Source organism: Streptomyces sp. NPDC048211 (genome assembly GCF_043202315.1).
Lineage (GTDB): Bacteria > Actinomycetota > Actinomycetes > Streptomycetales > Streptomycetaceae > Streptomyces.
In genome coordinates, this window is sequence record NZ_JBIDAD010000004.1 from 229,821 (window position 1) to 287,491 (window position 57,671).

48 protein-coding genes and 3 tRNA genes (2 of these 51 cut by a window edge) are annotated in these 57,671 nt (G+C 71.3%); 32 read left to right on the forward strand and 19 right to left on the reverse strand.

The annotated features are described in order from the left end of the window. On the reverse strand, positions 1 to 654 hold the 5' portion of the coding sequence (locus ACGFZA_RS17340) for an aldo/keto reductase (RefSeq protein WP_393679952.1). It extends 360 nt beyond the left edge of the window; 654 of the gene's 1,014 nt are visible here — the first part of the coding sequence; it begins with the start codon at positions 652 to 654; the stop codon falls past the left edge of the window. 432 nt (positions 655 to 1,086) lie between these two features. Here ACGFZA_RS17340 and ACGFZA_RS17345 point away from each other — a divergent pair, with 432 nt between their 5' ends. After that, positions 1,087 to 1,320, forward strand: a complete 234-nt coding sequence (locus ACGFZA_RS17345; RefSeq protein WP_385270463.1) for a DUF6243 family protein — start codon at positions 1,087 to 1,089, stop codon at positions 1,318 to 1,320. Positions 1,321 to 1,703: 383 nt separating this feature from the next. Here ACGFZA_RS17345 and ACGFZA_RS17350 read toward each other — a convergent pair whose 3' ends face one another. Then, positions 1,704 to 3,173: an MFS transporter gene (locus ACGFZA_RS17350; protein WP_385270460.1), complete on the reverse strand. Its 1,470-nt coding sequence runs from the start codon at positions 3,171 to 3,173 to the stop codon at positions 1,704 to 1,706. A 101-nt stretch (positions 3,174 to 3,274) separates the two neighbouring features. Here ACGFZA_RS17350 and ACGFZA_RS17355 point away from each other — a divergent pair, with 101 nt between their 5' ends. Continuing rightward, the gene (locus ACGFZA_RS17355) at positions 3,275 to 4,189 is read left to right on the forward strand and encodes a helix-turn-helix domain-containing protein (RefSeq protein WP_393679955.1); all 915 of its coding nucleotides are present in this window, start codon (positions 3,275 to 3,277) and stop codon (positions 4,187 to 4,189) included. Here the strand turns inward: ACGFZA_RS17355 and ACGFZA_RS17360 are convergent. Continuing rightward, entirely contained in the window at positions 4,162 to 5,658 is a 1,497-nt protein-coding gene (locus tag ACGFZA_RS17360) for an MFS transporter (RefSeq protein WP_385270454.1), read from the reverse strand. The two genes, ACGFZA_RS17355 and ACGFZA_RS17360, sit on opposite strands and share 28 nt — an antisense overlap. Before the next feature lie 15 nt (positions 5,659 to 5,673). Further along, a complete protein-coding gene (gene bla / locus ACGFZA_RS17365; RefSeq protein WP_393679957.1) occupies positions 5,674 to 6,651 on the reverse strand; it encodes a class A beta-lactamase in 978 nt (325 codons plus the stop codon). A 335-nt stretch (positions 6,652 to 6,986) separates the two neighbouring features. On the opposite strand from bla, the gene dusB reads away from it, so the two are divergent. The 4 genes from dusB (at position 6,987) to ACGFZA_RS17385 (ending at position 13,516) form a co-directional block, all read left to right on the forward strand. Then, positions 6,987 to 8,135 carry a tRNA dihydrouridine synthase DusB gene (dusB, locus tag ACGFZA_RS17370; protein WP_393679959.1) on the forward strand — a complete coding sequence of 383 codons (1,149 nt, stop codon included), beginning with the start codon at positions 6,987 to 6,989 and terminating at the stop codon, positions 8,133 to 8,135. 548 nt (positions 8,136 to 8,683) lie between these two features. Continuing rightward, positions 8,684 to 11,395, forward strand: a complete 2,712-nt coding sequence (gene ppdK / locus ACGFZA_RS17375; RefSeq protein ID WP_385270445.1) for a pyruvate, phosphate dikinase — start codon at positions 8,684 to 8,686, stop codon at positions 11,393 to 11,395. A gap of 527 nt (positions 11,396 to 11,922) precedes the next feature. After that, the gene (locus ACGFZA_RS17380) at positions 11,923 to 12,942 is read left to right on the forward strand and encodes an ArsR/SmtB family transcription factor (RefSeq protein WP_393679962.1); all 1,020 of its coding nucleotides are present in this window, start codon (positions 11,923 to 11,925) and stop codon (positions 12,940 to 12,942) included. Positions 12,943 to 13,099: 157 nt separating this feature from the next. Beyond that, complete coding sequence (locus ACGFZA_RS17385) at positions 13,100 to 13,516, forward strand: VOC family protein (protein ID WP_385270439.1); 417 nt, start codon at positions 13,100 to 13,102, stop codon at positions 13,514 to 13,516. A 107-nt stretch (positions 13,517 to 13,623) separates the two neighbouring features. On the opposite strand, the gene ACGFZA_RS17390 is transcribed toward ACGFZA_RS17385, so the two are convergent. The 4 genes from ACGFZA_RS17390 to ACGFZA_RS17405 all read right to left on the reverse strand — a co-directional run bounded on the left by ACGFZA_RS17390 (position 13,624) and on the right by ACGFZA_RS17405 (position 19,104). Continuing rightward, positions 13,624 to 14,790: an alkaline phosphatase PhoX gene (locus ACGFZA_RS17390; protein ID WP_385270436.1), complete on the reverse strand. Its 1,167-nt coding sequence runs from the start codon at positions 14,788 to 14,790 to the stop codon at positions 13,624 to 13,626. A 144-nt stretch (positions 14,791 to 14,934) separates the two neighbouring features. Then, positions 14,935 to 15,294, reverse strand: coding sequence for a nitrite reductase small subunit NirD (gene nirD / locus ACGFZA_RS17395; protein ID WP_385270433.1), 360 nt, complete (start codon positions 15,292 to 15,294; stop codon positions 14,935 to 14,937). Beyond that, the gene (gene nirB, locus ACGFZA_RS17400; protein WP_393679966.1) at positions 15,294 to 17,888 is read right to left on the reverse strand and encodes a nitrite reductase large subunit NirB; all 2,595 of its coding nucleotides are present in this window, start codon (positions 17,886 to 17,888) and stop codon (positions 15,294 to 15,296) included. Before nirB ends, nirD begins: the two co-directional genes overlap by 1 nt. A gap of 1 nt (position 17,889) precedes the next feature. Next, positions 17,890 to 19,104 (reverse strand): NAD(P)/FAD-dependent oxidoreductase, encoded by a 1,215-nt coding sequence (locus tag ACGFZA_RS17405; protein ID WP_385270428.1) that lies wholly within the window; start codon positions 19,102 to 19,104, stop codon positions 17,890 to 17,892. Between the two features lie 182 nt (positions 19,105 to 19,286). On the opposite strand from ACGFZA_RS17405, the gene ACGFZA_RS17410 reads away from it, so the two are divergent. After that, on the forward strand, positions 19,287 to 20,075 hold the full coding sequence (locus tag ACGFZA_RS17410; RefSeq protein WP_393679969.1) for a sulfite exporter TauE/SafE family protein: 789 nt from the start codon (positions 19,287 to 19,289) through the stop codon (positions 20,073 to 20,075). Positions 20,076 to 20,090: 15 nt separating this feature from the next. Here ACGFZA_RS17410 and ACGFZA_RS17415 read toward each other — a convergent pair whose 3' ends face one another. The 4 genes from ACGFZA_RS17415 to ACGFZA_RS17430 all read right to left on the reverse strand — a co-directional run bounded on the left by ACGFZA_RS17415 (position 20,091) and on the right by ACGFZA_RS17430 (position 23,369). Further along, positions 20,091 to 20,714, reverse strand: coding sequence for a class F sortase (locus ACGFZA_RS17415; protein WP_393679971.1), 624 nt, complete (start codon positions 20,712 to 20,714; stop codon positions 20,091 to 20,093). Positions 20,715 to 20,832: 118 nt separating this feature from the next. Next, positions 20,833 to 21,627, reverse strand: a complete 795-nt coding sequence (locus tag ACGFZA_RS17420) for a hypothetical protein (RefSeq protein WP_393680501.1) — start codon at positions 21,625 to 21,627, stop codon at positions 20,833 to 20,835. 403 nt (positions 21,628 to 22,030) lie between these two features. Next, positions 22,031 to 22,492 (reverse strand): DUF5990 family protein, encoded by a 462-nt coding sequence (locus ACGFZA_RS17425; protein ID WP_385271870.1) that lies wholly within the window; start codon positions 22,490 to 22,492, stop codon positions 22,031 to 22,033. 76 nt (positions 22,493 to 22,568) lie between these two features. Next, complete coding sequence (locus tag ACGFZA_RS17430; RefSeq protein ID WP_393679973.1) at positions 22,569 to 23,369, reverse strand: aminotransferase class IV family protein; 801 nt, start codon at positions 23,367 to 23,369, stop codon at positions 22,569 to 22,571. Positions 23,370 to 23,455: 86 nt separating this feature from the next. Here ACGFZA_RS17430 and ACGFZA_RS17435 point away from each other — a divergent pair, with 86 nt between their 5' ends. Both ACGFZA_RS17435 and cutA read left to right on the forward strand, forming a co-directional pair. After that, entirely contained in the window at positions 23,456 to 24,079 is a 624-nt protein-coding gene (locus ACGFZA_RS17435; protein WP_393679975.1) for an NADPH-dependent FMN reductase, read from the forward strand. 67 nt (positions 24,080 to 24,146) lie between these two features. After that, on the forward strand, positions 24,147 to 24,485 hold the full coding sequence (gene cutA / locus ACGFZA_RS17440; RefSeq protein WP_385270411.1) for a divalent-cation tolerance protein CutA: 339 nt from the start codon (positions 24,147 to 24,149) through the stop codon (positions 24,483 to 24,485). On the opposite strand, the gene ACGFZA_RS17445 is transcribed toward cutA, so the two are convergent. Beyond that, complete coding sequence (locus ACGFZA_RS17445; RefSeq protein ID WP_393679978.1) at positions 24,437 to 26,575, reverse strand: molybdopterin oxidoreductase family protein; 2,139 nt, start codon at positions 26,573 to 26,575, stop codon at positions 24,437 to 24,439. The genes cutA and ACGFZA_RS17445 overlap by 49 nt on opposite strands. A 145-nt stretch (positions 26,576 to 26,720) precedes the next feature. After that, positions 26,721 to 27,455: a vancomycin high temperature exclusion protein gene (locus ACGFZA_RS17450; protein WP_393679980.1), complete on the reverse strand. Its 735-nt coding sequence runs from the start codon at positions 27,453 to 27,455 to the stop codon at positions 26,721 to 26,723. A 115-nt stretch (positions 27,456 to 27,570) separates the two neighbouring features. Between ACGFZA_RS17450 and ACGFZA_RS17455 the strand changes: the two genes are divergently transcribed. From ACGFZA_RS17455 to ACGFZA_RS17480, 6 genes are all read left to right on the forward strand, one after another. Continuing rightward, positions 27,571 to 28,386, forward strand: coding sequence for a Cof-type HAD-IIB family hydrolase (locus ACGFZA_RS17455; RefSeq protein ID WP_393680504.1), 816 nt, complete (start codon positions 27,571 to 27,573; stop codon positions 28,384 to 28,386). 89 nt (positions 28,387 to 28,475) lie between these two features. Continuing rightward, positions 28,476 to 29,417, forward strand: a complete 942-nt coding sequence (locus ACGFZA_RS17460) for a sirohydrochlorin chelatase (RefSeq protein ID WP_393679982.1) — start codon at positions 28,476 to 28,478, stop codon at positions 29,415 to 29,417. 36 nt (positions 29,418 to 29,453) lie between these two features. Beyond that, the gene (locus tag ACGFZA_RS17465) at positions 29,454 to 30,782 is read left to right on the forward strand and encodes a deoxyguanosinetriphosphate triphosphohydrolase (protein WP_393679984.1); all 1,329 of its coding nucleotides are present in this window, start codon (positions 29,454 to 29,456) and stop codon (positions 30,780 to 30,782) included. Positions 30,783 to 30,935: 153 nt separating this feature from the next. Continuing rightward, on the forward strand, positions 30,936 to 32,195 hold the full coding sequence (locus ACGFZA_RS17470; protein WP_385270396.1) for an NAD(P)/FAD-dependent oxidoreductase: 1,260 nt from the start codon (positions 30,936 to 30,938) through the stop codon (positions 32,193 to 32,195). A 655-nt stretch (positions 32,196 to 32,850) separates the two neighbouring features. Then, a complete protein-coding gene (gene dnaG / locus ACGFZA_RS17475) occupies positions 32,851 to 34,758 on the forward strand; it encodes a DNA primase (RefSeq protein ID WP_385283620.1) in 1,908 nt (635 codons plus the stop codon). A gap of 334 nt (positions 34,759 to 35,092) precedes the next feature. Continuing rightward, positions 35,093 to 36,223 carry an RNA polymerase sigma factor gene (locus tag ACGFZA_RS17480; protein WP_385283622.1) on the forward strand — a complete coding sequence of 377 codons (1,131 nt, stop codon included), beginning with the start codon at positions 35,093 to 35,095 and terminating at the stop codon, positions 36,221 to 36,223. Positions 36,224 to 36,265: 42 nt separating this feature from the next. Here the strand turns inward: ACGFZA_RS17480 and ACGFZA_RS17485 are convergent, their stop codons facing one another. From ACGFZA_RS17485 to ACGFZA_RS17500, 4 genes are all read right to left on the reverse strand, one after another. Then, positions 36,266 to 38,197 carry an ABC transporter ATP-binding protein gene (locus ACGFZA_RS17485; protein WP_385283625.1) on the reverse strand — a complete coding sequence of 644 codons (1,932 nt, stop codon included), beginning with the start codon at positions 38,195 to 38,197 and terminating at the stop codon, positions 36,266 to 36,268. After that, a complete protein-coding gene (locus tag ACGFZA_RS17490) occupies positions 38,197 to 39,930 on the reverse strand; it encodes an ABC transporter ATP-binding protein (RefSeq protein WP_393679987.1) in 1,734 nt (577 codons plus the stop codon). Before ACGFZA_RS17490 ends, ACGFZA_RS17485 begins: the two co-directional genes overlap by 1 nt. A 169-nt stretch (positions 39,931 to 40,099) precedes the next feature. Beyond that, complete coding sequence (locus tag ACGFZA_RS17495; RefSeq protein WP_385283631.1) at positions 40,100 to 41,548, reverse strand: FGGY family carbohydrate kinase; 1,449 nt, start codon at positions 41,546 to 41,548, stop codon at positions 40,100 to 40,102. Positions 41,549 to 41,613: 65 nt separating this feature from the next. Next, entirely contained in the window at positions 41,614 to 41,913 is a 300-nt protein-coding gene (locus ACGFZA_RS17500) for a YtxH domain-containing protein (protein WP_148021896.1), read from the reverse strand. A 193-nt stretch (positions 41,914 to 42,106) separates the two neighbouring features. Between ACGFZA_RS17500 and ACGFZA_RS17505 the strand changes: the two genes are divergently transcribed. From ACGFZA_RS17505 to ACGFZA_RS17515, 3 genes are all read left to right on the forward strand, one after another. Continuing rightward, positions 42,107 to 42,179, forward strand: a tRNA-Asn gene (locus tag ACGFZA_RS17505). A 5-nt stretch (positions 42,180 to 42,184) separates the two neighbouring features. After that, positions 42,185 to 42,257 (forward strand) — tRNA-Asn (locus ACGFZA_RS17510). 255 nt (positions 42,258 to 42,512) lie between these two features. Then, a tRNA-Ile gene (locus tag ACGFZA_RS17515) sits at positions 42,513 to 42,586 on the forward strand. 190 nt (positions 42,587 to 42,776) lie between these two features. Here ACGFZA_RS17515 and ACGFZA_RS17520 read toward each other — a convergent pair. Next, positions 42,777 to 43,433, reverse strand: a complete 657-nt coding sequence (locus tag ACGFZA_RS17520) for a response regulator (protein WP_393680506.1) — start codon at positions 43,431 to 43,433, stop codon at positions 42,777 to 42,779. Between the two features lie 287 nt (positions 43,434 to 43,720). On the opposite strand from ACGFZA_RS17520, the gene ACGFZA_RS17525 reads away from it, so the two are divergent. The 14 genes from ACGFZA_RS17525 to ACGFZA_RS17590 form a co-directional block, all read left to right on the forward strand. Continuing rightward, positions 43,721 to 44,515 (forward strand): ABC transporter ATP-binding protein, encoded by a 795-nt coding sequence (locus tag ACGFZA_RS17525; protein WP_385283634.1) that lies wholly within the window; start codon positions 43,721 to 43,723, stop codon positions 44,513 to 44,515. 169 nt (positions 44,516 to 44,684) lie between these two features. Then, positions 44,685 to 45,350, forward strand: a complete 666-nt coding sequence (locus tag ACGFZA_RS17530) for an SRPBCC domain-containing protein (protein WP_393679990.1) — start codon at positions 44,685 to 44,687, stop codon at positions 45,348 to 45,350. Further along, on the forward strand, positions 45,347 to 46,207 hold the full coding sequence (locus ACGFZA_RS17535; protein WP_393679992.1) for an HpcH/HpaI aldolase/citrate lyase family protein: 861 nt from the start codon (positions 45,347 to 45,349) through the stop codon (positions 46,205 to 46,207). The genes ACGFZA_RS17530 and ACGFZA_RS17535 overlap by 4 nt, the downstream gene beginning before the upstream one ends. 63 nt (positions 46,208 to 46,270) lie before the next feature. After that, a complete protein-coding gene (locus ACGFZA_RS17540; RefSeq protein ID WP_393679994.1) occupies positions 46,271 to 47,341 on the forward strand; it encodes an amidohydrolase family protein in 1,071 nt (356 codons plus the stop codon). Beyond that, positions 47,338 to 48,990, forward strand: a complete 1,653-nt coding sequence (locus ACGFZA_RS17545) for a thiamine pyrophosphate-binding protein (RefSeq protein WP_393679996.1) — start codon at positions 47,338 to 47,340, stop codon at positions 48,988 to 48,990. The genes ACGFZA_RS17540 and ACGFZA_RS17545 overlap by 4 nt, the downstream gene beginning before the upstream one ends. A 5-nt stretch (positions 48,991 to 48,995) precedes the next feature. Next, positions 48,996 to 49,907, forward strand: coding sequence for a hypothetical protein (locus tag ACGFZA_RS17550; protein WP_393679998.1), 912 nt, complete (start codon positions 48,996 to 48,998; stop codon positions 49,905 to 49,907). A 69-nt stretch (positions 49,908 to 49,976) separates the two neighbouring features. Further along, a complete protein-coding gene (locus tag ACGFZA_RS17555; RefSeq protein WP_393680000.1) occupies positions 49,977 to 51,155 on the forward strand; it encodes a DUF3500 domain-containing protein in 1,179 nt (392 codons plus the stop codon). Between the two features lie 33 nt (positions 51,156 to 51,188). Continuing rightward, positions 51,189 to 52,070 carry a hypothetical protein gene (locus ACGFZA_RS17560; RefSeq protein WP_393680002.1) on the forward strand — a complete coding sequence of 294 codons (882 nt, stop codon included), beginning with the start codon at positions 51,189 to 51,191 and terminating at the stop codon, positions 52,068 to 52,070. Positions 52,071 to 52,122: 52 nt separating this feature from the next. Next, the gene (locus ACGFZA_RS17565; RefSeq protein ID WP_393680004.1) at positions 52,123 to 53,106 is read left to right on the forward strand and encodes an ABC transporter substrate-binding protein; all 984 of its coding nucleotides are present in this window, start codon (positions 52,123 to 52,125) and stop codon (positions 53,104 to 53,106) included. A gap of 43 nt (positions 53,107 to 53,149) precedes the next feature. Further along, positions 53,150 to 54,010: an amidohydrolase family protein gene (locus tag ACGFZA_RS17570; protein ID WP_393680006.1), complete on the forward strand. Its 861-nt coding sequence runs from the start codon at positions 53,150 to 53,152 to the stop codon at positions 54,008 to 54,010. A gap of 67 nt (positions 54,011 to 54,077) precedes the next feature. Then, entirely contained in the window at positions 54,078 to 54,770 is a 693-nt protein-coding gene (locus ACGFZA_RS17575) for a GntR family transcriptional regulator (protein WP_385283662.1), read from the forward strand. 26 nt (positions 54,771 to 54,796) lie between these two features. After that, entirely contained in the window at positions 54,797 to 56,386 is a 1,590-nt protein-coding gene (locus tag ACGFZA_RS17580) for a carboxylesterase/lipase family protein (protein WP_393680009.1), read from the forward strand. 14 nt (positions 56,387 to 56,400) lie between these two features. Continuing rightward, positions 56,401 to 57,438, forward strand: a complete 1,038-nt coding sequence (locus tag ACGFZA_RS17585; protein ID WP_393680011.1) for an ABC transporter substrate-binding protein — start codon at positions 56,401 to 56,403, stop codon at positions 57,436 to 57,438. A gap of 32 nt (positions 57,439 to 57,470) precedes the next feature. Continuing rightward, a protein-coding gene (locus ACGFZA_RS17590; RefSeq protein WP_385283669.1) for an ABC transporter permease crosses the window boundary here: on the forward strand, positions 57,471 to 57,671 show its 5' portion. The gene runs 666 nt beyond the window's last position; only the first 201 of its 867 coding nucleotides appear in the window; the start codon lies at positions 57,471 to 57,473; the stop codon falls past the right edge of the window.

Genomic DNA, 57,671 nt, shown 5'->3' on the forward strand with positions numbered 1-57,671 from the left:
GCTGATCAGCCCCCGGGAGAGCACCCCGTAGGCCGTGATGCCGATGCCCAGCTCGCGGCAGACGGGCAGGATCTCCGCCTCGATGGAGCGGGAGATCAGTGAGTACTCGATCTGCAGATCGGAGATCGGGGCTACGGACGCGGCCCTGCGGATCGTGTCCGCGCCGACTTCGGAGAGCCCGATGTGGCGGACATGGCCGGCCCCGACGAGCTCCGCGATGGCGCCGACGGTCTCCTCGATGGGGACGTCGGGGTCGACGCGGGCGATCCGGTAGACGTCGATGTGGTCCGTGCCCAGCCGCTGCAGCGAGTACGCCGCGAAGTTCTTAACAGCTGCCGGTCGGCCGTCGTACCCGGTGAAGCCGCCTTCCACGGTGCGCAGGGCGCCGAACTTCACGCTGGTCAGCGCCTGTTCGCGGGCTGCGGCGGGGGCGGTGCGCAGGGCCTCGTTGATCAGCAGCTCGTTGTGCCCCATGCCGTAGAAGTCGCCGGTGTCCAGGAGCGTGATGCCGGCGTCGAGTGCGGCGTGGATGGTGGCGATCGACTCGGTGCGGTCGGTCTCGCCGTACAGCGCGGACATGCCCATGCAGCCGAGGCCGAGCGCGGACACCCGCGGGCCGGTGGAACCGAGGGGGCGGGTGGGGAGGGCGGTCATGAGGAACTCCCGGTGCGTGGACGTGGCGGAACGAGGCGGGCGACGTCACGGACACGGTGGGACACCGCGCCATGCCGTACTCCGACTGTGACATGTGGGGTAACAGATTTCAATATCTGTCAGTCCATGTTCCCTCGGACGGGTGCGGCCCATGAGTGGCCCTCGCGGCCCTCGCGGGGGCTCGGGGCAGAAGAGGGGCAGGCGGGCGGGTAGACGGGGGGAGGCGGGCGAGAGGAGGCGCGGAGCGGGTGTGGAGCGGGGCCGGGGGCGGAAAATCCGGTGCTGGGGCCGCGTGGGGCGGGGTACCTTTGCGGCATGTATTCGTTCTTCCAGATCTACGAGTGAGAGCGCGGCGGGTCCGACCACCCGCCGCCCACCGGACCGATCCAGAGTCTTCTCAGACCTCACTTTCACCACGAATGGGAGAACCCCGTGGCCAAGAGCCGTAACAACCTTCTCGGTGTCGGCGGACAGCGCAAGAAGCTGTCCCGCGCCGAGCAGCAGGGTGCCGGCCCCGAGCGCGACGCCAACCGCAAGACGGCTGCCGAGCAGAAGGCGGAACTGCTGCGCAAGATGCGTGAGCGCGCTGCCGGGACCGAGCCGTCGGACGCCGCCGTCGCCGCTGAGCAGGACGCGCCGGAGCAGGACGCGCCCGCCGCGAGCTGACGCCACCTCGCGGAGAGCTGTTCGCACGACGCGCGCGAAGAGCGCCCACGCGCACAACCCGTGCCACCCGCGCGAGCGGCATCACCCGCACCACCCGCACAATTGGCACCACCGTGGGCCCGGAACACCTCAGGTGTTCGGGGCCCACACCCGTATCGGGACGCCTTGCCCGCACGTACGTCGCCGTGGCGCCTGGCCCGTCTCCGGCCCGTATCGGGACGCCTCGCCCTCACGCCGTCGGGGCAGCCCTCAGCCCTCTCCGCGGTGGCACCCAGCCCTCACCCCGCCGACCGACGCCCGCTCGTCAGCAAGTGACCGGCGGGGGCTCAGGGACCGGCGCCGCCCTCCCCGCCGGCGCGGGCTCAGAGCCCCGCGCCCCGCCCTCACTCCACCGTGCGCGGCAGCCGCAGGCTCAGCACGGTCGTCAGAGCGACCGCCGCCAGCTGGACCAGCAGCGTCACGACCAGCGCGTCCCGCATGCCCGAACCCGACGCCAGGGACAGGAACAGCGAACCGAGCGTCGCCACACCCAGTGCCATCGCCGCCTGCTGCGTCGTCGTCATGACACCGCCGCCCACGCCGGCCCGCTCCGGCGGTACGTCGGACAGGACGATGCGGAACAGGACGGGCAGTTGCAGGCCCTGGCCGAAGCCGGCGATCGCCATCCCCGGCATCAGTCCGAGCAGCCCCAGCCCCGACCAGTCGCGCCACACCGTGAGGGCGAGCACGACGACGCCGGCTGCCTGGATCAGTCCGCCGGCCGTCACCACCCGGCTGCCGTGGCGGCGCACCAGCCGCGGACCGGCCAGCGAGGCGGCGAAGAAGGCCACCGCCATCGGGGCGATCGACAGCCCCGACTCCGCCGGGCCCATCTCCAGGCCCTGCTGGAGTGCCACCGCGATGACGAACATGAAGCCGCCGAAGCCGATCGCGAACGGCGCCACCAGCGCCAGCCCGCGCCGCAGCGAGTCGAGCCGCAGGAGGCTCGGCGGGACCAGCGGGACGTGGCCGCGGCGGTCGGCCCGCCGCTCCACCCGGTAGAAGGCGACCGCCGCGAACGGGAACAGCGCCAGCGATACCCAGGTCCACAGCGGCCACCCCGCGGCCCGCCCCTCGGTGAGGGGGGCCAGCAGCGTCACCAGTGACACGGCGAGCAGCAGCGTGCCCGGTACGTCGATGGGCGCCGGCCGCTCCGAACGGGTTTCCGGCACCGCACGGGCTGCCAGGACCAGTCCGACGACGGCCACGGGGACATTGACCAGGAACACCGAGCGCCAGCCCGCGCTCTCGCCGAACACCGACGACAGCGGCGCCGCGGCGACCAGCACCCCGCCCAGGATCTGCCCCGCGACCATGGCCAGCCCGGCCGTGGCCCCGTACAGGCTCATCGCCCGTGCCCGCCGGTGCCCGGAGGTGGCCGCCTGGATGGTCGCGAGCACCTGCGGCAGCATCAGCGCCGCCGCGGCGCCCTGGGCCACCCGCGCCCCGACCAGCGTCCAGGCGTTCGGCGCGAGTCCGCAGGCCAGCGAGGTGAGGCCGAACGCGGCGATGCCCAGCAGGAAGAGCCGGCGCCGGCCGGCCGTGTCGCCGAGCCGGCCGCCGAGGACGAGCAGGACGGCGTAGGAGAGCCCGTAGCCCGCGACGACCAGTTCCAGCAGCGCGGGGCCCGCGGCCAGGTCGTGGTCGATGGTGGGCAGGGCGACGTTGACGATGAAGAAGTCGATCAGGGGGAGGGCCGCACCCAGCAGCACGGTGAACAGCCCCAGCGCGCCGAGCACCGGCGTGGGGTGGTCGCGCCGCACCACGGGCGGCGCGGTGGCGTATGTCTTCGGGCGTACAGAGGAATCACTCACGGAACCGACGATCGCTCTCCACGCAGCCTGGTACCAGAGTGTCTTTATCCTGGTACCGAAAGCACCTGCCACGGCCTCGGCCGGTCCCGCATGCTGGAGGTATGACGACGATGGCGACGGCAGCCCGGAGCAAGCCCGCGGTGGCGCCGAACGTGGCGGCCGTGTCCCCGGACGCCACCGGAGCAGAGGTCCGGCGGCACGAGCTCGCGGACTTCCTGCGCAGCCGCCGGGAGCGCATCACCCCCGAGCAGGTGGGGCTGGTCCGTGGCCGCCGCCGGCGCACCCCCGGGCTGCGCCGCGAGGAGGTCGCCCAGCTCTCCGCCGTCGGCGTCACCTGGTACACCTGGCTCGAACAGGCCCGTGACATCCAGGTCTCGCCCCAGGTCCTCGACGCGCTCGCCCGCGCCCTGCTGCTGGACCGCAGCGAGCGGACCCATCTCTTCTCGCTCGCGGGCGCCGTCGACCCGGCACCCGGTACGGAATGCCCGAGCATCACCCCGGCGCTGCGCACCATGCTGCGGCAGCTGGAGCCGATTCCCGCCTGCGTGCAGAACAGCCGGTACGACGTCCTGGCCCATAACCGCACCTACGGGCGGATGCTCTGCGACATGGACGCCGTCGCCCCCGAGGACCGCAACATCATGCTGCTGGCCTACCTGAACGAGGAGTGGCGTACCTCGGTCATCGACATCGCCGAGGTGGCCCGGCTGATGACCGCCAAGTTCCGGGCCGCGATGGCGGAGCACCTCGCCGAGCCGGCGTGGAAGGAACTGCTCAGGCGGCTGGAGACGGAGTCCCCGGAGTTCCGGGAGATCTGGGCGCGGCACGAGGTCGTCGGACCCGGCGGCCGGTCCAAGGTCTTCCGCAACGCGCATGTCGGCGTGCTCCGTCTGGAGACCAGCGATCTCTGGCTCGGCCCGGCGGCCGGACCCCGGCTGGTCACCTACGCGCCGCGCGACGAGGAGACCCGGGAACGGCTGGAGCGCCTTCAGGCCCTGGTGCTCGCCGAGGACTGACCCGCGGGAGCGCCGGACGGGACCGCGACCGCGGGGTCCTCCAGCCGTTCCGCGGTCCGGCGGGCGGTGCCCCGGGCCCAGCGCCCGCTGCTCAGCGTGCCGACCAGCAGGACGCACACCCCGCAGCCGGTGATGATCCACCAGGCGGCCCTGCTCGCGGTGACGAAGCCGTCCGCCGATCCGCTGCCGTACGAGGCACCGGCGCCGGTCACCCCCGCCGCGAGAACCGCGCCGATCACGGCGACGCCCAGCGTCTGGCCGATCTGGCGGCTGGTCGAGGCGACTGCCGCGGCGACCCCCGCCTGGGAACGCGGCATCCCGGCGACGGCGGTGTTGGTGATGGGCGCGTTCACCGCGCCGAAGCCCAGGCCGAACAGAACGTAGGCGGTGAACATCGACGCCGTGCCCGTCTCGGCGTCGAACGCCGCGAACATCAGCCCGCTCGCCGCGATCGCGACCCCCGCGACCAGCAGCGGGATGCGCGGCCCGCGACTGGCGACGAGCCGGCCCGAGAACGGCGACAGGACACAGACCACGGCCGCCATCGGCAGCATGTGGAGACCGGCGTCGAGTGCGCTCAGACCTCGCACGTCCTGGAGGTAGAGCGTGTTGACGAAGAGGAAGCCGCCGAGAGCGGCGAAGGCGCTGACCGCGATGACGGTGGCCCCGCTGAAGGGGACGCTGCGGAAGAACCGCAGGTCGATCAGCGGGTCGGTGCGCCGGGCCTCGTACATCAGCAGGCCGGCCAGTGAGGCCGCCGCGAGTACGGCGAAGAACAGGATCTCCGCCGAGGTCCACCCCTTCTGCGGCGCCTCGATGATCGCGTACGTCAGCGAACCCAGGAGCGTGATCACCAGGAGCTGGCCCACCGGATCAGGGCGGCGCGCCTTCGGGGCGCGGGACTCGGCGACGTACCGCCAGGTCAGCACGAGTGCGGCGAGACCGACCGGGAGGTTGATCCAGAAGATCGACCGCCAGCCGACCGAATCGACGAGGAGGCCGCCGACCACCGGTCCCGCGGCCAGGGAGACGCCGACGACAGCGCCCCAGACACCGATCGCACGGGCGCGCTCTCGGGGGTCGGTGAAGGTGTTGGTGATGATCGACATCGCCACCGGGTTGAGCATGGAGCCACCGACGGCCTGCACCATCCGGAACGCGATGAGCGCCTCCAGGCTGGGTGCCAGCGAGCAGAGCGCCGAGCCCAGGGTGAACAGGACGAGCCCGGCCATGAAGACCTTGCGTCTGCCGATCCGGTCGGCGGTGGAGCCCGCGAGCATCAGCAGGGAGGCGAGGACGAGGGTGTACGCGTCGATCGTCCACTGCATCCCCGCGACGCTCGCGTCCAGGTCATGGCGCATGGCGGGCAGGGCGACGTTGAGGACGGTGTTGTCGAGACTGACGATCAGGAGGCTGGTGCAGCAGATCGCCAGTACGAGCATCCGCCGCCGGTGGCTGAGCTCAGGCATGTATGGATAGTACGGCTAACTAACGACTTCCGCTGCCAGTACCTCGGCGACACCGGCCACCAGCGGATGGTCCCCGGCAGCGTCCGCGTCCCCGCCCGGCTTGGTCGTCAGCACCGCCAGCACCACCGGGACCCCGTCCGGCGTCCAGGCGATGCCGACGTCGTTGCAACTGGCGTACGAGCCGCCACCGGTCTTGTCCGCGACCGTCCACGACGGCGGCAGCCCGACCCGGAAACGGGTCCCGCTGGTCCGGCAGTTCAGCAGCCAGCCGGTCAGCCGCTCGCGGTCGTGGCTCTCCAGCGCGTTCCCGAGCACGAGGCGGGCGTAGGAGCGTGCGACGGCGGCCGGAGTGGTGGTGTCCGTGCGCCGCCAGGGTTCGGCCGAATTCAGCGTGGGCTCCCAGCGGTCGAGCCGGGTCACCCGGTCGCCGATCGAGCGGCTGAAGCGGGTGACGGCGCCGGGGCCGCCGAGCTCGCGCAGCAGCAGATTGGCCGCCGTGTTGTCGCTGTCGCAGATCGCCGCGTCACAGAGCTGGGCGATGGTCAGCCCGCTCGCGATGCATTCCGGGGTGTCGGTGATCGCGGAGTCGGAGACGCAGTCCTCCTTCGTGTAGCGCACGAGCCGGCCGAGTACCTCGCCGTCCCGGTCCAGATCCCTCAGCACCGCCGCGGCGGCGAGCGTCTTGAACGTGGAGAGCATGGGGAAGAGCTCGTCGGCCCGGTGGCGGACGGCGACGCCGGTGGCGACGTTGTACGCGAACGCGCCGACCCGGGCGCCGTGCACCCGCTCCAGCTCGCGCAGCCGGGCGGTCGCGGACCCGGGCCCGGTGATCCGCGCGGCGGCACGGGAGGGGCCCGCCGCGGCGACGAGCAGCGCACCGGCGGCCCCCGCCGTGCCGAGCGAGAGCAGGGTGCGGCGGGTCGGGGGTGCGGGGGCGGTCCCGGCGACAGGGGGTGTGGAGGCCGTCCGGCCTAAGGACCAGGTGGAGTTCATGATGTCCGTCTCCTTCGTCGGTGATCTCGTTACGGCCTCCTCACGCTACGGGTGAGGCCGGACCACGAGCGCATGTCTCCGCCACCCTGGCGAGCCGCCTTTCCGGCGAGCGGCCTCCTCGGTGAGCGGCCTCCTCGGGGAGCGGCCTCCCCGGCGAGCCGCCTCCCCGGTGAGCCGCCGTCCTGGCGAGCCGCCTCCCCGGCCCGTGGAGGGATCAGCGCGGCCTGCGGGCGGACCGGCGCGCCCGCGGAGGGGCCAGCGCCGTCCGCGGGCGGATCAGCGCGTGCCCGCGGACGGCCGGCCGAGCAGTTGCCGGCGTACGCGACAATGGGGGAATGACCACGCTCGCCCCCGCGCCCCCGCTGCTCCGTATCGGCCCGCACACCGTGCAGCCGCCGGTGGTCCTGGCCCCCATGGCCGGCATCACCAACGCACCCTTCCGCACCCTGTGCCGGGAGTTCTCGGGCGGCAAGGGGCTGTTCGTCAGCGAGATGATCACCACGCGGGCCCTGGTCGAGCGCAACGAGAAGACCATGCAGCTCATCCACTTCGACGCGAGCGAGACCCCCCGCTCGATCCAGCTGTACGGAGTGGACCCGGACACGGTCGGCAAGGCCGTCCGCATGATCGTCGACGAGGACCTCGCCGACCACATCGACCTGAACTTCGGCTGCCCGGTCCCCAAGGTCACCCGCAAGGGCGGCGGCTCGGCGCTCCCGTACAAGCGGCCGCTGCTGCGCGCCATCCTCAGGCAGGCCGTCTCGCAGGCCGGTGACCTGCCCGTCACCATCAAGATGCGCAAGGGCATCGACGACGACCACCTCACGTTCCTCGACGCCGGCCGGATCGCGGTGGAGGAAGGGGTCACGGCCGTCGCCCTGCACGGCCGCACGACGGCCCAGCACTACGGCGGCACCGCCGACTGGGACGCCATCGCCCGCCTCAAGGAACACGTCCCGGAGATCCCCGTCCTCGGCAACGGCGACATCTGGTGCGCCGACGACGCCCTGCGGATGATGCGCGAGACCGGCTGCGACGGCGTGGTCGTGGGACGCGGCTGCCTGGGCCGCCCCTGGCTCTTCGGCGACCTGGTGAGTGCGTTCGAGGGGACGGAGACCAGGCAGGCGCCCTCGCTGCGGACCGTCGCGGACGTGATGCTGCGGCACGCGACGCTGCTGGGGGAGTGGATCGGTGACGAGGCGCGGGGCGTCATCGACTTCCGCAAGCACGTGGCCTGGTACCTCAAGGGCTTCGCGGTCGGCTCCGAGATGCGCAAGAAGCTGGCGATCACCTCCTCGGTGGAGGAGCTCGGCTCGCAGCTCCAGGAGCTGGAGCTGGACCAGCCGTGGCCGGACGGCGCCGACGGTCCGCGCGGCCGCACCTCGGGCAACAACCGGGTGGTCCTCCCGGACGGCTGGCTGAAGGACCCGTACGACTGCGCGGGTGTCGGCGCGGACGCGGAGCTGGACACTTCGGGCGGCTGAGAAGCCCGCCCGAGGGGGCACCGGGTGCCCCCTCGCTATCGATGCTCATCTGAGCGCAATATGTCGCGAGAATCGGCCGGTCGGGCCGAGAACTGACGCTTGACGCGCCCGCGCGATGCGATGAGGTGCCGCTGTGTGATCACAAGGGCACCAGGAGCTATCTGGAAGGCGTCCGGATGGTGACATCTGAGCGGACCCTCCGGCGTGATTCTCGCCACCTTGAGACAGGTCTTGCTCGTTTGAGCGCGAATTGGCCGGGTGCACTTCTCAAATGATGGCACTGGGTGCCAGGTGGCTTCACTTTGATCGATCGACGCTTCCCTTACGCAAGGTCACGTCATCGCGCGGCCGCTCGGGCTCTCCGTAGCGATGCGTACAAGTCTTGAACGCAAACACTCATGCGGTTCACCCGGGGGGTCACTTTCGATCTGCTGGCGGACGGGTGGTTGAGGCCGCATGACGGGCAAGTGGACGTACCGCGGCACCTTCGATCTGGGTATGTTCCTCGCCGTCAGGGCAGCCACCGCGTCGTCGAGGAGTCGAGACTCGTGTCGGAAAACGAAGACCTTCAGAAGTTCGTCTACGACTTCACCGAGGGCAACAAGGAACTGAAGGACCTTCTCGGCGGGAAGGGTGCCAACCTCGCCGAGATGACCAACCTCGGGCTTCCCGTCCCTCCGGGCTTCACCATCACCACCGAGGCCTGCAAGGTCTACCTCGACAGCGGCGAGGAGCCGGCCGCGCTGCGCGACGAGGTGAGTGCGCACCTCGACGCCCTCGAGGCGCGGATGGGCAAGAAGCTCGGTCAGGCCGACGACCCGCTGCTGGTCTCGGTCCGCTCCGGTGCCAAGTTCTCGATGCCCGGCATGATGGACACGGTCCTCAACATCGGCCTTTCCGATGCCTCCGTCGTCGGCCTCGTCGCCCAGTCCGGCGACGAGCGCTTCGCGTGGGACTCCTACCGCCGCCTGATCCAGATGTTCGGCAAGACCGTCCTCGGCGTCGACGGGGACCTCTTCGAGGAGGCGCTGGAGGCCGCGAAGGAGGCCAAGGGCGTCACGGTCGACGTGGATCTCGACGCGGCCGACCTGAAGAAGCTGGTCAAGCAGTTCAAGAAGATCGTCACGCGGGACGCCGGACGCGACTTCCCGCAGGACCCGCGCGAGCAGATGGACCTGGCCATAAAGGCCGTCTTCGACTCGTGGAACACCGACCGGGCCAAGCTCTACCGCCGCCAGGAGCGCATCCCCGGCGACCTCGGCACCGCGGTCAACATCTGTTCCATGGTCTTCGGCAACCTCGGCCCCGACTCCGGTACGGGTGTCGCCTTCACCCGTGACCCCGCCAGCGGCCACCAGGGCGTGTACGGCGACTACCTGCAGAACGCGCAGGGCGAGGACGTCGTCGCGGGCATCCGCAACACCGTGCCGCTCGCCGAGCTGGAGTCCATCGACAAGAAGTCGTACGACCAGCTCATGCAGATCATGGAGACGCTGGAGACCCACTACAAGGACCTCTGCGACATCGAGTTCACCATCGAGCGCGGCCAGCTGTGGATGCTCCAGACCCGGGTCGGCAAGCGCACCGCCGGTGCGGCCTTCCGGATCGCCACCCAGCTCGTCGACCAGGGACTCATCGACGAGGCGGAGGCGCTCCAGCGCGTCAACGGCGCGCAGCTGGCGCAGCTGATGTTCCCGCGCTTCGACGACGACGCGAAGACGGAACGGCTGGGGCGCGGCATCGCCGCTTCGCCGGGAGCCGCGGTCGGCAAGGCCGTCTTCGACTCGTACACCGCGGTCAAGTGGTCCCGCTCCGGCGAGAAGGTCATCCTCATCCGCCGCGAGACCAACCCGGACGACCTCGACGGCATGATCGCCGCCGAGGGCATCCTGACCTCGCGCGGCGGCAAGACCTCGCACGCGGCCGTCGTCGCCCGCGGCATGGGCAAGACCTGTGTCTGTGGCGCCGAGGACCTGGAGGTCGACACCAAGCGCCGCCGGATGACGGTGGGCGGGCGGGTCATCGAGGAGGGCGACGTCGTCTCCATCGACGGCTCGACCGGCAAGGTGTACCTCGGTGAGGTACCCGTCGTACCGTCGCCGGTCGTCGAGTACTTCGAGGGCCGGATGCACGCGGGCGCCGACGACGCCGACGAACTGGTCGCCGCCGTGCACCGGATCATGGCGTACGCGGACCGGGTGCGCCGGCTGCGGGTGCGGGCCAACGCGGACAACGCCGAGGACGCCCTCCGTGCCCGCCGCTTCGGCGCCCAGGGCATCGGTCTCTGCCGTACCGAGCACATGTTCCTCGGCGAGCGCCGCGAGATGGTCGAGAAGCTGATCCTGGCCGACACCGACCAGGAGCGCGAGACGGCACTTGAGCAGCTGCTGCCGCTCCAGAAGGCCGACTTCATCGAGCTCTTCGAGGCGATGGACGGACTGCCCGTCACCGTACGGCTGCTGGACCCGCCGCTGCACGAGTTCCTGCCCGACATCACCGAGCTCTCGGTCCGCGTCGCGCTCGCCGAGTCCCGCAAGGACGCCAACGAGAACGACCTGCGGCTGCTGCAGGCCGTGCACAAGCTGCACGAGCAGAACCCGATGCTCGGTCTGCGCGGGGTCCGGCTCGGTCTGGTGATCCCCGGCCTGTTCGCCATGCAGGTCCGGGCGATCGCCGAGGCCGCCGCCGAGCGCAAGAACGCCAAGGGCGACCCGCGCGCCGAGATCATGATCCCGCTCGTCGGCACGGTCCAGGAGCTGGAGATCGTCCGCGAGGAGGCCGACCGGGTCATCGCCGAGGTCCAGGCCGCCACCGGCACGAACCTCAAGCTGAAGATCGGCACGATGATCGAGCTGCCGCGCGCCGCGCTGACCGCCGGTCAGATCGCCGAGGCGGCGGAGTTCTTCTCCTTCGGCACCAACGACCTGACCCAGACGGTGTGGGGCTTCTCCCGGGACGACGTGGAGGCCTCGTTCTTCACCGCGTACCTGGAGAAGGGCATCTTCGGGGTGTCGCCGTTCGAGACGATCGACAAGGACGGCGTGGGATCGCTGGTGCGCAGCGCGGTCGCGGCCGGCAAGGCCACCCGGCCCGACATGAAGCTCGGCGTCTGCGGTGAGCACGGCGGCGACCCGGAGTCGGTGCACTTCTTCCACGAGGTGGGCCTGGACTACGTCTCCTGCTCGCCCTTCCGTATCCCGGTGGCCCGGCTGGAGGCGGGCAGGGCGGCCGCCCAGTCGCGGGGCAGCGACAGCCGCTGAGGCGTCGGAATCACTGATTCCGCGGGCTGTCGCGGGACCGGACGACCCTCATCGGTCCGGTGACGGCCGCGGAATTCCCGGAGGCGGCGGCACCCTGTGCGGGGGTGCTGCCGCCTTGTCATATGCGCGAGCCCCGTTGCGGATGCCGCGCCGCCGTGGACCGCGTGCCCGAATGTGAGCGCTTTCTGCGGAGCGGATATTCATTGCTTCGTTTAATGCGCAAAGAGATGGGGCCGGAACGGACCGGGGTGCGGCCCATGGATCCCCACCCATGGGCCGCACCCGGCTTATCCCGTCGAGTACGGAGCCGCACCGTCGCCAACCGCCGCCGAACGAGCAAAACCCCCCACGGCCTTCACTCGCTCTTCCGGTGGCTTCGGAATCGCACCCGACGTCGTACAGCCTTTCGGGTGACGGTGGGTCGGGGCGAGACGTTTCACCTCTGGCCGAAACCCCGTGGTGACGTGTAGTTACCCTTCGCATACTCTTGCGCGGGGGCAATTGCAGGTGCAAGGGGTGGGGGTTCGGTGCTGCGTATCCATGTCTCCGGGTGGGACCTTTCCAAGGTGCGGATGGCCACCGGGCCGGACGCATTATGGGAGACCCTTCTCAGTTTTCACCGGCTGAGAGACCGGCGGGCTTCCACGGTGTTCGGGAGATGGCGCTCCGAAGCACGGCCGCGGTTGAATGGTGAAGTACGGCTGCTGTCCGCCGTGGTTCCACCGCACGGCTATTTCCCGGACTTCCTGACGCCTTCTCAGGAAGGCGTCGCCGAGCCCATGGACTTCGCCACCGGAATGGAGGCCCTGCGCGACACCCCGCCCGAGCGGCTGCGGGCCGAACTGGCGCTGCTGGGCTCCCAGGGAGCGGCCGGCGGCCGCGGTGCGGCCCGGCGGCCGGTGCGCCCCGTGGCGCTGGACACGTTGGGGGAGGGGCGCGCCGAGCCCCTGGGCCGGCTCATCGGGGCCCTGCGCGCCTACCACCGGGCCGCCGTCGAGCCGTACTGGCCGCGCATCCAGGCCCGCATCGAGGCGGACCGCGCGGTCCGCGGCCGTGCGCTCCTGGACGGCGGCGCCGACGAGTTGCTGGCCTCGCTCCCGCCGGTGATCCGCTGGCGGGCCCCCGTGCTGGAGGCGGACTACCCGGTCGACCGTGAACTGCACCTGGACGGCCGCGGCCTGCTGCTCCAGCCGTCCTTCTTCTGCCGCGGCACCCCGGTCGTCTACCGCGACCCGCTGCTGCCGCCGGTGCTCGTCTACCCGGTCACCCACGGCGCCGCCCCGGCCTTCGCCGAGCCGGGTCCCTGGCTCGGCCGGCTGCTCGGGAACACCCGGTCCACGGTCCTGAAGGTCATCGGCGACGGCTGCACCACCAGCGAGCTCGCCCGCCGGGCCGGGGTCTCCCTCGCCTCGGCGAGCCAGCACGCCAGCGTGCTGCGCGAGGCGGGCCTGGTCCACACCCTGCGCCACGGCAGCTCGGTCCTGCACACCCTCACCCCGCTGGGCGGCTCGCTGCTGAGGGGTGGCGCGCCGCTCGCCGTGTCCTGACCTCCCGGGCCTCCGGTGAGCAGGAGGTTTTCGGTCCGGCGCCGTGCGGAAAGGATTTTTCGTCCGGCACCGATGAGTTCCCGGCGGGCCCGGCGTCTACCTGTCATCAAGCGTTCGGGAAGAGCGCACGGGAACACACCGAGAGAGCGGGACGGCCATGCCTCAGATGATCTTCGTGAACCTGCCGGTCAAGGACATCGAGACGACCAAGGGCTTCTTCGGCAAGCTGGGGTTCTCCTTCAACCCGCAGTTCAGCGACGAGCGCACCGCCTGTCTCGTCATCAGCGACACGATCTTCGCCATGCTGCTGGAGGAGCCGCGCTTCAAGGACTTCACCAAGAAGGAGATCACGGACGCCTCGACCCACACCGAGGTGATCCTCGCGCTGAGCGCGGACAGCCGCGAGAAGGTGGACGAGCTGGTGGACACGGCACTCGCCTCCGGCGGATCGCCCGCCAACGACACGCAGGACCTCGGCTTCATGTACGGCCGGTCCTTCCAGGACCCCGACCACCACATCTGGGAGGTCATCTGGATGGACCCGGCGGCCGTCGAGGCCGGCGGCCAGGCCTGACGACAGGCCGGGGCCGGCCGAGCCGTCCGGACGCGCGCCGGGCCGGACGGCGGCCCGGGGCAGCCGTGCGGCGCCTTTCGGCAGGCGCCGCACAGCCGTGACGCCGCTCAGCCGCGGAACGGCCCCGTGACCTCGTACGTGATACCGCCGGAGGAGCTCCCGCTCGTCCCGCGCTGCGAGGAGAAGTAGAGCCGGGTGCCGTCCGGGGAGAACGCCGGGCCGGTGATCTCCGAGCCGGACTGGCCGTTGATCCGCAGGAACGGGGCGACGGTGTCGTCCGGGGTGATCAGGCAGATCTCCATGTTCCCGCCGTCCTCGGCGACGTACAGGTCACCCGACGTGGACCGGGTGACGTTGTCGACACCCGTCAGCGGGGCGCTGCCGCCGGTGACCAGTGAGTCGTCGTAGACGAGCGAGAGACTGGACGCGTTCGCGTCGTACGCCCACACCCGGTTGTCGCCCTTCGTGGTGAACCAGCACGTGCCCGCCGCGTAGAAGCAGCCCTCGCCGCCGTTGAACACCTTGGCGCCGGACACCTGGTAGCGGGTCAGGGTGGGCGAGCCGTCCGGGTCGGGGACCGTCGTCCAGGTCACCGGGCCCGAGGTGCCCGTACCGGCCACCAGCACCTGCAGGGTGCCGGCGGACAGATTGCCCCAGGTGGTGGGGCGGAAGCGGTAGAAGCGGCCGTCCGTCTCGTCCTCGGTGAGGTAGACGTACCCGTGGTCCGGGTCGGCGGCCGCGGCCTCGTGCTTGAAGCGGCCCAGCGCCGGGCGCTGCACGGCAGCGTTCACGCCCCACGGGTCCGTCTCGTAGACGAAGCCGCGGCTGACCTCCTCGCAGGACAGCCAGGTGTTCCACGGGGTGCGGCCGCCCGCGCAGTTGTTGTTGGTGCCGGACAGGATCCGGGAGGCGGAGGTGACGGTTCCGGAGGAGTTGAAGCGCACCGCGCTCGCCCCGCCGCCGCTGCCCGAGGAGACCTCGGCGTTGGAGACGTAGATCCAGCCGCTGCCGTCGGCGAAGGTGGCGCCGCCGTCGGGCGCGCTGTGCCAGACGTACGAGGTGCCGGGGACGGTCTGTCCCGAGCGGGCGACGATTCTGCTGGTGAAGCCGCTCGGCAGCAGGATGCCGTTGGCGTTGGCCGCCTGCAGCGCGCCGTACGGGCCGGTGGCCGGCTGGGCCGGTCCGGCGAAGGCGGCACCCCGCCACAGGGTGCCGCCGAAGGCCGCCGCCGAGCTGCCGATCACCGCTGTGCGCAAGAAGGTCCGACGTTCCACGATCACTCCACGGGTGACGTGAGGGCCCGCCGGCCCGGTCGGCCCGGCGGGTCGAACGTCAGGACAGTAGAGGGACGCAGTTGACGGAGCGTCAACGGCCGGTGAACGGGCCGCGACCGGTCGGCGCGGACCGGTCCGCGCCCTTCAGTCCGCGCGGACCTCGAAGACCGGAACCGAGACCTCGTCGTCGTCCAGGCAGGCACCCGTCGCCAGGTCGAAGCGCTGCTTCAGGAGCGGGGAGGCGACGAACGGCTGCCCGCCGTCCGAACCGACCAGCCCGCGCGAGAGGACGTACGCCCCGGTGAACGGGTCGCGGTTGTCGATCGCGTACGTACGGCCCGCCCGGTCCACGAACAGCGCGACCTGCCGGCCGTCCGGGAGGAGCGCGGCGACCCCGCGCCCCGGCGTCAGCAGCGAGCGGTCGCAGACCGTGAGCCAGTCGTCCCCGGCGGCGAGCCGGATGACCCGGGTGTCCTGCGCGGTCTCCATCGTCTGGGTCGTCATCAGGAGGCGGTCCCTTCAAGAGTGCGGATGGCGAGAACCGGGCCGGCGAGGATGTCCAGGTCGGGCTTGACCTGGTCGCGTTCCGGGACGAACTTCACCGACGGGTCGGGCGCGTCGGGTGCGTTGACGAAGGTCACGAAGCGGCGCAGCCGCTCCGGGTCGTTGATGGTCTCGGCCCACTCGTCGCGGTAGCCGCGGACGTGGTCGGCCATCAGCCGCTCCAGCTCGTCGCAGAGCCCCAGCGAGTCGTGGACGACGACGTCCCGTACGTGCTCCAGGCCGCCGTCGATGCGGTCCAGCCAGGTCGAGGTCCGCTCCAGCCGGTCCGCCGTGCGGATGTAGAACATCAGGAACCGGTCGATGAGCCGGACCAGTTCGGCGTCCGACAGGTCCTGGGCGAGCAGGTCCGCGTGGCGCGGGGTGGCGCCGCCGTTGCCGCCCACGTAGAGGTTCCAGCCCTGGGCGGTGGCGATGATCCCGAAGTCCTTGCCGCGGGCCTCGGCGCATTCGCGGGCGCAGCCCGAGACCGCGGACTTCAGCTTGTGCGGGGAGCGCAGGCCGCGGTAGCGCAGCTCCAGGTCGATCGCCATCTTCACGGAGTCCTGGACGCCGTAACGGCACCAGGTCTGCCCCACACAGGACTTGACCGTCCGCAGCGACTTCCCGTACGCGTGCCCCGACTCGAAGCCCGCGTCGACGAGGCGGGTCCAGATCAGCGGCAGCTGGTCGACGCGGGCGCCGAACAGGTCGATCCGCTGGCCGCCGGTGATCTTGGTGTAGAGGCCGAAGTCCCGGGCCACCTCGCCGATCACGATGAGCTTCTCCGGGGTGATCTCGCCGCCGGGGATGCGCGGCACGATCGAGTACGAGCCGTTGCGCTGGAGGTTGGCCAGGAAGTGGTCGTTGGTGTCCTGAAGGGCCGCCTGCTCGCCGTCCAGGACATAGCCGCTCGCGCCGACCGTCGGGGCCAGCGAGGCGATGACCGAACCGACCGTCGGCTTGCAGACCTCGCAGCCGTCGCCCCCGCGCGCCGCCTCACGGCCGTGCGAGTCGAGCAGCTCGGCGTACGAGGTGATCCCCAGGGTGCGGACGATCTCGTACAGCTCGCTGCGGGTGTACGAGAAGCAGCCGCACAGGCCCTGGTCCTGGCTCTGCGGAAGCAGCTGGCCGATGACCTTGACGCAACTGCCGCAGCCGGTACCGGCCTTGGTGCACTTCTTCACCTCGGGCAGCGTGGTGTGCTCGCAGATCGCGCCCTTGGTGACGTTGTGGCAGGAGCAGATGACCGCCTCGTCGGGCAGTGAGGACGGGCCGAGGGTGACCGGGCCGCCCGCGCCGGCCGGCAGGACCAGCTGCTCGGGGGCGACCGGCAGGACCGTGCCCGTCATCGGGCGCAGCGTGCCGTACTGGTCGGCGTCCCCGACGAGTACTCCGCCGAGCAGCGTGCCGTCCTGGCCGATCACGAGCTTCTTGTAGACGCCGGAGCGGGAGTCCGCGTACACGACGTCCAGGCAGCCCTCGGAGGTGCCGTGGGCGTCACCGAAGGACGCCACGTCCACACCGAGCAGCTTCAGCTTCGTCGACAGGTCGGCGCCGGTGAACGCCCCCTCGTCGCCGGCGATCACCGCGGCGGCCGTCTGCGCCATCTCGTATCCGGGTGCCACCAGGCCGTACACCCGGCCGTCGGAGGCGAGCGCGCACTCGCCGATCGCGAAGACCGCCGGGTCGGAGGTGCGGCACGCGTCGTCGACGATGATGCCGCCGCGCTGCCCGACCGCCAGGCCGCAGTCCCGGGCCAGCTGGTCGCGGGGCCTGACACCGGCCGAGAAGACCACCAGGTCCGTGGCGAGGGACGAGCCGTCGGAGAGCGACATGCCGTTCACCGAGCCGTCCTCGCCCGCGGTGACCTCCTGGGTGCCGACGCCCGTGTGGACGGTCAGGCCCATGTTCTCGATGGTGCGCAGCAGCGCGGCGCCGCCGCCCTCGTCGACCTGGACGGGCATCAGCCGGGGCGCGAACTCCACCACGTGCGTGTCGAGGCCGAGCCCCTTCAGCGCGCCCGCCGCCTCCAGGCCGAGCAGACCGCCGCCGACGACCGCGCCGGTCGTCGCCGTCTTCGCGTACTCCTCGATCGCGAGCAGGTCCTCGATCGTGCGGTAGACGAAACAGCCCTCGGTGTCCTTGCCGGGGACCGGCGGGACGAACGGGTAGGAGCCGGTGGCCAGCACCAGCGTGTCGTAGCGGAAGGTCTCGCCGGAACGCGCGGTGACCGTGCGGGCCTCGCGGTCCAGGGACTCGGCGGGGTCACCGATCCGCAGTTCGAAGCCGTGCTGCTCCATGAAGCCCTGCTCGACCAGCGACAGGTCCTCGGGCGTCTTCCCCGAGAAGTACGAGGTCAGCTGCACCCGGTCGTAGGCGGCGCGCGGCTCCTCGCACAGGACGACGACCCGGGCGGTGCCGGCGGCGGCCGTCAGCCCGCGGTCGGCGAGGGCCTCCAGGAAACGCTGGCCGACCATTCCGTGCCCGACGACCACGATGGTCGCCGTGGCTGCTGCGGTGGAGGTGTGGGCGGTCGGGAAAGTGGACACCGGCATCTCAGAAGCCTCCGTCGTTGGTGAGCAGGTGGAGCAGGGACGTTTCGGCGGGGAGTGCTTCGTCGTCCTGCCAGGTGCGGGCCAGGGTGCCGACCGCGGCGAGATCGCCGAGCAGCACACCGCCCGCCAGCCGGTCGCCGCGGACGACGACCGTGCGGTAGGCGCCCCGGGTGGCATCGGCCAGCCGGATCACGTCGTCGCCGGGCAGCGGCCGGGAGTCGCCGAACGCCGCGAGATCGAGCGACCCCGTACCGGGCTCGGCCGGGCCGTTCAACGTCAGCCGGGTCAGGGCCCGGGTGCCGTCGTACCGGGCGGGCCGCCCGGCCAGCACCTCGGCGAGGACATCGGCCTGCTCCAGCGCCGGGCCGGCGAGCCCGTACACGGTGGAGCGGTGCTCGGCGCAGTCGCCCACGGCGTGGATGTACGGATCGGAGGTGCGCAGCTCGTCGTCGACGACGACGCCCTTGCGGACCTCCAGGCCGGCCGCCTGCGCGAGGCCCGTCCGGGGACGCACCCCGCAGGCCAGCACGGTGATCTCGGACGCCAGCTCGTAGCCGTCGGCGAGCTCCACGGCCCGCACCGCACCGTCGGCGCAGCGCAGCCCGCGGACCCGGCACTCGGTGTGCACCTCGACGCCGAGGGACTCCAGATGGCGGCGCAGCAGCCCGGCCGACTCCGCGTCCAGCTGCCGCTCCATGAGGTGCTCGCCCTGCTGGGCCAGCACCACCTGGGCGCCGCACTCGGCCAGCGCACGGGCCGCCGACACACCCAGGAGGCCGCCGCCGATGACGACCGCGTTCACCCCCGGCCGCACCGAGGCGCGCAGCGCCAGGCAGTCGTCCAGGGTGCGGAAGGCGTGGACCCCGTCCGGCATCGTGTTCCCGAGCCCGCGCAGCGGCGGGAGCACCGGGTTCGATCCGGTCGCCAGCACCAGCCGGCCGTAGTGCACGACGCTTCCGTCGTCGCAGTGCACCAGCCGGTCGTCCCGGTCGATCCGCACCACCCGCACCCCGCGCCTGACCTCGGCCGGGGGGAGGGCGATGACGTCCGCCGGATAGCGCCCGGCCAGCACCTCGGCCAGCAGTACGCGGTTGTAGGGGGCGTGCGACTCCTCGCCGATGACGGTGACATCGGGCACCTTGGCGGCGAGGCGTGCGCCCGCCATGCCGGCGCCGATCACCACCACCCGCGCCGTGTTCTCCGTCTGTGTCCTCATGACAGGAAGCGTGACCGGGGGGTGTTACCCGTCCGGATCCCCTCTGTTTCCCGGGAGGAACCTTGCGCTCAGCGTCACCGGAAGGCGCCTGTGAGGGCCGGTCGCGGCGCCGAGCTCAGAATTGGCTCAAGAATCCCGAGATGGTTGGACGTGACACGTATCGTTTCCCTAAGGTCGCGATCATGCCTGACATCACCCTGACCACCCTCGTCGTACTGTGCCTCGCCGCAGCCGCGGCCGGCTGGATCGACGCCGTGGTCGGGGGCGGCGGGCTCCTGCTGCTGCCCGCGCTGCTGCTCGGCCTGCCGCACGTCCCGGCCGCCCAGATCCTCGGCACCAACAAGGCCGTCGCCATCGTCGGCACGTCGGGCGCCGCCGTCACCTATGCGCGCAAGGCGCCGGTGAAGGTCGGCACGGCGCTGCGGATCGGCCTGGCGGCGCTGGTCGGATCGATGACCGGCGCGTTCTTCGCCGCCGGGATCAGCAGCGAGGTGCTGCGCCCGGTGATCATGGTGGTGCTGCTGGCGGTCGCGGCCTTCGTGATGCTGCGGCCGCAGTTCGGCCGGTCCGCCGAGGAGGGCGCGGCGCCCCGGGTCACCCGCGCCCGCACCGTCACCGCGATCGTCCTGGTGGGCGGCGGCATCGGTCTGTACGACGGGCTCTTCGGACCGGGCACCGGCACCTTCCTCGTGCTGGCGCTCACCGCGGTGCTCCACCTCGACCTGGTGACGGCCTCCGCCACCGCCAAGATCGTCAACGTCTGCACCAACGGCGGGGCCCTGGCGATGTTCGCCTACCAGGGCAACGTGATGTGGCAGCTGGCCGCGCTGATGGCGGTGTTCAACCTGGCGGGCGGCCTGCTCGGGGCGCGGATGGCGCTGCGCAAGGGCAGCGAGTTCGTCCGCGGGGTGCTGCTGGTGGTCGTCTTCTCGCTGGTGGCGAAGCTCGCGTTCGACCAGTGGCAGGCCTGAACGGCGCCGGGCTCCTCAGCGCACACCGGTGAGGTGGGCGTACGCCACCACGTTGCCCTCGTACCCCGTCGCGTCGGAGAACCCGCCGCCGCACGTGATCAGGCGCAGCGAGGCGTGCTCCGAGGCCCCGTACACGCGTCGGTCGGGGAAGTCGTCGCTGTCGTAGACCTCGATCGCGTCGAGCGAGAAGACGGCGGTGCGGCCGTCCTGCCGGAGGACCTCGACCGTGCTGCCCTTCTTCATGGACCCCAGGTCGTAGAAGACGGACGGGCCCTGGGCGTTGTCCACATGGCCGGCGACGATCGCGGTGCCCTTGGCGCCGGGCGGGGTGCCGTCCTTGTACCAGCCGACGATGTCGGTGTTCCCGGCCGGTGGTACGTCGAGGCTGCCGTCCGGTCCGAGCCCGAGCCGCATCATCGGGGCGTCCACCCGGATGCTGGGGATCCTGATGCGGACGGGCGCGGAGGGCCGGAGCGGATCGGCGACCGGTGATCCCGGCAGCAGTCCGGGACCGGCGGCGAAGGCGTCGGCGGAGGCGGGGGCCGGCGGGGTCAGCCGGGTGTCGGCGCCGTTGCGGATCAGCCAGAGGCCGGCCAGCGCCGCGACGACGAGCAGCCAGCCCTTGGCCTTCTGGGACACGGTCGTCCTCCGGTGACGGGGGCCGGACGGGCCGGCCCCGAAACGGGAATGGCCCCGTCCCGGTGGCGCTGGGCCACCGGGACGGAAACCGGGCGGTACGGAGAGGTGGAAGTCTCCGTCAGCTGCCGTCCTGCGTGCCGCTCGCCCGGCGACGCAGGAGCCAGGCTCCGCCGACGGCGGTCGCGGCGAGAACGCCGGCTCCCGCCGCGATCTGGGTGGTGTCCGGTCCGACGCTGCCGCCGACACCGGTCTTCACATGCCCCGTGGGGGCGGTGGGTGCGGCCGGGGTGCGGTGGCCGGAGGGGGTCTCGTAACCGCCGGACGAGCTGTCGTGCCCGGCGGAGCTCTCGTGCCCCGAGGGGATCGGGCGCGCGGTGGGCGTGGAGCGCCCGGGGAGCGCGAGGGCGTCCGGCACGAGGGCCGCACCGGAGGCCTCGGCCTCGTCGAGCCCGGTGGAGTCGTACTCCTCGGAGTCGTAGAGGTCCGAGGGCAGACCGGCATCGGCGGGGGAGTCCTCGTCCGAGGACCCGGGGGCACTGTCCGTGATGTCCCCGACCGCTGTGCCCGCGGCCCTCACCTCGATCTCACCGGTGGCCTGCTTGCCGTTCTCGCAGGCCACGTCGATGCTGTACGGCCCCGGTTCGACGTTCCCCGGCACCTTGAACGAACCGGCCAGCACCTCCTTGAGCGTGGCCGGAGCCAGCGCGAACCGGGAGGCGTCCAGGGAGCTCGCGTCCCCCGTGGCGGCCGAGTCGCCGCCGCAGGCGGTGGTGTTCACGGTGACGGTGGTGCCCGGGGCGGCGCTCGCGGGGGAGATGTCCAATGGCGCCGCTTCGTCCCCGTACGCGGACGGGGCGGCGGCACTGAGGCCGAGCGCGGCAGCGGCGAGGGCCGCGGCAGCGGTGCCGGTCACGAGGCGAGCAGGACTGCGCATGGGGGGTTCCTCCGAGCGGGGATGGCGCCGGGCTGGTGTGTCCTGGTCCCGAGCTAACGGCGGGTCCGCCACCCATGCCTGCTGACACCGGGTCAGCTTTCACCTGATCGGACCGGCGCCGCCTCCTTGTCAGAGCTCATGTGCGCAGGTCACAGCGGTGATGGGGGAGCGGGAACCCCCACCTCCGGTGGCCGGTGCCGATCGGGTGATGCCCGCCGCGGAGAAAGTGGCGCACGTCACATGCATGACCCGGGTCGCTCCGGGCACACGAAGCTCACCCCCCACGGGACGGCGAGTACAGCCGCCCCCGGCCGCCGCCCTCACCGGGCCCACCCCCCCTGGGCCCGGTGAGGGCGGTTCGTCTGTGCCGGGAGGTGTCCGCTCAGGCGGGCGCGGCGGCAGACCAGGTGATGACGGGCGGCCGGACCCGGCCGCACAACGGCTGTCCCACGCCGTCGGAGAGCGGCAGCCGTGCGGTGAGGTGCCCGGAGCGCGCGGCCCCTTCGAGAACGTCCGCGTCGATGTCGGCGAACATCAGCTTGGCCCGCCGGAACATCGAGAACAGCCCGTCCCCGTCGACCGATCCCCACGACAGATAGACGAACCGGCCGCCGAGCCGGTTCTGCACATACGGCCCGCTCACCTCGACACCGTCCGGGCCGTCGGTGACGGTGCAGTCCAGGGTCCAGCGGGCGGCGGGGGCGTCGCCCGGGTGCAGCCCGAGGAGCTCGCCGGGCCGGTCCTTGCGCTGCACGCCCACGTGGATGTTCTCGCGACCTGCGAAGTCGCCGCCGGGCCCGCAGTCGCGGCCGGGCAGGTGTGAGCCCTCGATGTGGATCTGCATGCGCGGCGGGGGCCCTTCGGTCGGGTTCTTCACGGGTTCATGGTCCATCCTCGCGGTGGCCCGCCGGGACGGTGCGTCAGAGGGTGTCCCAGGGGGCGGACCCGTACGCCGCCGCCAGCCGCTTCATCAGCTCCTCGTCGACCGTGAACGCCGTGTCGTCGATCCGGGCGACCGGGGCCATGCCCTGCGAGTTGGTGACGAACGCCGACCGGTAGGCCCCCAGGCCGCCCAGGCGCACCGGCCCGCGCCGCGACGGCACGCCCGCACCGGGCAACTCCTGCTCCAGCAGCGCCATGGTGATCCCCAGCAGCGCGGGCGCCTGCGGCCAGACGACCGAAGTGCCGTCCCAGAAACCGATGTTGGTGATCGCGCCCTCGGTCACCTCGCCGTCCGGCAGGGTCAGCAGCGCGTCGTCGAAACCGGCCCGGCGGGCGAGATCCCCGTAGTACGTCTGGCCGAAGTCGCCGGGGCGCTTGAGGTGCGGCGCGGTGCGTGCGTACGGGACGGACATCAGGCCGACCGGCTCGGGGCTCATCCGGGCCGGCCCGCGCACCGTGACCATGACGGTCGTCGCGGCGGCGCCCGGCGACCGCAGTCCGTGCACCCGCACCGAGGCGTCCGACGTCCCCGCACCCTTCAGCGCGTGCCGTACGAGCTCACGCACCCGGCCGCCGTCCAGCGGGAGTCCGAAGAGCTCCCGGTTCGCGGAGCCGAGCCGCTCCAGGTGCGGAACGAGGCCCCGCACCCGGCCGTTCCTGACCTGCATCGCGGTGAAATGGCCGTAGGTGAAGAGGGCGGCCGCCCGCAGATCGTCCTCGGTGGCCGGATGCCCGTCGAACTCGGCGTAGGGGAGCGGTGCGGCCGCTGGAGTCGTCATGCCGTCCACCGTATGCCGCACCGCGCGACGGAAGACCGGAGAGGGCCGCTTGACCTCAAGCGCGGTTGATGTACGAGCCTCCTGCCATGGACCTCACCACAGCCGGAACCACGGCCACCACTCTGCCCGCCACCGCGCCTCTGAAGGTCGCGGTCATCGTCGCCAGCAACCGCGAGGGCCGGTTCGCGCCCGTCGTCGCCGACTGGTTCCGCTCCCGGACCGACGGCCACCCGGGCATCGAGACCGATGTGCTCGACGTCGCCGGACTCGACCTCCCGACCGCGCTCTCCCGCCGTCCCGGACCCGAGGACCGGGCCCTGCTGGCCGAGGTGTCGGGCCGGCTGGCGGCCGCCGACGCGTTCGTCGTCATCACCCCCGAGTACAACCACTCCTACCCGGCGCCGCTCAAGAACCTCATCGACTGGCACTTCACCGAATGGCAGGCCAAGCCCGTCGCCTTCGTCTCCTACGGCGGCGTCTCCGGCGGGCTGCGCGCGGTCGAGCACCTGCGGCAGGTCTTCGCCGAGCTGCACGCCGTCTCCATCCGCGACACCGTCTCGTTCCACAACGCCGGCGCACTCTTCGACGACGGGGGCAGGCACCGCGACCCGGTCGGCCCCGACGCGGCGGCGAAGACGCTCCTGGACCAACTGGTCTGGTGGGGAAGGGCCCTGCGGGATGCCAGGGCTGCGCATCCGTACGGAGCCTGACAGCGGGGCGCCGCCGCCTGACCGACAATCGGGAGGAGGACCCGCTGCCGATCCGAGGAGACCGAAGGTGACACCGCCCGCATGGCTGACCGTACTGACCACGACGGACAGCGAGGAGAAGGCCCAGCTCCTGGCGCAGGGCGCGGTGGAGGCGCGGCTCGCCGCCTGCGTACAGATCTCCGCGCCCGTCACCTCGGTGTACCGGTGGCAGAACGCCATCGAGACCACCGAGGAGTGGCAGCTCTTCTTCAAGACGACGGCCGAACGGTACGACGAACTGGAGGCGTACCTCCAGGAGACGCACGACTACGACACCCCGGAGATCATCGCCCTGCCGGTACTCCGGGGCAGCGCCCGCTACCTCGGCTGGGTGTCGGCGGAGACGGCCCCGGTGACCTCGCTCTGAGGGGCACCCTGCGCCTCCACCCGCACCGCGCACACCTTGAACTCCGGCATCCTCGACACCGGGTCCAGAGCCGGGTTGGTCAGCGTGTTGGCCCGGCCCTCTCCCGCCCAGTGGAACGGCATGAACACGGTGTCCTGCCGGATCGTCACGGTGATCCGCGCGGGCGCCACCGCCTTCCCGCGCCGTGAGGTGACCGCCACCGGATCGCCCTCGGCCACCCCGATCCGCTCCGCGAGCCGCGGATGCAGCTCGACGAAGGGCCCCGGTGCGGCGGCGTTCAGCTCCGCCACCCGGCGGGTCTGCGCCCCCGACTGGTACTGGGCGACGACCCGGCCCGTGGTCAGCACCACCGGATACTCCGCGTCCGTCTCCTCGGCGGAGGGCCGGTGCGTGACGGGCACGAACCGGGCCCGCCCGTCGTCCGTCGCGAACCGGTCCAGGAACAGCCGCGGCGTACCGGCGTGCTCCGTGTCCGGGCAGGGCCAGAACACCCCGTCCTCGGCCGCGATCCGCTCGTACGTGATGCCCGCGTAGTCCGCCGGTCCGCCCGCCGAAGCCCGGCGCAGCTCGTCGAACACCTCCGCCGGATCGGCCGGGAACCCCTTCCCGTGCCCGAGGAGAGCGGCCAGCCCGTGCAGCACGTCCAGATCACCGCGGACGCCCTCGGGCGCGGTGACCGCACGCCGGCGCAGCAGCACCCGGCCCTCCAGGTTCGTGGTCGTCCCCGTCTCCTCGGCCCACTGCGTCACCGGCAGCACCACATCGGCCAGCGCGGCCGTCTCCGACAGCACCACATCGGCGACCGCGAGGAAGTCCAGCGACCGCAGCCGCTCCTCCACATGCCCGGCGTGCGGCGCGGACACCACCGGATTCGAACCCATCACCAGCAGCGCCCGCACCTCGGTGCCCAGCGCGTCCAGCAGCTCGTACGCACTGCGCCCCGGACCCGGGAGCGAGTCGGGATCGACCCCCCACACCTCCGCGACATGACGGCGCGCCGCCGGGTCGGTGAGCTTGCGGTAGCCGGGCAACTGGTCGGCCTTCTGGCCGTGTTCACGGCCTCCCTGGCCGTTTCCCTGCCCCGTCAGACAGCCGTAGCCGGACAGCGGCCGGCCCGCGCGCCCGGTGGCCAGGGCGAAGTTGATCCAGGCGCCGACGGTGTCCGTGCCCTTCGCCTGCTGCTCGGGGCCGCGCGCGGTCAGCACCATGCCGCTCTCCGCGTCGCAGAACATTTCGACGGCCGCCCGCAGTTGGGGAACCGGAACGCCGGTCAGCCGCTCCACCAGCTCCGGCCAGTGGGCCATCACCCCGGCCCGCGCCTCGTCCCAGCCGCTGGTGCGCTCCCGTACGAAGTCCTCGTCCACCCGCCCCTGCGACACCACCAGGTGCAGCATGCCGAGCGCGAGCGCCAGGTCGGTGCCGGGCCGGGGGGCCAGATGGAGGTCGGCCTGCTCGGCGGTCCTGGTGCGGCGCGGATCGATGACGATGAGCCGGCCGCCGTTCTCCCGCAGCTCGGTCAGATAGCGCAGCGCGGGCGGCATCGTCTCCGCGAGATTCGACCCCACGAGGATCACGCACCCGGTACGCGGGATGTCCTCCAGCGGGAACGGCAGCCCGCGGTCCAGGCCGAAGGCCCGCTGGTGCGCGGCGGCCGCCGACGACATGCAGAACCGCCCGTTGTAGTCGATCTGCGAGGTGCCGAGCACCACCCGGGCGAACTTCCCGAGCGCGTACGCCTTCTCGTTGGTCAGCCCGCCGCCACCGAACACCCCCACCGCGTCGGCCCCGTGCTCCGCGCGCGTCCCCCGCAGTCCGTCGGCGATCCGGGCCAGCGCCTCGTCCCAGCCGGCCGGCTCCAGCTCCCCGCTCGCCGGATCGCGGACCAGCGGACCGGTCAGCCGCACCGCGGAGGAGAGCACGGCGGGCGCGGAACGGCCCTTGCCGCACAGGGCGCCCCGGTTCACCGGGAAGGCGGTGCGCTCCTCCACCTCGACGACCGCGGCCCCGGCGACCGGACGCAGGTTCATGCCGCACTGCAGCGCGCAGTACGGGCAGTGGGTCGCGGTCGCGGCAGACGGGATGCTGGTCATGCCCCCAGCCTGCGAGCCGGGTGTTACACGGGCGCCCGCTCCCGGTTACACCGCCGGTACGCGCACCTCAGCCCGCCCGGCACCCGGCGGTGAGGTGCGCGCCGGCCCGCGCGGCCCTGGACGCCGCCCCCGGCGCGGGGCGCGGTCACCGCCCGTCCGCCGCGAGGGCCTCGGCCACGCCCGGCTCCTTGGGCCCCAGGAAGTGCGGATCCGGCTCGAACAGGGCGTCCAGGGCCGCCTTGCCCGCCGCGAACACCTCCCGCGTGCCGCCGTAGTACCAGGTCACATCGTGTACGGCGTCGACCCCGACGCCGTACGCGTCGATCCCCGCAGCCCGGCACAGCGCGATCGCCCGCCGGATGTGGAAGCCCTGGCTCACCAGGACGGCCCGCTCGACCCCGAAGATCTTCCTGGCCCGCACGCACGAGTCCCAGGTGTCGAAGCCGGCGAAGTCGCTGACGATCCTGCTGTCCGGCACCCCGTGCGCGACCAGGAAGGTGCGCATCGCGTCCGGCTCGTCGTACTCCACCCGGCTGTTGTCACCGGTCACCAGCACGACCTTCACCTTCTTGTCCCGGTACAGGCCGGCCGCGGTCCGCAGCCGGTTCGCGAGATACGGGGACGGCTTCCCGTCCCACAGCCCCGCCCCGAACACCACCGCGACCTGCTGAGCGGGCACGTCCGCCGCCGTCCTGACCCGGGCGTCGGCGACCGTGTGCATCCAGGTGGCCGGGGCCAGCGCCAGCACGCAGGCGACCATCACCCCCTGCACGGCCAGGCGCCGCCCCCGCAGGGTCCTCGGCAGCCGCGGCCGCAACCGGACCGCGGCCCTCCGTAGCCGCGCCCGCACCGCCCCTGCGCTCCGTGGCCTCAGCCGCATCGGAGCCCCCCATCCCTTTTGTCGTGTCAACCGTCCCCCCCTCGCTTGACGAGCGGACGGCCGAAACGGTTCTCCGCCACGTCCTCGGTAGCATCGGCCGATGTTGCTTCCACGGCTGATCGCGTCCGATCTGGACGGCACCCTGCTCCGTAACGACGGCACCCTCTCGCCCCGCACCCTGCGCGCCCTGCGCACGGCCGAGGACGCCGGGGCGGAGATCGTCATCGTCACCGCCAGACCGCCCCGGTTCGTCGACCGGCTCGCCGAGGCCACCGGCCTCGCGGGCACGGCGGTCTGCAGCAACGGGGCCCTCGTGTACGACATCGCGACCCGCACCGTCGTCTCCTCCCGGGTCCTGCCCGTGACCACCGCCCAGCGCGTGGCCGCCGCGCTGGCGGCGGCGGTCCCCGAGGTGGGCTTCGCCCTGGAGACCGGCAACCAGGTGTTCTACGAACCCGCCTACCGGCTGCGCATGTCCGAGGACGTCGGCGCCGAACTCCCCGTCCCCTCCCTCGCCGACCTCTGGCTGACCGAGGCGCCCGTGACCAAGCTGCTGGCCTGGTCGGACCGGCTCGACGCGGACACGCTGCTGGCCGCCGCCCGGCAGGGCACGGGGGACGATGTGCAGCTCACCCACTCGGGCGGGCGCGGACTGCTGGAGATCAGCGCGCCCGGTGTCACCAAGGCCGGCACCCTGGCGGTGCTCTGCGCCGCCCGCGGCATCGACGCCACCGAGGTCATCGCCTTCGGCGACATGCCCAACGACCTCACCGTCCTCGCCTGGGCGGGCACCGGCTTCGCCATGGCCAACGCCCACCCGGCCGTACTGGCCGCCGTGCCCACGCACACCGTCACCAACGAGGAGGACGGCGTCGCCGCCGTCATCGAGCGGCTGTTCGCCGCGCGGGTACGCCCGGAACCCGCGACCTGACAGCGGGCGCACGCTCCCCGTGAGACGGCGGAAAACGCCCGTGACCGGCACGCAACGACCCGGCAACCTGCGCCCGGCACCATCGGGCCATGACGGAGCCGGCCCCGGAACGTTCCCAGGAGTCCCTGCCCCTCGACAGCACGGCGCAACTGCTGACCCGTATCACCGCACAGCTCGGCACCCAGCTCAGCCTCGTCTCCCTGAAGGGAACCCGACGGCCCATGCACCGCACCCCGCAGCAGCCCCCGCACGGCAACGTGAGCCCCCTGACGCCCGCCGCCCCCGCCCTCGTCGCCGTCGCGCACGGCAGCCGGGACCCACGGGCGCTGCACACGGTGACGGGACTCCTGGACCGGGTCCGGGACCTGCGGCCGGGGCTCGACGTCCGGCTCGGTCACATCGAGCTCAACGCACCCCTCCTGCCGCAGACGCTGGACGCCCTTGGGAGCGGCGAGGCCGTCCTCGTACCGCTGCTGCTGGGCCGCGGCTACCACGTGAAACAGGACATCCCGGAGGCCGTCGCCGGCGCCCCCGCCCTGCGCACCCGCACCGCCGGCCCGCTCGGACCGCACCCGCTGCTGGTCGAGGCGCTCCACGGCCGGCTCACCGAGGCCGGCTGGCTCCCCTCGGACGACGGGAACCGCAACAGCGCCGTGGTCCTGGCCGCCGCCGGTTCGCGGGACCCCCAGTCGGCCGCCGACACCCGCCGCACCGCGCAGCTGCTCAGCGAGCGGCTCGGCGGGGTGCCCGTCGTGCCCGCGTACGCCTCCGCCGCGACGCCCACCGTCCCGGCCGCCCTGCGCGCACTGGCCGCCCGCGGCCGCCGGCGGGTCGCCGTCGCCTCGTACTTCACCGCCCCCGGACGCTTCGCCTCGGCCGCGGCGGCGGAGGCGTCCTGGATCGCCGCCGCCCCGCTCGGCGCCCACCCGGCGATGGCACGCCTGCTGCTCCACCGCTACGACCAGGCACGATCGGGCGGCGCACCGGCACGCGAAACCCTGATGAACACACATTTCCTGGCCACCGCCTGAGCCCACCTGTCGGTGCGGCCGATTACTGTCGTTCCCATGAACGGCACGGACGGCACCGACGGTACGTACGGCACGCAGGACCCCGGCACGGTTCCCTACGGCGCCGCCGACGCCGAGCGCTGGGACACCGAACCGGACAAACGGCCCGGCCGCACCGCCTTCCAGCGCGACCGCGCCCGGGTGCTGCACTCCGCGGCCCTGCGCAGGCTCGCCGGGAAGACCCAGGTCGTCACCCCGGGCACCCGGAGCCACGTCTGGGACGCCAGCCCCCGGACCCGGCTCACGCACTCGCTGGAGTGCGCCCAGGTCGGCCGCGAGCTCGGCGCCGCGCTCGGCTGCGACCCCGACCTCGTCGAGACCGCCTGCCTCTCCCACGACATGGGCCACCCGCCCTTCGGCCACAACGGCGAACAGGCACTCAACGACTTCGCCTCCGACTGCGGCGGCTTCGAAGGCAACGCCCAGTCGCTGCGGCTGCTGACCCGGCTCGAACCCAAGCGCTTCGTGCCCGACACCCGCACCGGCGAACTGGTCAGCGTCGGACTCAACCTCACCCGCGCCGCGCTCGACGCCGCCACCAAGTACCCCTGGCCCCGGGGCGCCCACCCCACCGACCCCGCCTCCCCGAAATTCGGGGTGTACGAGGACGACCTGCCGGTCTTCCACTGGTTCCGCAAGGGCGCCCCGCAGGACCGCAAGTGCTTCGAGGCCCAGGTGATGGACTGGTCCGACGACGTGGCGTACTCGGTCCACGACTTCGAGGACGGGCTGCACGCCGGGCACATCGACCCCAACTGCCTCGACGCCGAGCCGGAGCGCCAGGAGATCTGGGCCGTCGCCGTCGGACGGTACGTCCCCGCGGACACCGACCCCCAGGAGCTGTCCGACGCCCTGGACCGGCTCATCGGCCAGGAGTGGTGGCCGCACGGCTACGACGGATCGGCCGTCGCCCAGGCCCGGCTCAAGGACGCCACGAGCCAGCTGATCGGCCGGTTCTGCCTCGCCGCCGAGAGCGCCACCCGGCAGGCGTACGGCACCGGCCGCCTCGGCAGATACGGCGCCGAGCTCGTCGTCCCCCGCGAGGCGCGCAACGAATGCGCGGTCCTCAAGGCGGTCGCCGACCGGTACGTCATGCAGCGCGCCGAGCAGGAGGTGATCCGCGCCGACCAGAGGGTCGTGATCGCCGAGCTGGCCGCCGCGCTCACCGCCCGCGCACCGGAAGGGCTGGAACCACAGCTGCGGGCGCTGTACGAGGCGGCCCCCGACGACCACGCCCGCAAGCGGGTCCTGATCGACCAGATCGCCGCCCTGACCGACGCCTCGGCCCGCTCCCTGCACCACTCGCTCACCGCACACCGCGGCTGAGCGCACCCCTGCTCCCGGTGTGCGGACCCCGGCCGGCACACCGGCCCATGACCACTGGGCGTGACCTGATCGGGTCACACCCCCTTTCGCCATCACGCTGCGTGCGGGACGCTCGCAGTTGGCGCCGCGCAGCAAGCACCGAGGAGGCATCAAGTGGTCGACGCACATCGGACGTTCGTCATTGTCGGCGGAGGACTGGCCGGAGCGAAGGCAGCGGAGACGCTCCGGGCGGAGGGTTTCAGCGGCCGGGTCATCCTGATCGGCGATGAGCGGGACCACCCGTACGAACGCCCGCCGCTCTCCAAGGGGTACCTGGCCGGGAAGGAGGACCGCGACAGCGTCTTCGTCCACGAGACGGCCTGGTACGCGGGCGCCGACGTCGAGCTCCACCTCGGCCAGCCCGTCACCTCGCTGAACCGCGAAGGCCGCTCCGTGGAGCTCGGCGACGGCACCGTCATCCACTACGACAAGCTGCTCCTGGCCACCGGCGCCGAACCGCGCCGCCTGGACATCCCCGGCACGGACCTGGCCGGCGTCCACCATCTGCGCCGCCTCGCCCACGCCGACCGGCTGCGCAACGTGCTCGCCGCACTCGGCCGCGACAACGGCCATCTGGTGATCGCCGGGGCCGGCTGGATCGGCCTGGAGGTCGCGGCGGCCGCCCGCGGATACGGGGCCGAGGTCACCGTCGTCGAACCGGAGGCGACCCCGTTGCTCAAGGTCATCGGCCCGGAGCTCGGCCAGATCTTCACCGACCTGCACAGCGACCACGGCGTCCGCTTCCACTTCGGCGGCCGTCTCACCGAGATCGTCGGCCAGGACGGCATGGTCCTCGCCGTCCGCACCGACGACGGCGAGGAGCACCCCGCCCACGACGTCCTCGCCGCGATCGGGGCCGCCCCGCGTGCCGCGCTCGCCGAGGCCGCGGGACTCGATATCGCCCCGCGCGCCCAGGGTGGCGGCATCGCCGTGGACGCCTCGCTCCGCACCAGCGACCCGCACATCTTCGCGGCCGGGGACGTGGCCAACGTGGCCCATCCGCTGCTCGGCGCCCGGCTGCGGGTGGAGCACTGGGCCAATGCGCTGAACAGCGGCCCGGCGGCGGCCCGCGCCATGCTCGGCCAGGACGTCGCCTACGACCGGGTGCCGTACTTCTTCTCCGACCAGTACGACCTCGGCCTCGAATACTCGGGCTGGGCACCGCCGGGCAGCTACGACCAGGTCGTGATCCGCGGCGACGCGGGCAAGCGCGAGTTCATCGCGTTCTGGCTGAAGGACCACAAGGTCCTGGCCGGGATGAACGTGAACGTGTGGGATGTCACGGAGACCATCCAGGAACTGATCAAGGCCGGACAGCCGGTCGACCCGGACGCCCTGGCCGACCCGTCGGTGCCCCTGGAATCACTGATCTGACCCTGCCCTTGCCCCGGGCGCGGGTGTTCCCGTGGGGTGCGGGTGCTCCGCGGTGCGGGGTGCGCCCTGCCGGGTGGGTGGGGGGCCGGGGCCCCTCCGGGGCGTCTCCTCAAACGACGAACGTTCGGCCGGTACGCGAGGGACCCGGGTCGGTGTTCGTCGTTCTGCGGGGACTCCCCTGCACGGCCCCGGCCCCGGCCGTCCTTGCGTCTGCGGCAGTCGTATCGACGGCGTGCAGACGCGGGCGATGCAGGGTGGGGGCGTGCAGGGGAGTCCCCGCAGGAAATGGCGTACGCCCCGGGTCCTCCGCGGTCCCGGGTGAACACGCCATTTCTGAGGAGACGCCCCGGAGGGACCCCACCCCCACCCACCCGGCGGTGGCACCCCGCACCCCGGGGAGCGACCCGCACCTCTCAAGCCCGTCCGGCGATTGAGGACGGAACCCCCAGCCTGGGGCGGGACAAGGGCGCGGGGACCCGCCCACCGGACACCACGCACCCCGCTCCGCGGGGACCCGCACCCCTCAAGCCCGTCCGGCGATTGAGGACGGAACCCTCCGCCAGAGGACCGGGTAAGACACAGGACCCGGCCCCGCAGGGGCCCCCGCACCAAGGACGGGGCGTGGGTTGTCGTAGCTCACCCGTAGACTTCACTCGTGGCAGGCAGGATCAATGACGACGACGTGAAGGCGGTCCGGGACGCGGTCCCGATCGACGCCGTCGTTTCCGAGTACCTCCAGCTGCGCAACGCGGGCGGCGGGAATCTCAAGGGCCTGTGCCCCTTCCACGACGAGAAGTCCCCCTCCTTCCAGGTCAGTCCGAGCAAGGGTCTCTTCCACTGCTTCGGCTGCCAGGAGGGCGGCGACACGATCGCCTTCGTGCAGAAGATCGACCACCTGACGTTCGCGGAGGTCGTCGAGCGGCTCGCCGCCAAGGCCGGCATCACCCTGCGGTACGAGGAGGGCGGGTACAACCCCTCCCACCAGCGCGGTGAGCGGATCAGGCTGGTCGAGGCGCACAAGGTGGCCGCGCAGTTCTACGTCGAGCAGCTGGACGGCCCCGAGGCCGAGATCGGCCGCAAGTTCCTCGCCGAGCGCGGCTTCGACCAGGCGGCTGCCGCCCACTTCGGCGTCGGCTACAGCCCCGCGGGCTGGGACCACCTCACGCGCTACCTGCGCGGCAAGGGCTTCAGCGACAAGGAGCTGATCACCTCCGGCCTCTCCCAGGACGGCAGGCGCGGCCCCATCGACCGCTTCCGCGGCCGGCTCATGTGGCCGATCAGCGACACCTCCGGCGACATCGTCGGCTTCGGCGCCCGCAAGCTGCGCGACGACGACAACGGGCCGAAGTACCTGAACACCCCCGAGACGCCGATCTACAAGAAGTCCCAGGTGCTGTACGGCATCGACCTGGCCAAGAAGGACATCGCGAAGTCCAGCCGGGCCGTCGTCGTCGAGGGCTACACGGACGTGATGGCCTGCCATCTCGCCGGGGTCACCACCGCCATCGCGACCTGTGGCACGGCGTTCGGCGGCGACCACATCAAGATCCTCCGCCGCCTCCTGATGGACAACGGCAGCGCCCGGGTGATCTTCACCTTCGACGGTGACGCGGCGGGCCAGAAGGCAGCCCTGCGCGCCTTCGAGGACGACCAGAAGTTCGCCGCCGAGACCTACATCGCGATCGCCCCGGACAACATGGACCCGTGCGACCTGCGCCTGGCCAAGGGCGACGACGCCGTCCGCGACCTGGTCGAACCCCGTACGCCGCTCTTCGAGTTCGCGCTCCGCCAGATCGTCGCCCGCTACGACCTGGAGACCCCGGCGGGCCGCGCCGCCGCGCTCGACGAGGCCGCCCAGGTCGTCGCCAAGATCAAGACGGGCAGTGTGCAGCGCGAGGTCGCCGTCCAGCTGGCCGGCTTCGTCGGCATCCTGGACCAGGAGTACGTCGTGCACCGGGTCAACCAGCTCGCCCAGTGGGCCCGCGGCCGCGGCGGCGACCGTGGACCCGCACCGTCGGGCGGGCGCGGCGGCGCGCGGCGCCAGGAGATCCAGGCGCCCGCCGCCCCCTCGGGCCCTGCGCTCAACCTCCGCAGCCCGGCCCACCGCACCGAGCGCGAGCTCCTCAAGCTGGCCCTGCAGAAGCCCGCCCTGGTCTCCCCGGCCTTCGACGCCTACGGCGTCGACGAGTTCACCGCCCCGCCGTACGCCGCGGTCCGCCAGTGCATCGCGGAGGCGGGCGGCGCCGAGCTGGGCGTCCCCGAGACCCGCGAGTACCTCGTCCAGGTGCTCGACGCGACCCCCAACGACACGGTGCGCAAGCTCGTCACGGAGCTCGCGGTCGAGGTCTTCCACGGCAAGTCCATCGACGAGGCGTACGCAGGCGAGCACCTGGTCAAGGTCCGCCTGCGCGCCGTGGACCGCCGGATCAACGACGTCCAGGGCAGCCTCACCCGCCTCGGCAGCAACGTCGCCCCGGACCACCTGGCCGCCGCGCAGAACGAGGTCTGGGTCCTCCAGCAGTACGCGCAGTCCCTGCGCAACAACGGCGCCGACGCGCTCTGACGCCACCGCACCCGCACGGACACCGCACCGGCACCGCACGGGACCCGGCACCGCACCCGCACCGCACCCGCACCGCACCCGCACCGCACGGGACCCCGCACCGGCATCGCACGGGTAACCGGCCGGTCACGGAACGAACTCAGAAAGTCCCCGCACGCCCCTCGTGGCGGCAGTGTGTCGTACCCCACACTGGGTGACGGTGCTGGACCGGCCGGTCATGGAGGGACGCCGACCCTCGGTGGCCTGTCGGCCTGAGTCATCGGAGCGCGGCCGGCCCACCGCACGGTGGTCCTCCATCCCGCGATCCGGCAGCGATCACCTGGAGGTCGCCCCCGTGCAGACCCGGACCGTGACCGAAACCGAGCGTGTCCCGGCCATTCCCGCGCAGTCCCGGGCCGTGCGTCATCCCGAGGCGGCGGACCCGCCGACACCCCTGCCCGTCGTGCAGAACCCGCCCGAAGCGCCACCGGACCCGCCCGAACCGCCCGAGGCCGTCATGGAGGAGTCGGAGCACCCCGAAGCACCGGGGCCGCGCAGCCGCCCGGACACCGGCGGACCGTCGTCCGACCTCTTCCGGCAGTACCTGCGCGAGATCGGCCGCATCCCGCTGCTCACCGCCGCCGACGAGGTGGAGCTCGCCCGCCGCGTCGAAGCCGGCCTGTTCGCCGAGGAACGCCTGGCCCGCACCCCGGACCCCGACACCCGCCTCGCCGTCGACCTGGACCGGCTCGTGGTCATGGGACGGATGGCCAAGCGCCGTCTCATCGAGGCCAACCTCCGCCTCGTCGTCTCCGTGGCCAAGCGCTACGTCGGCCGCGGGCTGACGATGCTGGACCTGGTCCAGGAGGGAAACCTCGGGCTCATCCGGGCGGTCGAGAAGTTCGACTACGCCCGCGGCTACAAGTTCTCGACCTATGCGACCTGGTGGATCCGGCAGGCCATGTCCCGCGCCCTCGCCGACCAGGCGCGCACCATCCGGGTCCCGGTCCACGTCGTCGAACTGATCAACCGCGTCGTCCGGGTCCAGCGCCGGATGCTCCAGGAACGCGGCTACGAGCCGACGCCCGAGGAGGTCGCCGAGCAGCTCGACCTGACACCCGAGCGGGTCGGCGAGGTGCTGCGCCTCGCCCAGGAACCCGTGTCGCTGCACGCCCCGGTCGGCGAGGAGGACGATGTCTCGCTCGGCGACCTGATCGAGGACGGGGACGCCGCGTCCCCCGTGGAGTCCGCCGCCTTCCTGCTGCTGCGCGAACACCTGGAAGCGGTGCTCTCGACCCTCAACGAGCGCGAGCGCAAAGTGGTCCAGCTGCGCTACGGGCTGGCCGACGGGCGACCCCGCACGCTGGAGGAGATAGGGCGGATCTTCGGCGTGACCCGCGAGCGCATCCGGCAGATCGAGTCCAAGACCCTCAACAAACTGCGGGACCACGCCTTTGCCGACCAGCTCCGCGGCTACCTGGACTGACGCGCGTGCGCGCAGGCCCGGGCAGCCGCGGAGCGGGTGCGGTCAGTCGATCTCGGCGACCGCCTGCGCGAACTGCGCCGCGTACAGGCGGGCGTACGCGCCGTGCGCCTCCAGCAGCTCGTCGTGCGTGCCCTGCTCGACGATCGACCCGTTCTCCATCACCAGGATGACGTCGGCATCGCGGATGGTGGAGAGCCGGTGCGCGATCACGAAGCTCGTACGACCGTGCGCGAGACCGGCCATCGCCTTCTGGATCAGCACCTCGGTACGGGTGTCCACCGAGCTGGTCGCCTCGTCGAGCACCAGTATCACCGGGTCGGACAGGAACGCCCGCGCGATGGTGATCAGCTGCTTCTCGCCCGCACTGACGCCCGAGCCCTCGTCGTCGATCCGTGTGTCGTAGCCCTCGGGCAGGGTGCGGATGAAGCGGTCGGCGTGGGCGGCCCGCGCCGCCTCCTCGATCTGCTCACGGGTGACATCGCCCGAGGCACCGTAGGCGATGTTCTCCGCGATGGTCCCGCCGAACAGCCAGGTGTCCTGGAGGACCATGCCGATCCCCGAGCGCAGGTCGTCGCGCGACATCTTCGCGATGTCGACGCCGTCGAGGGCGATCCGGCCCCCGGTCACCTCGTAGAACCGCATGAGCAGGTTGACCAGCGTCGTCTTGCCGGCGCCGGTCGGGCCGACGATCGCGACCGTGTGGCCCGGCTCGACGCTCAGCGACAGGTCCTCGATGAGCGGCTTCTCCGGGTCGTAGCGGAACGACACGTTCTCCAGGGACACGCTGCCGCGCAGCTCCCCGGGGAACTCGGCCTCGCCCTTCGCCGGGTCGGCGTCCTGCTCCTCCGCGTCCAGCAACTCGAAGATCCGCTCCGCCGAGGCGATCCCGGACTGCACCAGGTTCGCCATCGAGGCGACCTGGGTCAGCGGCATGGAGAACTGCCGCGAGTACTGGATGAAGGCCTGCACATCACCGATCGACAGGGCGCCCGAGGCGACCCGCAGACCGCCGACGACCGCGATCAGCACATAGTTCAGGTTCGACACGAACATCATCAGCGGCTGCATGATCCCGCTGTTGAACTGCGCCTTGAACCCGGCCTCGTACAGCGCGTCGTTCTGCTCGGCGAAGTCCCGCGCCGACTCGTCCTGCCGCCCGAAGACCTTCACCAGGGTGTGCCCGGTGTACATCTCCTCGATGTGGGCGTTGAGCTTTCCCGTCACCTTCCACTGCTGGACGAACTGCGGCTGGGAGCGCTTGCCCACCTTCGCCGCCACGACCACCGACAGCGGGACCGTGACCAGCGCGACCAGCGCCAGCAGGGGCGAGATCCAGAACATCATCACGAGTACGCCGACGATGGTCAGCAGCGAGTTGATCAGCTGTCCCATCGTCTGCTGCATCGTCTGCGAGATGTTGTCGATGTCGTTCGTGGCCCGGCTCAGCACCTCGCCGCGCTTCTGCCGGTCGAAGTACGACAGCGGCAGCCGCGACAGCTTCGTCTGAAGGTCCTCGCGCAGCTGGAACACGACCCGGTTGATCACCCGGATCGACAGCCGCGTCGACACCAGCATCAGCAGCCCCGCACCGACGTACACGGCCAGCGCCACGAGCAGCACCCGGCCGATCGCGTCGAAGTCCATGCCCTGCCCCGGGGTGAAGTCCACCTTGGAGAGCATGTCGGCCAGGCCGCTGTTGCTCCTGCGCAGGCCCTCGACGGCCTGCTCCTTCGTCGTCCCCGCGTCCATCCCGCGGCCCACGACACCGGCGAACACCAGGTCGGTGGCCTTGCCGAGGATCTTCGGGCCGACCACCGAGAGCGCCACGCTGAGGGCGACGGCCACCAGCATCACGTACAGGGTGGCCTTCTCCGCCGCGAAGCGCTTCAACAGCCGCTTCGACGAGCCCTTGAAGTCCATGGACCGCTCGGTCGGCGCCCCGCCCGCCATCATGCGTCCGCCAGGCCCGGCCATTACGCGGCCTCCGCTTCCGTCAGCTGGGAGAGAACGATCTCCCGGTATGTCTCATTGCCTTCCATCAGCTCGTGATGGCTGCCGGAACCGACGACGCGGCCCTCGTCCAGCACCAGGATCCGGTCGGCGTCGCGGATGGTGGACACCCGCTGCGCGACGATCACCACCGTCGCCCCCCGGGTCTCGCGCAGCAGCGCCGCGCGCAGCGCCGCGTCCGTGGCGTAGTCCAGGGCCGAGAAGGAGTCGTCGAAGAGATAGATCTCCGGCTGCTGCACCAGCGTCCGGGCGATCGAGAGCCGCTGCCGCTGTCCGCCGGAGACATTGGTGCCGCCCTGCGCGATCGGTGCGTCGAGCCCGTGCTCCAGGCCCTCGACGAACTCCTTGGCCTGCGCGATCTCCAGCGCGTGCCACAGCTCCTCGTCGGTCGCGTCCGGATTCCCGTACCGCAGATTCGTCGCGACGGTGCCGGAGAAGAGGTACGGCTTCTGAGGGACCAGACTCACGGTCTTCGCCAGCAGGACCGGATCCAGTGTCCGTACGTCCGTCCCGTCGACCAGCACCTGGCCGTCCGTCACATCGAACAGCCGGGGTACGAGACCGAGCAGCGTCGACTTCCCGCTGCCCGTCGACCCGATGATCGCGGTCGTCTCGCCGGCCCGCGCGACCAGGTCCACCGAGCGCAGCACCGACTCCTCGGCGCCCGGGTAGCGGAAGTCCGCACCGCGCACCTCCAGGTGGCCTCGGGCAACGAGCTCCCGCACCGGGCTCACCGGCGGCACCACGCTGGACTCGGTCTCCAGGACCTCCTGGATGCGCTCGGCGCAGACCTCGGCGCGCGGCACCATCATGAACATGAAGGTGGCCATCATCACCGACATGACGATCTGCATCAGATAGGAGAGGAACGCCGTCAGCGCGCCGATCTCCATCCCGCCGCTGTCGATCCGGTGCGCGCCGAACCAGACGACGGCGATCGACGACACGTTCACGACCGTCATCACGGTCGGGAACATCAGTGCCATCAGCCGGCCCGTGGACAGGGCCACGTCCGTCAGCTCGGTGTTGGCGCCCCGGAAGCGCTCCTCCTCGTAGTCGTCGCGCACGAAGGCGCGGATGACCCGGTTGCCGGTGATCTGCTCGCGCAGCACCCGGTTCACCGTGTCGAGCCGCTCCTGCATCGTCCGGAACAGCGGGCGCATCTTCCGCACGATGAGGCTCACCGCGATACCGAGGACCGGCACCACCGCGAGCAGCACCGCGGACAGCGGGACGTCCTGGCCGAGCGCCATGATGATGCCGCCGACGCACATGATCGGCGCCGACACCATCAGTGTGAACGTCATCAGGGCCAGCATCTGGACCTGCTGCACGTCGTTGGTCGTACGGGTGATCAGCGAGGGTGCGCCGAAGCGGCCGACCTCGCGCGCGGAGAACGACTGCACCCGGTCGAAGACCGACGCCCGGACGTCGCGGCCGAGCGCCGACGCGGTGCGGGCACCGATGTACACGGCCCCGATGTTGCAGACCACCTGGGCGATGCTGACGACGATCATCACGCCGCCGTACTGGACGATGTAGCCCGTGTCCCCCTGGACGACACCGTTGTCAATGATGTCCGCGTTCAGGGTGGGAAGATAGAGGGTGGCGCAGGTCTGCAGCAGCTGGAAGACGACCAGCAGCGCGATCGGTTTCTTGTACGGACCGAGATAGGCCCGCAGGAGTTTTATGAGCACGCGTGTCTCTCGGAGTCGGCGAGGTCGGGAGTCGACCCATTTTCGGCCACCGTCCACCGGTACCGCGAACGTTTTTATTCAAGTCCAGGTCAAAAAACAGACCGGGTCCACAATTCCTCGGGTCCGGCCCCTTCCCCGGGGCCCGGACCCGTCACCGAGGGCGCCCGCCTCAGCGCCCGGCGGGGTCGAACGCTCCCGGGTGGATCTGGTCCCGCGTCGCCACGTACTGCTGGCGCACCGCCTGACCGACCGGGAGTTCGTCGCCGGGCTCCAGCACCTGCGCCGCGGCACCCTGCCATGCCGGGGGAGTCCGGGCATCCAGCGACCCCTGGGAGACGCCCAGCGCCCAGGCCGCCTGACGGGCCGCACCCAGCGCCGCGTACTGCGCCGGCTGCGGCACGACCACCTGGGTGCCCAGCAGTGCGGGCGCGAGACCCTGCACCGCCGGCAGCTCGGCGGCGGCGCCCAGCAGGAACACCCGCCGCACCTCCACCCCGCGGCCGCGCAGTACGTCCAGCGCGTCGGCCAGCGAGCAGAGCATCCCCTCGAACGCGGCCCGCGCCAGGTGCTCCGGCTTCATCGACTCGCGCCGCAGCCCGCTCAGCGTGCCGGCGGTGTGCGGCAGATGCGGGGTGCGCTCACCCTCCAGATACGGCAGAAGCACCAGCCCCGAGGAGCCCGGCGTCGACTTCAGCGCCAGCGCCGACAACTCCTCCAGCCCGTCCACGCCCAGCATCTCGGCGGTGCCGCGCAGCGCGCGTACGGCGTTCGACGTGTGGACCACCGGCAGATGCATCCCGGTGGCATCGGCGAAGGAGGTGATCATCCCCGTCGGGTCGGCCAGCGCCTCGTGGTGCACCGCCATCACCGAACCCGAGGCCCCCAGCGACACCACCGCGTCACCGACCGCGACCCCGAGCCCGAACGCCGCCGCCATGGTCTCGCCCGTACCCGCGGAGATCAGCAGCCCCTCGGGCGTCGTGCCCGCCGCGTCGGACGGGCCGAGCACCTCCGGCAGCGCCGCCTGGTGGCCCAGCGCGAGCTCCACCAGGTCCGGCCGGTACGACTCGCTGCCCGCCGACCAGAAACCCGTCCCGGAGGCGGCCCCCCGGTCGGTGGTCCGCCGGGCCGGGCGGCCCAGCAGCTGCCACACCAGCCAGTCGTGCGGCTGGAGCACGGCGGCGACCCGCTCCGCCATGTCCGGCTCGGTCCGCGCCAGCCACCGCAGCTTCGATACGGGCTGCGCGGCCTGCGGCACCGACCCGACCGCCTCCGCCCATGCCTGACGCCCGCCGAGACCGTCGATCAGATCGGCCGCGGCGACCTGCGCCCGCCGGTCGTTGCCGAGCAGCGCAGGGCGCACGAGATTGCCCTGGTGGTCCAGCGGCACGAGCCCGTGCTGCTGGGCCGACACACCGATGGCCTGCACCCCTTCGAGGAGCCCGCCGCCGGCGGCCTCGCCGAGGGAGAGCAGCCACGCCTGAGGGTCGACCTCGGTGGCCTTCGCGTCGACGGGATGTGCGGCGTATCCCTGGCGCAGTACGGCACCCGTGTCCGTATCGCAGACCACGATGTGCGTGAAGGCGGAAGAACTGTCCAAGCCGGCGACTATGCCCATACACAGATTCTGCCGCACCCCCGGAGGTTTCCCGACCGGTGGTGCGGCAGACATGGCGAGGGGACTCAGGTGTTGGTGGTTCCCCAGTCGTCCTCACCGTTCGCCCCGCGCCCGCGCAGCGACCGCACCCGGTCCGCCACCGACGCCGGCACCTTGTCGCCGACCTTCTCCTCGACCGCGTGGTACGCCTTCCCCGCGAACTGGCGACCGCTCTGGGCCGCCGTCTCGCAGGTGTTGCGCACGGCCGGGTTCTGGGCGAACTGGCGTGCGGACTTCTTCAGCTGCTCGTAACGCTCGCGCCCGGCACGCGTGCCGAGCACGTAACCGAGGGCCACTCCGGCGATGAACGTGAGCCGGTACCGCATGGCTGCCACCCTTCCTTCGCTCCGTCTTCGCTCCGTGCGACGTGTGCTGCTCGCCTACCCGCAGGCGCCCGAGATCACCCCGGGCGATACCGATTGGCAAAGCACCCCCCTGCTTGCGCTAATGTATGTGTCGCAGCGAACGCGCGCCGCCCGGCAGTAGCCAGGGAGGTGCGTTCGAGGCAAAACGCAGCAATCCCCTGTAGCTCAATTGGCAGAGCAGCCGGCTGTTAACCGGCAGGTTACTGGTTCGAGTCCAGTCGGGGGAGCGCGATCCCCTGTAGCTCAATTGGCAGAGCATTCGGCTGTTAACCGGAGGGTTACTGGTTCGAGTCCAGTCGGGGGAGCGGAACGGAAGAGGGCCCTGCGGGGCCCTTTTTCGCGTGCCCCGTCCCGGCCCGCAAGGCGTCGGCCGGGGCCCGTATCCGTGGTGCGTGTGAGGCTCACGGGACTCTTTCGCGTCAACTTCGCGTCACCCGGAACCGGGCAGCGAGCAGCGCGGTCTTCATGGTCACGAGTAGCCGGGCACCCGCAGCGAGAGATCGTATGACCGGCTATGCTGCGGCAGACGGCGCGTACACATGTACGCGCCACGCCGAAACGGGGCGGTAGCTCAGCCGGTTAGAGCAGCGGACTCATAATCCGTCGGCCGTGGGTTCGAGTCCCACCCGCCCCACCCAGTATCCCCAGGCAGAATCGTTCTGACCTGGGGAAACGTGTTCTTCGGGGGGCGTTCTCCGTGCGGCGGACGCCGCACGGAGGTGCAGCGAACGCGGCGTCCCGGGGCCGTACCGGAACTCCGCCCTCCTCGGCGCCGCTCACGGCGTTGATCTGTTCGGCACTCGGCGTTCCGGTTCGCCGCCTCTTCACTGCGAGGGGTGAGCGAGGCCGCCCTCGTAGGCGGCGATGACCAGGTGCGCCCTGTCTCTGGCCCCCACCTTCACCATGGCCCGGTTCACATGTGTTTTCGCCGTGAGGACGGAGATGCCGAGGCGGTCCGCGATCTCGTCGTTGGACAGCCCGGTGGCCGCAAGCATCACCACCTGGCGTTCCCGCCCGGTCAGACTCTCCAGCATCGGGGCAGCGTGCCGTACGGGGGGCGCGTCGGCGAGGAAGCGCTGGATCAGTGACCGGGTCGCGGCGGGTGACAGCGACGCGTCACCGGCGGCGATCGTCCTGATCGCGTCGATCAGCTCCTGCGGGTGGATGCCCTTGCCGACGAACCCGCTCGCCCCCGCTCGCAGTGCTTCCGCTACGTGCTCGTCGGTCTCGAACGTGGTCAGGATGAGCACCTTCACCCCGGTGAGAGCCTTGTCACCGGTGATGATCCGGGTGGCTGCGATCCCGTCGAGGACGGGCATGCGGATGTCCATCACCACCACATCCGCCGGCCGGCGGCGCAGGTGTTTCACGGCGTCCGCCCCGTCGCGCGCCTCACCGACGACCTCGATGCCCGGCGTTGCCTCCAGAGCCCGCGCGTTGCGACTCTCGCACCCCGGCGATGAACCCTCTTTGTCTGACAGTTCTCGGCCGGGTAACTCGGCGTTCCTGTGAATGCAAGATTCTTCCTGCGGACTTCTTGTGCCGCCTAGTTGGCGGTGTTAGCTTCGCCGCATCGGTTGTCAGACAATCTTGGCTCCCAGCGAGTGCCGCCGCCGGCTGCATCAGCAGGAGAAGCCGGCAACCCCGATGCCCGTTCGCGTGCGTCGGCCGTACCACCGTCACAGCACCGCCACTCACGAACGCCGCCACACACGCGAGCGCACGGCCCCGCTTCCTCTCTTGCGAGGAGGAGGCCGAGGAGGCAGATATGTCGACCACACAGCGCAACTCCCACTCGGAGGCACTCCGCCTCACGCACGTCACGCTGGAGTTTCCCGGGGCCCACCGGCCGGCGATCGAGGACGTGTCGTTCACCATCGAGCGCGGCAAAGTCGTTGCCGTGATCGGGCCCAGCGGTTGCGGGAAGAGCACCATCCTCAACCTGGCCGCCGGACTGCTCACTCCCACCCAGGGGCAGGTCCACTACGCCGGCGAGCCCGTCACCGGCGTCAACTCCGATGCGGCGTACGTGACTCAGCAGTCCCACCTGCTGCCCTGGCTGAGTGTCCGGGCCAACATCGGCCTGGCACTGAAGTTCCGCAAGGTTCCCAAGGAGGAACGCGAGGAGCGCGTCGCGCGGTGGGTCGAGCTCGTCGGTCTGACGGGTTTCGAGCATCACTTCCCGCGGGAGTTGTCGGGTGGGATGCAGAAACGCTGCGCGATAGCGCGGGCGTTGATCTACAACCCGTCGATCGTGCTGATGGACGAGCCGTTCGGGCCGCTCGACGCCATCACCCGGCTCGAACTCCAGCAGGAACTGCTCAACATCTGGCGTGAGCAGAACGGGACTCTGATCTTCGTCACGCACGATCTCAACGAGGCCATCTACCTGGCCGACGAGGTCATCGTGATGTCGAAGGGGCCGGGCACGATCCGCCGTGTCATCAAGGTCCCGTTCGAGCGTCCGCGCCAGATCGGTTCGCTCGTCGAGTCACCCGAGTTCGCGGAGCTCTACAACGACCTCTGGGGCCTGTTCGCCGCCGAGCGCAAGGCCGCCGCGTAGCGCGGCCGGACCCCGCGGCCGTACCCCGGCCGAACCCCGCAGCCGGACCCCGTGGCGAGGACCTCGGTTCCGACGCCCGGAGACCCCGCACCCCAAGTCACCATGCCGGTTGTGCCGTCATGCCCTTTTCCGGCTGACGTCGCACCCCCGCCGAGTGAGGTTCACAGCTTTGATATCGATCACGGAAGAGATCGCCGTACCGAGTCCGCCCGAACGTGTCTGGGAGGTCATCTCCGATCCCTCGGCCGTCGTGTCCTGCATCGGCGGCGCCGAGCTCGGGCAGTCGCACGACGACGGGTCGTTCGACGGGACCCTGGCCATCAGGTTCGGCGGGCTCCGGGTCAAGTTCGCCGCCCGGATCTCTCTGGACCTGGACGAGTCCGCCCACGAGGGCCGTCTCACGGCCCGCGGCGCGGACGGGCAGGGCGCCACCCGTTTCAGTGCCGGCGCGACCTTCCGGGTGGTGGAGGGGGGTACCCCCGGCACCTCCGAGGTCTTCTGTGACGGAGAGATCAAACTCAACGGCAAGCTCGCCAAGTTGATCGAGTCGGGTGCGGGGATGGTGGTCTCCCGGATGACGGGGGAGTTCACCGAGCAACTGGTCCAGAAGTGTGCCGTGGCCCCTGAGGAGCCGCTCACGGACGTGTCCGCCGGGCCGCCCGCGGTGGCGTCCGACACCGTGCACACGGCTCCGGCCCGCCCGACCGGCCTCTTCGCCCGGCTTCGGGCCTGGTGGGCGGGGCGACGGTCCGGGCGCGCGGCGCAGACGGCGCAGACGACGCCGCGTTCGAAGAGCACGCCCGGTGAAGCACTCGACCAGGGAGGTCGGCGATGACAACATCCAGGCTCAACAAGGTGATCGGCGCCCTGGACGCGGGGCAGCACGTCTTCGCGACGTTCTCCGCGGCCGATCCGGCGTCCGCGGTGGAGCTGAGCAACTCGGACTACGACGCCGTGGTGTTCGAGATGGAACACAAGCCCTGGGACATCAACGCGCTCAAGGACAGTTTCCAGTACCTGCTGAGCCGGCGACGGGTCCATGAGGCGGACAGCCTCGCGCCGGACGTCACCCCGATCGTGCGCATCCCCGCCAACGGCGCGGAGAAGGCGCAGTGGCACGCCAAACAGGCTCTCGACCTGGGGGCGTTCGGCATCATCTGGCCGCACATCTCCACGGTGGAGGAGGCCCGCAACGCCGTCGCCGCCTGCCGTTATCCGCGGCTGCCCGACGCCCCCCGCTACGAGCCCGCCGGCCTGCGCGGGGACGGCCCGCACGCGGCGACTCGCTACTGGGGCATCTCGAACATCGAGTACTACGCCAAGGCCGACGTGTGGCCGCTGGCCCCGGACGGGGAGATCCTGGTCGGCCTCATGATCGAGGACCAGCTCGGCATCAGGAACCTGCCGGACATCCTCGACCGGGTCCCGGGCATCGGGGTGATCCTGATCGGCGAGGGCGACATGAGCCAGGAACTGGGCTTCCCCCGCCAGTACGAGCACCCGCGCGTCCTGGAGTGCAAGCGGCAGATCCTCGACATCTGCAAGGAGCGCGGGGTCGCCGTGGGCCATCCGCACGTCACCGCCGGCAACGTCGAGCAGGTGCTCGACGACGGCTACCGGTTCCTCATGACGGCCCCGGTGCGCACCTACCCCGGCCTGCACAAGGCCCGGGAACTGACCGGTCGCGGCTGACGACGGCCCTCCGGCCCCGCGCGACCACAGCACCGCACCTCATCGCACCTTTCGGAGTAACTCATGATCATCGACAGCCATGGTCACTTCACCACGGCGCCTCCCGCGCTGGGCGAGTGGCGTAAGAAGCAGATCCAGGCATTCGAGGAGTCCGGCGCCCGGGTCTCGCCCGACCAGCTCCACATCACCGACGACGAGATACGCAGCGCCATCGAGAACGGCCAGCTGAAGCTGCAGACCGAGCGCGGAACCGACCTGACGATCTTCTCGCCCGGCGCGGGCAAGATGGCCCACCACTACGGTGACGAGCGGACCAGCCTCGACTGGTCCCGGGTCAGCAACGACCTGATCGCCCGTGTATGCGGGCTCTTCCCCGAGCGCTTCGTGGGCGTGTGCCAGCTCCCGCAGTCCCCGGGCGACGCGCTGCCCGCGTCCGTGAGCAACTCCGTCGGCGAACTGGAACGCTGCGTGGAGGAACTGGGGTTCGTCGGCTGTCTGCTCAACCCGGACCCGTCGGACGGCTACTACCAGGCGCCGCCGCTGACCGACCGGGTGTACTACCCGCTCTACGAGAAGATGGTCGAACTCGACGTCCCCGCGATGGTCCACGTCGCGATGTCGAGGAACCCCGCGATGCAGGGCACCTGCGCCCACTACCTCGCCGGTGACACCGCGGCGTTCATGCAGCTGTGCGAGTCGGACCTGTTCAAGGACTTCCCCGACCTGAAGCTGATCCTGCCGCACGGCGGCGGAGCCGTCCCGTACCACTGGGGGCGCTACCGGGGAATGATGCAGGACCGCGGCCGGCCGCCGCTGGAGGAGTCGGTCCTGCGCAACGTCTACTTCGACACCTGCGTGTACCACAAGGGCGGCATGGAACTGCTGCTGGACATCATCCCCGCGCGGAACGTCCTGTTCGCCTCGGAGATGATCGGCGCCGTCCGCAGCGTGGACCCGGAGACGGGCCGGCGGTTCGACGACACCAAATACACCCTCGACTCTATCGACAGCCTGAGCGATGCCGACCGCCAGGCGGTCTACGGCGGCAACGCCCTGCGGGTCTTCTCCCGGCTCGACGGCGTCCTGAAAGCGCGGACGACGGCCGCGGCGAACACGAAGGAGTCCCAGAAGTGAAGGTCTACGAGGCCCTGGCCGAGGCGTTCGTCAAGGAAGGCACCAGCGACGTCTTCGGCATGATGGGCGACGCCAACATGCACTGGATGGCCGCGCTCGCCGACCGCGGGGTGCGGTTGTACGAGGTGCGGCACGAGGGTTCCGGCCTCGGCATGGCGGACGGCTGGGCCCGCGGCGCGGGACAGCCCGGCGTGGTCACCACGACCAGCGGCCCCGGCGTCTCGCAGCTGGCCACCTCGATGCTCTGCGCCAGCCGTGCGGGCACCCCCCTGGTCGCGTTCTGCGGGGAGACCCCCCTGGGCGACGAAGGTGCCACCCAGTACCTCGACCAGCGGCGCTTCGCCGCCGCGATCGAGTGCGAGTTCATCCAGGTGACCCGTCCCGAGAACGCCCAGGACGCCGTGCGGGACGCCTTCTACCTGGCACGGACCAAGTCCAGGCCGGTCATGATCAGCGCCCCGTTCGACGTCCAGGTCGCCGACATGGACGACTACGACGAGAACTACGTACCCTCCACCGCCCTGCTCAAGAAGCCCCGTCTGCTGCCGGACCCGTCCGGGATCCAGGCCGCCTGCGACCTGATCCAGGACGCCAAGCGCGTGGTGATCATCGCGGGCCGCGGAGCGCGCAGGGCGGAATCGGGCGAGGAGGTCCTCGCCCTCCAGGAGCGGACCGGAGCCCTGCTGGCCACCACCCTCCAGGCGAAGAACTGGCTCTGCGACCGCACCGGCTTCCACGTCGGCCTGTCGGGTCTCTTCGGCGACAAGCTGTCGATGGAACTGCTCCAGGAGGCCGACTGCGTCATCGCGGTGGGCGCCAGCCTGAACCACTACACGATCGAGAGCGGCTACCTCTATCCCGAGGCCGCGTACATCCAGATCGACACCGCCCCGCACCTGGTCATGGGCAACGGCAGGACGGCGGACTGCTACCTGCAGGCCGACGCGGTCACCGCGCTCACCGAACTGACCCGGGTGCTGGAGGAACGGTCCGTCCGGCTGGAGGGCTACCACACCGACCAGGTCCGGCAGCACCTGACGGGCCGGCTCGAGCAGCCGGAGTACGTGCGGGAGCCCGGACGGCTCGACCCGCGTGAGGCGATCTGGATCCTCGACCACGAACTCCCCGGCGAGATGGGGCTGGTGCTGGGCAGCGGGCACCAGACCGACTTCGGCACCATGCTCTTCCAGCGCTCCCGCGACGTGCTCTCCAACTACGGCATGTTCGGCGCCATCGGCCAGGCCCCGCTGATCGCCCTCGGCCAGATGGTCGCGAAGGGCAACAAGCCCGGCTTCGTGGTGGAGGGCGACGCGAGCTTCATCATGCACCTGTCCGAGTTCGAGACGGCGTGCCGCTACGACATCCCCCTGCTCGTCGTCGTGATGAACGACCAGGGCCTCGGCGCCGAATACCACAAGGCGAAGGCGAAGGGACTGGACCCCGAGCTGGCGACCATCTCCACGCCCGAACTGGGCGCGGTCGCCCAGGCGCTCGGCGGCGGGGGAGCCACGGTCCGCACAGCCCAGGAACTGCGCGACGCGCTGGCGGAGTACGTACGCTCCCCCCGGCCCACCGTGATCGACGTCCGTATCACCCGCGAGGTGCTCAGCACCCCGTACCGCCGCATCCAGTACGGCGAGGACGTGTGAGCCGCATGAGAGAGACGCATGCGACGGCACCGCTGTCCGTGCTGCTGGGCGACTACCCGCACACCCGGCCGCTGAAGGACGGGACCGTCCCGGTGGCCGGGGTGGACTGCGCGTTCCCGGAGTCGTCCCCGCTGCCCCCGGCGTTCGCCCGTATGGTCCGCGATCTGGCGTACGACATCTGCGAGATGCCGACGGCCACCTACCTCCAGGCACGCGACGCCGGTGTCCCCGTCACCCTGCTGCCGGTGGTGCTGGTGGGAAGCACCCACCACCGCTCCCTGACCAGGCTGCCCGAGGGGCCGGCACTTGGTCCCCGGGATCTCGTCGGCCGGCGTGTGGGCGTGCGCTCGTACGGCCAGACCACCGGTCTGTGGGTGCGCGGCTGGCTGCGCGAGGAGTACGGCGTCGAGTCCTCGGACGTCACCTGGGTGACCACCGAGGACGTCCATGTCGCCCAGTACGCCAACCCCCCGTACGTCGAGCGGTCGGAGGCCGAGCGGGTCGCGGACCTGCTGCGCTCCCACGACGTCAGCGCGGCCGTACTCGGCCCGAAGGCGATCGGCGGTCAGGGCGCGGGACTGGTCCCGCTCGTCGCGGACGCCGAGAACGCCGGGCTGGCGTGGACCGAGCGCCACGGGACGATCCCGGCGAACCACCTGCTGGTGGTGCGCGACGACGTCCTGAGCACCCGCCCGGACTCCGTGCTCAATCTCTACCGCGCCCTGAGGAAGGCGATCGCGGACACGGCAGCCGAGCGGGACGACTCGCCCGCCGGGCGCGCGGTCGCCGCCGGGTGGAGCGACTCGCTCACCGCCTGTCTGGAGATTGCCGGACGGTACGCCCTGGAGCAGAGCCTCATCGGCGGCCCGGTGGACGTCGCGGCGATCGAGAAGAAGTCGGCCTTCCTCGACAGGTGAGAAGGCGATCGGCACGGGTGCGCCGCCGGACGGCGCACCCGTGGAGGACCACGGAGAGGAGGAGCAGCGATGAGAGAGCCGGTAGGTCTGCGCAAGCGGGGCAACCCGCCCACGCGCAAGCCGGAGATCTGGACGCCCGACCTGTTGGAGAAGGTCGCCTGGCGTGTGAAGGCGGCGGACGAGCCCTTCCGGGGTGTGGCCACGTCGGACGGCATCCGGCCCGGGCTGTTCCCGTTGCGCGACACGGGCGCGGACGTCGGCAAGGTGTACCGCGCGGCGGAGGACTATCTGGCCGGCCTGACGAAGGAGCAGCTCGCCGAGGGCCGGTTCCCGATGGACGACGTGAGCTGGCGCCACTGGAACAACGGCGCCCGGTACTTCCTGCGGCACGGCCTGCTGCTGGAGGACTTCGACGACGCGGGGCGCGAACGGGCGCTGGCGGTCGTAGGGGAGAGCCTCAGCGCGGACGGCTATCGCCAGATGGTCGACCTGATGCGCCTCAATCTCACCATCGGCGAGATGAGCGGTAACACGGACGGGCTCAACGAGTGGCTGTACTGGTTCTCCCTCTACGGGGAGCCGGAGAACGGCGGCCCGTGGGGCTGGCAGCTCGACGGGCACCACGTCAACATCAACTGCGTCTTCGTCGGGGACCGGATGGTCCTCACCCCCTCCTTCCTCGGCGCGGAGCCGGTGATCGCGGGGTCCGGGAAGTACGCCGGGACCGTCGCCTTCCGAGGGGAGGAGGCACTCGGCCACGAGCTGTTCACCCAGCTCGACGGCCGGCAGCGGGAGCGGGCCGTCGTGGCGGACACGATGCCGTCGGAGCTGTTCGCCGGAGCGTTCCGGGACAACTTGGAGCTCGACTACCAGGGGCTGCCCCTGAGCGGGATGTCCGCAGGCCAGCGGGGGACAGCGCTCCGTCTTCTGGGGCTGTACGTGAACCGGGCCGGCGACCACCACGCCCGGGTGCGCATGGAAGAGGTGCGGGCCCACGAGGGGGACACCCACTTCGGCTGGGCCGGAGACCCCGACGGCACGTTCTACTACCGCTTCCACAGCCCGGTGATCCTCGTCGAGTTCGAGCACATGGCCGGTGTGCTGTTCGACAACGACTACCCCTCGCGCCGGCACATTCACACCGTCGTGCGCACCCCCAACGGCAACGACTTCGGGGCCGACCTGCTGCGTCAGCACCACGAGCGGCACCACAAGCCGCCCGCGGGGCACTCCGGACAGCGGCCCTGAACCACCCGTTCGCGTAGACAAGAGGAGAGAGAAATGCAGTTGGTGCTTGGCCGCGACGATCTCGCGGCAGCCGCGCTGTCAGCGGCCCGCGAGGCGGGTGCGGAGCCGGAGAGGGCCGACATCAAGCCGGTGCACAAGGCCTCCCGCGGCTTTGTGAACGCGTCGGACGTGGACCTGTGCGAACTGGCGATCGTGACCGTTCTGCAGGCCCTCGCCCACGGCAAGCCGGTGCTGCTGCTGCCCGTCACCACCCTGGGACGCCATCAGCACCAGACCCTGGTGACCCTCGGCAAGCTGTCGGTCGCCGATGTGGAGGGGCACAGCGTCGGCGTCCGCGCCTGGAGCCAGACCACCGGTGTGTGGATGCGCGGGTTCCTCACCGAGCAGTACGGCGTCGACCTGCGCAAGGCGCACTGGACGACCTATGAGGGCCACCACGTCGAGGGCGCCGAGGACCCGTCCTGGGTGGAGCGGGCCCCGGCGGGGAGCAGACTGCCGGCGGACTTCCTGGAAGGACGGGTCGACTTCGGAGTCATGGGCAACGAACTGCCCGCGGACGACCGCATCCGCACCGCCGTCGTCGACGCCCACGCGGTCGCCGAACAGTGGTCGAGGGAACAGGGATTCATCCCGGTCAACCACGTGGTCGGCGTCTCCGAGGCCGCCGCCGCGGAACAGCCCGGGGCGATCCTCGCCGCGTACGACGCGATGAAGTCGGTGCTCATCGCCAAGGAGGAGGCCGGGCGGCCGTTCCCGCTGCACCCCGTGGGCTTCGAGGGACTGCGCGCGGCCTTCACCAAGGCGGCCGCCTACGCCCTGGAACAGGACGTGATCCCGCGGGCGGTGGACTACGACGAGCTCGTCGAGCGCTCCTGCGCGGCACTGGGCGTCTCACCGGCACGCCTCGGCGGCTGACATCCCCGGTACGGACTGCCGGACCGGAATCAGAAACAGCAAAGGACAAGGAATGGACAAGCTCACGGTCGTTCTCGGCGACTTCCCGCACGCGCGGCCGCTGTTGGACGGGGAGACGGAGATCGACGGGTTCCTGGTCGATCCCGTCGAGGTCAAGCCGGTCATCGGCGCCTACCGGCGGATGATCCGGGACCTGGAGTTCGACGTCTGCGAACTCGCGCCGGTCTCCTATCTGATGGCGCGCCAGGAAGGGATCGCGCTGACGGCGGTGCCGGTGTTCCTCAACCGGCGCTTCCACCACGGCGACGTACAGTGCGCCGCGAACTCCGGCATCCGCGTGCCGCGGGACCTGGAGGGACGCCGCATCGGGGTGCGCGCCTACTCGGTGAGCACCGGAGTGTGGGTGCGTGGCGTGCTGCGCGACCAGTACGGCGTGGACATCGACACGATCACCTGGGTGGTGGACGACGACGACCACATCGAGGGCCGGGTCCCCGCCAACGTCGAGCGCGTCAGCGACGGCCGCTCGCTGGGCGAGCTGCTGCGCGCCGGGGAGATCGACGCCGCGCTGACCGGCAACGCCGGAACCGGCCGGGCGGGCGCTCCGAAGGCCGGCTGGACCGCGGCCACCGAGCCGGAGCCCGCGGGCGACGACGGGCCCTACCCGCTCTTCCCGGAAGCCGGCACCCTCGCCGTGGACCACTACCTGCGCACCGGCGTCTACCCGCTGCACTCGCTGGTCTCGGTCCGCACCGAACTCGTGGAGCGCGACCCCGGCCTGCCGACCAAGCTGTACGCGGCGTTCGCGGAGAGCAAGCGCCGCCACCTCGCCGCTCAGCCCGAGTGGTCGGCCGTGCCCCGGCTGCGGCGCCAGGCACGCGCGATCGGCGCCGACCCGGTTCCGTACGGCATCAAGGCCAACGAGGCCAGCCTGGACGCGATGGTGCGGTTCGCGAAGGACCAGGGCCTGCTCGACGCGGACTTCTCCGACGACCTGCCGTCGCTGTTCGCCGCGGGCGACTACCCGGACGCCTGAGCCGGCCCGTACCGCACACACCGAAGACAAGGGAGCACCCGACGTGGATTTCGTCGACGCACACTGCCACATCATCTCCGAGGACCTGACCGCCTATCCCAAGGCCCCGATCGGCGGCAAGCAGTCGGAGTGGGCCGCGAGCCGCCCCGTGACCGCCGAGGGCATGGTCGCCCGCATGGACGAGAGCGGTATCGGCCAGGCCGTCCTGGTCCAGGCCACCACGAACTACGGCTACGACAACGCGTACGTCCTCGACAGCAGCCGGCGCCGGCCGGAGCGCTTCGTCGCCGTCGGCACCGTCGACCCGCTGCGCCCGGACGCCGCCGCCGGCCTCAGGGCCGCGGTCGGTGAGGGCGGCCTGTCCGGGGTCCGTCTGTTCACCAGCGGCAGCACCGTCCCCACGCAGGGCGAGTGGTTCATCGCCCCGGAGACGTTCCCCTTCTGGGAGGAGGCCGCGAAGCTGGACCTGCCGGTCTGCCTCCAGATGCGCCTCGGGCCCGCCACCAAGCAGCTGGTGGAGCTGCTGGAGCGGTTCCCGGGCGTGAAGGTGCTCCTAGACCACATCGGCTACCCCGACATAGCCTCCTCGCCGGCCCGCGCCGGCGCGGAGGTCGCGGAGCTCGGCGTGCACCAGGGCCTCCACCTCAAGCTCACCCACCGCAACCTCGAACGGCTTCAGGACGCCGGGGAGCGGGCGGGCGACTTCCTCGCCCCGGTCGTCGAGGCGTTCGGCGCCGGGCGGATCGCCTGGGGGTCGAACCTGCCGGCGGCCGAGCAGTCCCTGCCCGAGCTCCGCGCCCTCGCCGAGGAGATCCTGGCGGGGCTGCCGGAGCACGACCGCCGGGAGATCTTCGCGGGTACGGCCCGGCGCCTGTATCCGCTCCTGGGCGCACACGGGAGCTGACCTTCTATGCCGTCGGCTACTGTTCCCGCCTCAGTTCTCATTCTCACGGAAGACAAGGGTGGTCGAGGTGGAGAGCGAAAGCAGCGGTGCGGGGCAGCAGGCGAAGGCGTCCGGTACCCGCTACAGCCACGCCTACGAGGGGCTGCGCTCCCTGCTCCTGTCGGGGAGCATCGAGCCCGGCACGAGGCTGACCGAGGCGGACCTGACGCGCATGTTCGACGTGTCGCGGAGCACGGTGCGCAGCGCGCTGGTGCGGCTGACGCAGGAGGGCTACGTCACGGGCGAGGTCAATCGCGGGGTCCGCACCAGGAGCTTCTCCATCGAGGAGGCGGCGGACATCCTGGAGGCCCGGGAGATCCTGGAGGCCGCGCTGGCCGGCAAGGCGGCGGAGCGGGCCACGGCCGAAGAGGTCGAGAAGCTGCGCAGCACGCTCCAGGAGATGGAGGAGTCGCAGTCCCGCGGCGACGGGGACGCGTACTCGCGTGGCAACCGGAGCTTCCACCAGCAGATCAAGCACGCCTCGCACCAGACGACCCTGGCCCGTGCCTACGACACGCTGCTCTACCCGCTGGTGATGCGGCAGTACCGGAACCTGTCCGCGCAGCACCCGAGGACCGGGTCGCTCGAAGAGCACCAGGCCATCTTCCTCGCCATCGTCACGCGCAACCCCGACGCGGCGAACGCGGCGATGCGCCACCACGTCGGCTCCGCCCGCAGGGCGTTGCTGCTCGACAAGTCCCCACAGCCGCTCATCAGCTGACGAGCGGGTGGGGCGGAAAGGACCGAATGGGCCGCCCCACCGCGGACACCGAAGCGGGACCCGTCGAAGGCATCCTGTGCCGGGACGAGACCGTCAGCGTCTTCCGAGGCATCCCCTACGCCGCCCCGCCCGTCGGCGGCCTGCGCTTCCGGCCCCCGCGGCCTCCCGTGCGCTGGGAGGGGACCCGGCAGGCGGACCGTTTCGGTCCCATGTGCCCACAGGCACCGACCGAGGCGGCCGCGACCGGCGTCGACGTGCCCCTGAGCGAGGACTGCCTGAACCTGAACATCTGGACAGGTTCGGACCACCGCGCGGAGCGGCGCCCGGTCCTCGTCTGGATCTACGGGGGCGGATTCCGCGAAGGTACCGGGGCGAACCCCCGCTACGACGGCGAGAACCTGGCCCGTGACGGCCTCGTCGTCGTCACCTTCAACTACCGCCTGGGCGCCTTCGGCTTTCTGGCCACCCCCGAGCTGAGCGCCGAGTCGGCACACGGGTCCTCGGGAAACTACGGACTGCTCGACTGCGTCGCCGTCCTGCGCTGGGTGCGCGACAACATCGCGCACTTCGGCGGCGACCCGCACCGCGTCACCATCGCGGGCCAGTCCGCAGGCGCCGGCATGGTCAACTTCCTGGCCATGTCCCCGCTCGCCGAGGGGCTGTTCCACCGTGCCATCGCGCAGAGCCACGCGCGGCACGCACGCGACCCCGAACTCCGCTATCTGTCCACCTCCTACCGCATGCCGGCGGACGCCGAGAGCGCCGGCGACCGCTACGCCCGCACCCATGGTGCGAGCACGCTGCACGGACTACGCTCCCTGCACTGGCGGAAACTGATCGACGGCCGCCACCCGGTCGACGCGAGCGTCGACACCGGCAGTCTGACCTCACCTCCCCTTTTCCGTCCCGTGCTGGACGGCTGGGCGCTGCCCGCCGGCTACGACGAGACGTACGCCAAGGGCCTGCAGAACGACGTCGACTACCTCACCGGGAACAACCTCGACGAGAGCGGGGCGGTACCGGAGTCGATGGTGGCCGCCCTGCGCAGCGGGCGCCGGACCGTACGGCCGGGCTCGCCCGCGGTCAACGTGACTCTCGAACACCATGTCGCCGCGGCCCGCAGGAAGTTCGGGGACCTCGCCGACGAGTTCCTGCGGCTGTACCCGGCCGCCACGGACGACGAGGCGGCCCGCGCCAGCAGCCGTGCGGCCCGCGACAACTCCCGTATCTCGACCTGCCTGTGGGGTACGGAATGGACCCGTCACGCCACCGGCAATCTGCACACCTACTTCTGGACCCACCGAACCCCGGCACGGGACGGCGGCCCGCGACGGGCCGACCACGGTTCGGAGATCGACTACGTCTTCCGCAACCCCGTGGGAGGCACCGGTGCGTGGACCGAGGAGGACCGCAGGATCGCGCGGACCGTCTCCGCGTACTGGACCAACTTCGTCTCCACCGGTGACCCCAACGGCAGTGACCTGCCGCACTGGCCCCCCTTCTCGGGCGCCGACACCGTCATGGAGATCGGCGCGGACTTCCGGACGATTCCCGTCTCCGATCCGGCCCGCACCGACTTCTGGATCCGCTTCTTCCGTACTCAGCAAGCCTGGTGAACAAAGGAGTTCCCATGAACTACCGCATGAACCGTACGCACCTGGCACTGACCGTCTCCGTGATGTGCGGTGCCGCGTGTCTCACCGCCTGTGGCGGCGACGGCGCGTCATCGGTCGGCTCCGACGGCAAGACCACCGTCTCGGTGGGCGTGAGCGGCAACGTCTTCGACATGTCCATTCGCCTGGCGGATGAGAACGGCTACTTCGACAAGCAGAACATCAAGATCAAGTACGTGACGCTGACAGCCTCCACCGGCACCGCGGCGCTCCAGTCGAACTCGGTGCAGTTCCTCAACTCCAGCCCGACCAGCTACCTGGCCGGCCTCTCCAAGGGGCTTCCGGAGCTCTCGGTCGCCACGAACGGCGGAGGCAACCCGCTGGGGATCGTCGTCAGCACCGCTTTCGCGAAGAAGCACAGCCTGACCGCCGACACCCCGGCAGCCGAGGTGGCCGAGGCGCTGGCCGACTCGACCGCCGGAGCCAGCTCCGCCAACACCAAGGCCGAGGCCGGCATCTTCCTCAAGGCTCACGGGGTCGACCCCACGAAGCTGAAGTGGGTCTCGCTGCCGAGCCCGGCCGCGGACAAGGCCGCCCTCACCAAGGGCGAGGTCGACTGGTTCATCACCTCCGAGCCGATCCCCCTGCAGGTCCAGCACGAGGGTGACGGCATCGTCGTGGCCGACCCCACCAAGGTCCCCGAGTGGGCCTACGAACAGGCCGGATACGGCCAGGTCGTCGTCGTCAAGAAGGACTACGCCAAGAACAACTCCGCCACGGTCAAGGGGTTCGCCACCGCCGTACAGCAGGCCACCACCTACCTCGACACCCATGAGGCGGACGACAAGGCCGTGCTGGCCGCGGCGCGCGAAAGTCTGCCGGGCGTGCCCGACGACGTGCTGAGCGAAGCCGTCTCCCAGGTGGACTGGCCCGAGACCGCCCGGATGGACGCCGCCGGGTGGAAGAAGACCGTCGCCTTCGTGAAGGACGGCATAGGCGCGGTGCCGGACGCGAGTGTGTCCTCGGACAACTGGACCAACACGTACCTGCCGTGACAGGGCCGAACCGAAAAGGAAAGGAGCGGACCATGGCAACCGTCACCGACAAAGCCGTGACCGAGGCCGAGCCCGAAACCGCGGGACGGCCCGTCAGGAAAGCTCGAGCGGGCCGGCAGAGCGCGGGCACGGTCATCGCGCTGCGCATCCTGGTGATCGCGGCTGCTCTCGTCCTGTGGCAGGTGATGAGCGGTCCTGTCGTACCCGAGTACGCGGTCAGCAAGCCCACCGAC

Excerpts from the sequence above, each read along its gene's own strand:
- ACGFZA_RS17355 (WP_393679955.1), top strand. The coding sequence starts at position 3,275 with ATGACGACGATGGCGACGGCAGCCCGGAGCAAGCCCGCGGTGGCGCCG.
- ACGFZA_RS17360 (WP_385270454.1), bottom strand. The coding sequence starts at position 5,658 with ATGCCTGAGCTCAGCCACCGGCGGCGGATGCTCGTACTGGCGATCTGC.
- bla (WP_393679957.1), bottom strand. The coding sequence starts at position 6,651 with ATGAACTCCACCTGGTCCTTAGGCCGGACGGCCTCCACACCCCCTGTC.
- dusB (WP_393679959.1), top strand. The coding sequence starts at position 6,987 with ATGACCACGCTCGCCCCCGCGCCCCCGCTGCTCCGTATCGGCCCGCAC.
- ACGFZA_RS17385 (WP_385270439.1), top strand. The coding sequence starts at position 13,100 with ATGCCTCAGATGATCTTCGTGAACCTGCCGGTCAAGGACATCGAGACG.
- nirD (WP_385270433.1), bottom strand. The coding sequence starts at position 15,294 with ATGACGACCCAGACGATGGAGACCGCGCAGGACACCCGGGTCATCCGG.
- nirB (WP_393679966.1), bottom strand. The coding sequence starts at position 17,888 with ATGCCGGTGTCCACTTTCCCGACCGCCCACACCTCCACCGCAGCAGCC.
- ACGFZA_RS17405 (WP_385270428.1), bottom strand. The coding sequence starts at position 19,104 with ATGAGGACACAGACGGAGAACACGGCGCGGGTGGTGGTGATCGGCGCC.
- ACGFZA_RS17410 (WP_393679969.1), top strand. The coding sequence starts at position 19,287 with ATGCCTGACATCACCCTGACCACCCTCGTCGTACTGTGCCTCGCCGCA.
- ACGFZA_RS17425 (WP_385271870.1), bottom strand. The coding sequence starts at position 22,492 with ATGCAGATCCACATCGAGGGCTCACACCTGCCCGGCCGCGACTGCGGG.
- ACGFZA_RS17430 (WP_393679973.1), bottom strand. The coding sequence starts at position 23,369 with ATGACGACTCCAGCGGCCGCACCGCTCCCCTACGCCGAGTTCGACGGG.
- ACGFZA_RS17435 (WP_393679975.1), top strand. The coding sequence starts at position 23,456 with ATGGACCTCACCACAGCCGGAACCACGGCCACCACTCTGCCCGCCACC.
- ACGFZA_RS17445 (WP_393679978.1), bottom strand. The coding sequence starts at position 26,575 with ATGACCAGCATCCCGTCTGCCGCGACCGCGACCCACTGCCCGTACTGC.
- ACGFZA_RS17450 (WP_393679980.1), bottom strand. The coding sequence starts at position 27,455 with ATGCGGCTGAGGCCACGGAGCGCAGGGGCGGTGCGGGCGCGGCTACGG.
- ACGFZA_RS17460 (WP_393679982.1), top strand. The coding sequence starts at position 28,476 with ATGACGGAGCCGGCCCCGGAACGTTCCCAGGAGTCCCTGCCCCTCGAC.
- ACGFZA_RS17465 (WP_393679984.1), top strand. The coding sequence starts at position 29,454 with ATGAACGGCACGGACGGCACCGACGGTACGTACGGCACGCAGGACCCC.
- ACGFZA_RS17485 (WP_385283625.1), bottom strand. The coding sequence starts at position 38,197 with ATGGCCGGGCCTGGCGGACGCATGATGGCGGGCGGGGCGCCGACCGAG.
- ACGFZA_RS17495 (WP_385283631.1), bottom strand. The coding sequence starts at position 41,548 with ATGGGCATAGTCGCCGGCTTGGACAGTTCTTCCGCCTTCACGCACATC.
- ACGFZA_RS17500 (WP_148021896.1), bottom strand. The coding sequence starts at position 41,913 with ATGCGGTACCGGCTCACGTTCATCGCCGGAGTGGCCCTCGGTTACGTG.
- ACGFZA_RS17525 (WP_385283634.1), top strand. The coding sequence starts at position 43,721 with ATGTCGACCACACAGCGCAACTCCCACTCGGAGGCACTCCGCCTCACG.
- ACGFZA_RS17535 (WP_393679992.1), top strand. The coding sequence starts at position 45,347 with ATGACAACATCCAGGCTCAACAAGGTGATCGGCGCCCTGGACGCGGGG.
- ACGFZA_RS17540 (WP_393679994.1), top strand. The coding sequence starts at position 46,271 with ATGATCATCGACAGCCATGGTCACTTCACCACGGCGCCTCCCGCGCTG.
- ACGFZA_RS17550 (WP_393679998.1), top strand. The coding sequence starts at position 48,996 with ATGAGAGAGACGCATGCGACGGCACCGCTGTCCGTGCTGCTGGGCGAC.
- ACGFZA_RS17555 (WP_393680000.1), top strand. The coding sequence starts at position 49,977 with ATGAGAGAGCCGGTAGGTCTGCGCAAGCGGGGCAACCCGCCCACGCGC.
- ACGFZA_RS17560 (WP_393680002.1), top strand. The coding sequence starts at position 51,189 with ATGCAGTTGGTGCTTGGCCGCGACGATCTCGCGGCAGCCGCGCTGTCA.
- ACGFZA_RS17565 (WP_393680004.1), top strand. The coding sequence starts at position 52,123 with ATGGACAAGCTCACGGTCGTTCTCGGCGACTTCCCGCACGCGCGGCCG.
- ACGFZA_RS17580 (WP_393680009.1), top strand. The coding sequence starts at position 54,797 with ATGGGCCGCCCCACCGCGGACACCGAAGCGGGACCCGTCGAAGGCATC.
- ACGFZA_RS17585 (WP_393680011.1), top strand. The coding sequence starts at position 56,401 with ATGAACTACCGCATGAACCGTACGCACCTGGCACTGACCGTCTCCGTG.